The organism is Variovorax sp. LjRoot290 (assembly GCF_964253985.1).
Lineage (GTDB): Bacteria > Pseudomonadota > Gammaproteobacteria > Burkholderiales > Burkholderiaceae_C > Variovorax.
In genome coordinates this window covers 2128415-2183305 of the sequence record NZ_CAXURW020000001.1, presented here as the reverse complement: position 1 = coordinate 2183305, position 54891 = coordinate 2128415, and the positions used below count along the sequence as shown (strand labels likewise).

The following is a 54891-nucleotide window of genomic DNA, read 5'->3' as shown; positions in this document are numbered from 1 at the left end:
GCCCGGCGTGCGGCCGCTGGTGGTCTCGCGGAAGGTGAGGATCCGGTGCTTCGGCACGAACACGTCGTCCAGCACCAGAGTCTTGCTGCCGGTGCCTGCAAGGCCGACCACATCCCAGGTGCCGTCGATGAGGTAGTCGGTCGCGGGCACCAGGAAGAAGGCAGGCCCCGGCGCAGGTCCGGCTTCCTGGGCAGGCAGAACCGATGCGCAGACCGCCCACTGGGCGCCGTCGCAGCCGCTGGCGAAAGCCCAGCGTCCGGTGAGCCGGTAGCCATCAGCCACCGCGACGGCTTTTCCTGCCGGGGCGTAGGAGCCGCAGATGGCCGCGTCCGCGTCGTCATCCCAGACATCGCGCTGCGCCTGGGCATCGAAACTGGCGACCAGCCACTGATGGGCGGCATAGAGACCATAGACCCATGCAGTCGATGCGCATGCGCGGGCGAGTTCCATCACGAGTTCGACCAGCACGTCGAAGTCGTATTCGTGGCCTCCGAAGCGCGTCGGCTGGACGACGCGGTACAGGCCTGCTTCGCGCAAGGCATCGAGACTGTCGGCGGGGATGCGTCCGAGCCGCTCGGTGTCGCCGGCCCGGGCCTTGATGGCGGGCAGCAAGGCCTTCATCCTCGAATGGAGTTCGGCAGGCGTCGGCCGTTGTGCGAACGAAGGAATCGACTGAGGTTTTTCGCGCGAAATGACGCAGGACATGGGACCACCTGTTGAGAAAGAAGTAGAGAAAGGAAGAAGTGGCGCGGCACGCCCCGCGCGGCACGCCCCGCGCGGCACGGCCGGTCAGGCCGCTGGACTCGTCACGCAGTACGAAGCGTCCTGGTAGACCAGGGGAGCGATGGCATCGCGCAGGCCGACATGCTCGACCTGGCCGACCAGGATGGTGTGCGTGCCGTACGGAATGGCGGCCGCCTTCCTGCAGAACAGGTTGGCCTGGGCGTCCGCAAGATAGGGAATGCCATCCTCGGTGCGCGACCAGGTGCCCAGCGCGAAACGCTCCTCGGCCGCAACCGCGCCGCTGAAGGCGGCCGACAACTCGACCTGCTCGCAGTGCAGCACGTTCACGCAGAAGCGTCGCGCACGGAACATGATGTCGTGCAGCAGGGTCTTCTGGTTAAGACAGATGAGGAGCGATGGCGGGCTCATCGAGAGCGAGGTCACTGCTGTGGCCGTCATGCCGTGACGACGCTCGTGGTCGGCTGCAGTGATGATCGTCACCGTCGAGGCGAACCGGCGCATCGCGGCGCGGAATGCGGTGTCGACCTGCTGCGGATCTACCGTCACAGTATTCATCTTTGTCTCCTCGGGTCGACTCCATGAACGAAGCGTGTCGACCTCTGAAGAAACTGTATGCGGCGGGATGGAAACTGGCCAATGCAAAGGTTGCACATGCAAAGTGCACGCCGTCGATGAGCTCGGCCGCCGCGTGCAGAGCACAGACGGGCGCCCGTCTAGGCGGCCTGCTCCGAGGCGCTGCTCGCTTCCGCGGCGGCGCCGATGGCCACCAGCTTCTGCCTGAGCCAGCGGTGCTGCGGACTTTGCTGCAGGCGGCGGTTCCAGATCAGGCGGAACTCGACGCGCGGCACGGCGAAGGGCAGTTCCATCGCAACCAGCCGCCCCGACTGCGCGAAGACGCGCGCCGCGCCTCGCGTCACGGTTGTGACCATGTCGGAGCGGGTCAGGGCGATGACCGCGGCCAGCCCATGGGGCAGGCGCATCGCGATGCTTCTGCGCAGATTCCGATCGGCCAGCGCCGAGTCGACCAGATCGTCCGACGCGCCGCTCATGCTGACCAGCAGGTGCGGCGCCTGCAGGTAGCTCTCCAGCGTCAGCGGCGCAGCGGCGAGCGGATGGTCCGCACGCATCACGCAAACGTGGCTGTCGCCCAGCAGACGGCAGGTCATGAACCGATCGGGCAGCCCGCGAAAAAAGCCGATACCGATGTCGGTGCGTCCCTGATCGATTCCAACCAGGATATCGTCGACCGAGCCCGGGCGAACGGTCAGGGACAGCAGCGGTGCCTCGGTCCGCATCTCGTCGACCAGTTGCGGCAGGATGATGATGGTCTCGTGGGTTTCGACGGCGATCTGAATCTCGCCCTGCGCTTCCTCCGGAACGAAGCGCTCCGGCGTCAACGCCGTCTGTATGCTCTGCAGCGCGATCCGCAACGGCCCGGCCAGGCTCAGCGCCCTCGCCGTGGGCTCCATGCCGGTCGTGGTCCGAACCAGGATCTCGTCGCCGAGCAGTTTGCGCAGGCGATCGAGCGCATGACTGGTCGCCGACTGGCTCAGGCCGATGCGCTCTCCGGCCCGGCGCACCCCGCGCTCTTCGATGAGCGCTTCGAGCACCACCAGCAGATTGAGATCGATCGAGCGAAGATTCATGAACCGGATGCGAGCGGCCGGCCTCAGCGCTTGGTGACCGAGATCAGCTCGATCTCGAAGTTGAGCGTGGCATTGGGCGGAATCACGCCGCCCGCACCGCGGGTGCCGTAGGCGATCGACGGCGGGCAGGTCAGCTTGGCCTTGCCGCCCGGCTTCATCTTCTGCACGCCCTCGGTCCAGCACGGGATCACACCGTTCAACGGGAACTCGGTAGGCTCGTTGCGCTTGTAGGAGCTGTCGAACTCCTTGCCGCTGTCGGGGAAGGTGCCGCGGTAGTGCACCTTGACCGCGTCGGTGGCGGCGGGCGAGGCGCCCTTGCCTTCGACCAAGGACTGGTAGATCAGCCCGCTCGGGGTGGTGACGGGGCCCGACTGCGCCCAGGCAGTCGGCAAGACGAACGCGGAAACAAGGGCAGCGCAGAAAAGTGATCGCACGGGGCAGGCCTTCGGTGAGTGGATGACCACTCATTATTGCCAACCGGCACCCGGGCGCCTCAGTGCGTCAGCCTGGCCTGCCGAAGCGTCTCCGAGGGCAGCTCGCCGAACATGGCCTTGTACTCCTGCGAGAAGCGGCCCATGTGGAAGAAGCCCCATTGCGCGGCGACATCCTGCACCGTGCTTGCGGCCTGCGGCAGGCGCAGCTTGCGCCGGCAGGCATTGAGGCGCACGGCCCGCAGGAACTCCACCGGCGACTCGCCGACCACGCTGCGGAAGTGATTGCGCAGGGTGCGCGGCGTGAGGTGCAGCTGCAGGCACAGGTCGTCCACGGACATGGCGTGGTTGAGCGGATGCACGACGAGCGAGCGCGCCGCCATGACGGCCGCCAGGCGGCGCTGGCTGGCTTGCAGCTGGGCGATGAAGCCGTCGGCTTGCGTCGTGCCCGCCAGCAGACCCAGCAACTGGTCGAGCAGGGTCTGCAGGGCGGCACGGCCCCAGCTCTGCTCGGTTTCGCCGCTGGCACCGAGGCCCAGCAGCGACTCGATGGTCTGGCACAAAGCGACATGCACGTGGGGCGCAACCGCGGCCGCATGCACCAGCGCACCCTGGCCGATGAGCGGTGGGCGAAGGCCCAGGCGCTGTATCTGCGTGCCCAGCCATTCCTCGTCGACGACGACGCCGTAGATCCCGAAGTTCCGGGGCGTGCGCAGCACGAAACCGTCGTCCGCCCGGGCCGACATCACCAAGCGCATGCGATCGGCACGCTGCAGGCGCCCCGAGAAATGCAATGGCTCGTGGCTGTGGCCGTCAGGCACGCCGAACCAGATCGACCCGCGCCAGGGCAGGCATTGCTGGCTGGTCTGCTGGCCGGTGTGTTCGTGGAATATCTGCAGGCGCGGCCCATCGATCCACAGCTCGCGCACGGCGCCCTCGAAGCGCCCACAGGACAGCTGGTCGTACTCCTGGCGCCAGGCGGAGATGTGCGTCGCGTGTTCGTCCACATCGCAGCTCAGGCGCTCGGCGTATCGCAGGCGATGGCCGCCTGCCGGGAGCGCCGGCGGGTTCGGCAAGGGTGCGGACGCGTCGATGGGCAAGGCCGGATCCAGTGAACGAAGGGTAGGTCTCCTGTCGAAAGCAAGACAGATGCCAGATGCCGCGAGGCTTGCCGCCGTGCTTTTTCCGATTCCGGATAGCGCCGCGGCCCCTGATTTGGTCGAATCCGCTCATTGCCATCCAAGAGGGAAAACACCATGAGTTCGTTGGAAGCACCGCCTGTACCCGGCCCCGCGTCGGGCCATCTCAAGAAGGTGCTCGGACCCATGCAGCTGTGGGGAATTGCCGTCGGCCTGGTGATCTCGGGCGAGTATTTTGGCTGGAGCTACGGCTGGAACACCGCCGGCACGCTGGGCTTCCTGGTCGCGACGGTGCTCGTGGCCACGATGTACACGACCTTCATCTTCAGCTTCACCGAGCTCTCCACGGCGATCCCGCATGCGGGCGGACCCTTCGCCTATGCGCGGCGCGCCTTCGGGCCCAACGGCGGCTTCGTCGCCGGCTTCGCGACGCTGGTGGAGTTCGTGTTCGCGCCGCCGGCCATCGCGCTGGCGATCGGCGCCTATCTCAACGTGCAGTTCCCTGGCATCAACCCGAAGTGGTTCGCGCTCGGTGCCTATGTGATCTTCATCGGCCTCAACTGGATCGGCATCGGCATCGCCGCGGCCTTCGAGCTCTTCGTCACGGTGCTGGCCATCTTCGAGCTGCTGGTGTTCATGGGCGTCGTCGCGCCCGGCTGGTCGATGGCCAACTTCACGGCCCACGGCTGGGCCGGCGGCGAGGTGCTCAACGGCGCGGCGATCTCGGGCATCTTCGCCTCGATCCCGTTCGCGATCTGGTTCTTCCTGGCGATCGAGGGCGCGGCGATGGCGGCCGAAGAGGCGCGCGATCCGCACCGCACCATTCCGCTGGCCTACACGACCGGCATCGTGACGCTGGTGGTGCTGGCCTTCGGCGTGATGATCTTCGCCGGCGGCGTGGGCGACTGGCGCAAGCTCGCCAACATCAACGACCCGCTGCCGCAGGCGATGAAAGTGGTGGTCGGCGAGAACAGCGGCTGGCTGCACATGCTGGTGTGGATCGGCCTGTTCGGGCTGATCGCCTCCTTCCACGGGATCATCATGGGCTACTCGCGCCAGATCTTCGCGCTGGCGCGCGCCGGCTACCTGCCCGCCACCTTCGCGGCGCTCAGCCCGCGCTTCAACACGCCGCACCGCGCGCTGGTGGCCGGCGGCGTCATCGGCGTGGCCGCGATCTTCAGCGACGAATGGGTGCAGTTCGGCGGCCAGACGCTGACGGCCAACATCGTCACGATGGCGGTGCTGGGCGCCATCGTCATGTACCTGATCTCGATGGCCGCGCTGTTCAAGCTCAGGCGCACCGAACCCGGCCTGGAACGCACCTACCGCGCGCCCTTCTACCCGGTGTTTCCGGCCATCGCCCTGGGGCTCGGAGTGGTTTGCCTTGGCGCGATGATCTGGTTCAACGGCATGCTGACGCTGCTGTTCCTGGTGTTGATGGCGCTGGCCTACGGCTACTTCCGGCTGACGGCCGATCAACGCAAGGCGGCAGCGCCGGACGAGATGTTGTCCACCACCGTCTGAGCTTTCGATGCGCTACCGCACCACGATCGATTCGCAGGCCTTCTCCTTCGAAGACCTCAAGCAGGTCATGGCCGTCGCGAGCCCGGCGCGCTCGGGCGACTACCTCGCCGGCGTGGGCGCGGCCACCGCGCAGCAGCGCATGGCGGCGCGCCATGTGCTGGCCGAGACGCCGCTCAAGCAGTTCCTGACCGAGGCACTCGTTCCCTATGAAGAAGACAACATCACGCGGCTCATCATCGATGGGCACGACGCGCGGGCGTTCGCGCCGGTGGCGCACCTGAGCGTCGGCGACTTCCGCAACTGGCTGCTGTCCGAACAGGCCGACACCGCGGCGCTTACCGCGCTGGCCCCCGGGCTCACGCCGGAGATGGTGGCCGCGGTATCCAAGCTCATGCGCAACCAGGACCTCGTCGCGGTGGCGCGCAAGTGCAGCGTGGTCACGCGCTTTCGCAACACCATCGGCCTGCCCGGCCATCTCTCGGTGCGGCTGCAGCCCAACCATCCGACCGACGACCTGCGCGGCGTGGCGGCCTCCACGCTGGACGGCCTGCTCATGGGCGCCGGCGACGCGGTGATCGGGCTCAACCCGGCCTCCGACAGCATGCAGGTGCTCGGCGATCTGCTGCGCATGCTCGACGAGGTGATCCAGCGCTTCGAGATCCCGACGCAGAGCTGCGTGCTGACCCACGTCACCAACACGCTGAAGCTGGCCGAGGCCGGCGCGCCGGTCGACCTGGTGTTCCAGTCGATCGGCGGCACCGAGAAGACCAACCGTTCCTTCGGCGTCACGCCCGAGCTGCTCGACGAAGCCTACGCCGCCGCGCTGGCGCTGAAACGCGGCACGGTCGGCGACAACGTCATGTACTTCGAAACCGGCCAGGGCAGCGCGCTCTCGGCCAACGCCAACGCCGGCCTCGACCAGCAGACCTGCGAAGCGCGCGCCTATGCGCTGGCGCGGCGCTACAAGCCGCTCCTGATCAACACCGTGGTCGGCTTCATCGGGCCCGAGTACCTCTACGACGGCAAGCAGATCATCCGCGCCGGCCTCGAAGACCACTTCTGCGGCAAGCTGCTGGGCCTGCCGCTGGGCTGCGACGTCTGCTACACCAACCATGCCGAAGCCGACCAGGACGACATGGACACGCTGCTGGTGCTGCTCGGCACCGCCGGCATCAACTTCATCATGGGCGTGCCGGGCGCGGACGACGTGATGCTCAACTACCAGAGCACCTCCTTCCACGACGCGCTGTTCCTGCGCGAAACCATGGGCCTGCAGCGCGCGCCCGAGTTCGAGGCCTGGCTGCAGCGCATGCAGATCACCGGCAGCGACGGCCGGCTGCAGCCGCCCTCTTCCAACCGGCTGCTGGCCGACATGGGCGCGCTGAAGGCGCTGGCCTCATGACGGACGAGGCGGTCACACGCAGTCCCTGGGGCGAGTGGCGCAACGCGACGCCGGCTCGCCTGGCGCTGGGCCGCGCCGGCGCCGGCATGCCGACCGACGAGGTGCTGCGCTTCGGCTGGGCCCATGCGATGGCGCGCGACGCGATCCATGCCGCCCTGGATGCCGGCGCACTCGAGCAGGCGTTGAAGGCCGCGGGATGGACAGTCGCGCACGCCCGCAGCCGGGCCGAGGATCGCACCACCTATCTGCGGCGCCCCGACCTCGGCCGCCAGTTGCACGCCGACGATGCGATGCGACTGCGCGAATCGGCAGGCGCCGCAACGGATGTCTGCATCGTCGTCGGCGACGGCCTGTCCTCGCTCGCGGTGGAGCGTCATGCCGTGCCGCTGCTCACGGCATTGCGTTCGCAACTGCCGCCAGGCACGCGCTTCGCGCCGGTCGTCATCGCCACGCAGGCGCGCGTCGCGCTGGCCGACGAGATCGGCGAGCTGTTCGCGGCCCAACTCTCGGTGATGCTGATCGGCGAGCGGCCCGGCCTCAGCTCGCCGGACAGCCTCGGCATCTATCTCACGCACACGCCACGCCGCGGCCGCCACGATGCGGAGCGCAACTGCATCTCCAACGTGCGGCCGCAAGGCCTGTCCTACGACGCCGCCGCCTTCAAGCTGGCCTGGCTGATGCGGCAGGCCCTGCGCCTGGGCCTGACCGGCGTGGCGCTGAAGGATGAAAGCGATGCGGCGGTGCTCGAAGGCGGCACGACGCCGCCCACGCTTCCGGCGCCCTGAGCCGCCCGCCGCAACCCGTTTCGTCTCCTTTGCCATCCCCCTGTCACTTGAAGGAAGAAAACTCCATGAAGAGGAACTTTGCCCGTGTCTTGCCGATGGTCCTGGCCGCTGCCTTGGCGGCCGGCTGTGCCGGCGGGCCATTCGGGCCGGCAGCGCCCAGCGCCAGCATTCAGCCGCTTGCCGCGGGCCGTTGGGACCCTTTCAACCGGCAGCAGATCGATGCGTTGATCGCCGGCCTCGGCAGAGGCAGCCCGGCCTACAACGCATCGAAGCCGCCGTACGTGGTCTTCGACTGGGACAACACCAGCATCTTTCTCGATATCGAAGAGGCATCGCTGATCTACCAGCTGGAGAACCTCGCCTTCGGCGCCACGCCGGCACAGCTCGAAACGGCGTTGCGCAAGAACATTCCGAAAACCAACTTTGCGCCGGCCCACAACAACGCGGCGGGGCAGCCGGTCAACATCGACAGCATCGTGCCGGACATCGTTGCCAGCTACACCTGGCTCTACCGGAACTACAGCGGCCTCCAGGGCAGCATGCCGCTCGCGGCCGTCAAGCAGAACCCGAACTACACGGCCTTCGTGACCAAGGTCCGCTACTTGTACGAAGCCATCGGCGACACCTTCGACCACGACACGGCCTACCCCTGGGTCACCTATCTCTTCGTCGGGCTCAACGAGGCGCAGGTGCGCAAGCTCACGGCCGATACGGTGGCCTGGCAACTCAAGCAGCCGGTGGAAAAGGTCAAGTGGAGCACGCCGGCCGCCCTGCCCGGCCAAGCCGGCGTCGTCTCGGTGAGCTGGAAGAACGGCCTGCGCCTGGTTCCCGAGATGCAGGAGCTGTACGCCAGGTTCCGCAACGCGGGCTTCGATGTCTGGGTCTGCTCGGCCTCCTTCGTCGACGTGATCAAGGAGATCTCCTCGAACCCGGCCTTCGGCTACGACAACCCGGCAGAGCGCGTGCTGGCGATGGAACTCGAACGCGATGCCAAGGGCGTGATCCAGCCCGAATACCGTCGCGGCTACGACCAGACCCAGGGACGGGGCAAGACCAAGAACATCCAGCGCTTCCTGGTCAGCAAATACGGCTATGGGCCCAGCTTCATCGCCGGCGACAGCGAAGGCGACCAGAACATGATGGCCGACTTCGCGGACACCAAGAAGGTGCTGATCGTCAATCGGCTGCGCGACGGCAAGACGGACATCGGCAAGTTCTCGGTGCTCGCCGCGCAGGGCTACGGCAAGGCCGATACGCGCTACCTGCTGCAGGGCCGCGACGACAACACGGGCCTGTTCGTGCCGTCGCAACTGCACACGCCACTGGGCGCCACGCAGGGCAAGACGCTCAAGTAGACTCGTCTCGAAGCGCACCGGCTGCCGTGCCGGACACCAGGAGACGACCATGGCCGAACGCTATCCCCTCGCCGAGCTCGAGGACCTGCCCGAAGACATCCGCATCAAGGTGCTCGAAGTGCAGGAGAAAGCCGGCTTCGTGCCCAACGTGTTCCTGGCGCTCGCGCGCCGGCCGGCCGAGTGGCGCGCCTTCTTCGCCTACCACGATGCGCTGATGCTGAAGGAGGAAGGCTCTCTCACCAAGGGCGACCGCGAGATGATCGTCACCGCCACCAGCGCCGCCAACCAGTGCCTCTACTGCGTGGTGGCGCACGGCGCGCTGTTGCGCATCTACGAGAAGAAGCCGCTGGTGGCCGACCAGGTGGCAGTCAACTGGCGCAAGGCCGACATCACGCCGCGCCAGTACGCGATGCTCGAGTTCGCGATGAAGGTCTGCGAGCGCTCGCACGAGATCGACGACGCCGACTTCCCGCCGCTGCACGCGCACGGCTTCAGCGACGAGGACATCTGGGACATCGCCGCCATCACCGCCTTTTTCGGCCTTTCCAACCGCATGGCCAGCTTCAGCGGCATGCAGCCGAACCCGGAGTTCTTCCTGATGGGGCGGCTGCCGCGCGAGAAGAAGTAGGGCCTATTCAGGCCGGCGCGCCGCGGCAAGAGGCCAGCGCATCGAGCGCGGGCTTGTAGCTCGGCGTCTTCACGTCCATCAGGCCCAGCACCGTGTGATAGAGGTTGTCGTGCGTGAGCGGCGTGTCGAGCCCCGCCTCCATGCATGAACGCGAGAGCTTGTCGCGCGCGCTCATGCCCTCGCCGAACCACGCGATCATCGGTATGTGCTTCTGCACCTCGGGCGCAAAGCTGTAGGGCACGCCATGCAGGAACAGCCCGTACTCGCCCAGCGATTCGCCATGATCGCTGAGATAGAGCAATGCGGGGTCGTAGCTCTTGGACTGTGCCTTCAGCCAGTCGATGGTCTTGCCGAGAAAGCGGTCGGTGTAGGCGATGGAATTGTCAAAGCCGTTGATCAGCTCGGCGTGGCTGCATTCGGCCAGCGCGTTGCTCTTGCACTCGGGCAGGAAGCGCTTGGCATCGGGCGAAGAGCGCTTGTAGTAGGCCGGGCCATGGCTGCCCATCTGGTGCATGACCAGCACCACGCCCTTGCCGCGGCGCTCGGCCGGCAAGGCGGCCAGGCGCGCATCCAGGCCATGGAGCATGACGTCGTCGAGGCATTCGTCGCCTTCGCAAAGCGCGCTCTTCACGCTCGGGTCGACGGTGTCGAAGGCCGACGCGTGCGGCACGCGGTCGCAGACGCCCTTGCAGCCGCCGGCCTGGTTGTCGAGCCAGAACACCGCAAGGCCGGCGGCCTGCAGCACGTCCATCAGGTTCTCGTACTCGTCCTTGCGCGCCTCGAAGGCGGTCTTGCCCAGCGGCGAGAACATGCAGGGCACAGAGGCCAGCGTGTTGGTGCCGCAGGAATGAACGTCACGCCAGCTCAGCACCTTGCGCGCCGCGAGCTCCGGCGTGGTGTCGCGCGCATAGCCGTTCAGCGCAAAGTGGTCGGCCCGCGCCGTCTCGCCCACCATCAGCACGAAGAGCGGCGGCCGGGCCTGCGCCGCATAACTGGCGCCCAGTGCCGCGCCGCCGGACACCGGGATCAGCTTGCGGCTGTGCTTGAACATCGGCCTGATGGCGACCGCGCTGGCCGAATAGATGCTGGCCAGCGGATTCATCATGTAGCGCAGGTGGACGTTGTTGCGCATCAGCGGCGCGAGCTCCCGGCCCATCGCCAGCGCACCGCCCACCGCCACGGCCACCGCTGCGACGAGCAGCAGCGCATTGCGCCAGGCTTGCGAGACGAAGCGCATCGGGACGACCTGCACGCGCCACAGCGCCCAGGCAGGCAAGGCGGCGACCAGCAGCACGTGGAACAGCAGGCGCCAGCTCAGCAGGTCGTTCACCTCGTGGGCATCGGTCTGCATCGCGTTGGCCAGCATGCTGGGGTCCATCACCACCCGGTAGCTCTGCATGTAGTGCTGGGCCACGGCGGCGACCACGACGACGGCGAACCAGAGCGGCTTCATCCAGCGCGACCAGGCGGTGAAGGACAAGAGCGCCACGCTGCCGCAGACGATGAGCAGCGCCATCGCCGCGATCGACGGCAAGTACATGCTCGGCGCACCGCCGATGCGCGCCAGCTCGTTCCACAGCGGCCAATTGGTGGCCAGCGCCAGGTAGAGGCTCAGCCAGAGGACCACGCTGCGCGCCGAGCGCGGCCGCGCGAGCCAGGCATCGATGTGCTGCCAGAGCGACGTGGACGCCTCAGCGCCCTGCGCCGGCGTGGCGAGCGGCAGGTCATGCGCAGATGGGGGGAAGGAGCGAGCATTCGAAACAGGCATCCAGCGAGTCTGGAAAGCTGGACTGAAAACTCACTGAATGCGCAGCTCAGGATTCGTTCAGCTTCGGAAGGCCGGCCAGCCGCGCAACCCCGGCCGGGCCCCGGTGCACGAAGGCATCGATCGCGAAGCCTACCGTCCAGCAGATCCACGCGGTCCAGAGCGTGTGGCTCATGTAGTGGGCGCCGCGCAGCTGCTGCACCAGCCCCAGCAGCAGCCCGGCAGCGAGCGCGCCGAAGAGCCATCTTCGCGCCACCGCGGGCGCGGCGCGGCGCCATGCGAACCAGCCGCCCGCATAGGCAAAGGCCGCAGACGCGTGGCCGGCCGGAAAGCAGCCGCCCGGGCCGCCGTCTTGCACGCCCCACGACCAGTGGGAGACGTAGTGCGCAACCCCGCCGAAGAGCTGGAGGTCCCAGGGACAGCTGGTATGGCTCGTAGTCTTGACCAGCGAGACGGCCAGCACGGAGGCCAGCACGGTGAATGCGAGCTGTGCTCTTTCGCGCATGCGCAGCAGGCGCAGGATGCCGATGGGCCGGCGGATGCCGGCAAACAGCGCGAGCACCATCAGCCAGCTCAGGGACCGCGCGCCCTCGTGCACGACCTGGACCAGGAACCAGTCGCTGCGCCACGGAAAACCCATCGGCGTGCCCGCCATCGCCGCGAGCTTCAGGTCGAGGCCGGTGGCATCCCAGAGCAGGAGAAGAGCCAGTGTCAGAAGAATCCAGGCGAGCGGACGAGCGGCAAGGGAACGGAACATGCGCGGCCAAGCTTAGGGTCCGCGCCTGAACTGAATCTGAAGCGACGGCCGCACTAGACTCCCCTCTTTTGAGATAAGGGCGAGGCGACGTGCGCATATTGCTGGTCGAAGACGATGCCGCCCTGGCGGGCGCGGTCTGCAGCTACCTGATGGCCAAGGCCTTCGTGGTCGACGTGGCGCCCGGCCTCGCGGACGCGCGCGCCGCGCTGGCGGCTGTGCAGTACGCGGCCGTGTTGCTCGACCTGCACCTGAGCGACGGCGACGGGCTCTCGCTGCTGCCGGACGTGCGGGCGCTGCGCGAGCGCCCGATCGTGATCGTGCTCACCGCCCGCGACCAGGTGACCGACCGCATCCGCGGCCTCGACGCCGGTGCCGACGACTACCTTATCAAGCCCTACGACCCCGCGGAGTTGCTGGCGCGCTTGCGGGCCGTCGAGCGGCGGCGCAGCACCACCAGCTCGCCCGTGCTGAAGCTCGGCACGCTCGAGATCGACCTGGCGCGCGACCTGGTGCGCAAGAACGGTCTTCCGATCACGCTGACGCAAAAAGAGTGGGCGCTGCTGCGCGTGATGGCGACGCGGCCCGAACGCATCCACACGCGCGAGAACCTGGCCGACGCACTCTACGGCTTCGGGGACGAGGCCGACAGCAACACGCTGGAAGTGTTCATCAGCCGCCTCCGGCGCAAGCTCGGCCGCAGCCACATCCAGACCCTGCGCGGCCTGGGCTACCGGCTGTCCTTCTCGCCCGAAGACGACGACGAATGAAGCTGAACTTCCTGCAGCAGGCGGGCGCAGAGCTCGGCACGCGCGATTCGCTCGCCGGCCGGCTGACCCGCACCCTCATCGTCTGGGTCGGCGGCGTCTGGCTTCTGTGCGTGCTGGGCGTGGTCTGGTATGTGGACCGCGAGATCAACCACAACTTCGACAGCGAACTGGTGGAAGTCTCGCACCGCATGTTCGACATGGCGGTGCACGAGCTCGACAAGCTCCGAAGCGAGCGCGGCGAGACGCGCACGCCGCTGATCGCGCCGCCGCAGCTGTTTCCGACCGATGCGGTGCTGTACCAGGTGGTCGACCTGCACGAGCGCGTACTGCTGCGCTCCGCCGAGTCGCCGCCCAACGCCTTCGACGTTCCGCTGGCGGCCGGCTTTGCCAATGCCGAGGCCTGGCGGATCTACACCGTGCGGCATCCCTCGCGCGATCTCTTCTTCCAGGTCGCCGACCCGCTGGACGAGCGCCGCACCGCGCTCAACCGCACCCTGTTCGGCCTGATCGTGCCGCTGTTCGCCGTGCTGCCGCTCCTGGCGCTGGTGCTGCGCAACGTGGCGCGCACCGAGCTGCGCGCGCTGCAGCAGCTCGCCGGCGAGATCGCGCAGCGCAGCGGCACCGACCTGCGCCCGATCGGGCTCCCCGGCCTGCCGCAGGAGCTGCGCACGGTCGGCGACCATGTCAACCGCCTGCTCGAGCGCCTCTCGCAGGCGCTCGATGTCGAGCGCGCGCTGGCCGCAAATGCGGCGCACGAGCTGCGCACGCCGCTCGCGGCGGCGCGGCTGCGGCTGCAGACCGCGCTCGAGCACGAACTGCGGCGCGACGATGTCGAGGCCGCGCTCGATGCGCTGCAGATGCTCGGCCACCGCACCGAGAAGCTGCTGCAACTTTCCAGGGCCGAATCGGCCGCCTCGCTGACGCGCACGAAGACCGACCTGGTCCAGCTGGCCGGCACGGTGGCGCAGGAGTTCTGGCAGGACCCGCGCGTGAACGAGCGCCTGTCGCTCAAGGTGCCGGACACCGAGCCGCCGGTCGCGCTCGGCGACGTCGACGCGCTGGCGATCGCGCTGCGCAACCTGGTGGAGAACGCGCTGCGCTACGGCCGCGGCCGCGTCGTGATCGAGGTGATGCAGCCCTGCACGCTGGCCGTGCGCGACTTCGGCCCGGGCGTCGGCGAGGTCGAGCTGCGCACGCTGCAGCAGCGCCACGTGCGCCACAGCTCCAATCGTGCGGGCTACGGGCTGGGGCTGTCGATCGTTGGCACCATCGTCGAGAAGCATGGGGCACGGCTCGAACTGATGTCGCCGCCGCCGGGGGCGGCGACAGGCTTCGAGGCGCGCATCGTGTTGAGTCCGGCATGAAGGGCTGAAGGAGCCAGGGCTGACGACGAGTAGGACACCTCCCGCTTGCTCTATGGCGCATGGCTGAATTGCGCAGCGAGCACGCGCATGCAGAATATGTTCACGGACTCGGCAACACCCATCGCGGCACTCCGAGACTGCGAAAGGCCCTCCTGCGCGAACGAAAGTTGGCGGAGGGCCTTTTGTTGCTCCCTAGCTGACGATCGAGCGCAGCCAGTCCGGCAGCGGCAGCGCCTTCTGCTTCGGAAAGTCGACCCACATCGTGGTCGCGCCGCCGGCCGCGCAGATCACCTCGGGCGCATCGGTCCGGGCCATGGTGGCCCAGCTCTCGAAGGTGGTGCGGCCCGGGTCGCTCACGTACATCTTGACCAGCACGTCGCCCGGGTATTCGAGCTGCTTGTAGAAGTTGCAGAAGGCATTGACGATCACCATCCCCTGCCCGTCCGGTGCGGGCTCGGCGCCCAGCGAGTGGAACCAGTCGATGCGCGCCGTCTCGAGGTAGCGGAAGTAGCTGGCATTATTGAGATGGCCCATCGCGTCCATGTCGCCCCAGCGGATCGGGATCGTCATTTCGTAGACGAGCTTCTTGATTTCGGGAATTTCGATTCTCATCGGTGTGCCTTGATGGATGCGAGGATGCCGAGGACGAACAGCAACGCGGCCGTGAGCTCGATGGCATGCGGCCAGCGCCCGTCCCACAAAAAAGAATAAAGCAAGGCGAACAAGGTCTCGCTCACGATCAGCTGACCACACAAGCTCGCGGAAAGCCGCTGGCTCGCGACGTTCCAGAGCACCGTCGCCAGCCACGAAGACCCGAGGCCGCCGGCCAGCGCAAGCAGCACGAACAGCTTGCCCTCGGGCTGTGTGCGCAACGTGGCCATGTCGGAGCCCGCAACCAGCCACAGCACGAAGGCACCAAGGCCGGTCGCGATGCCGAGCCAGTTGGCCCAGTCGGCCGCGTGCACCTCGGGATGCCGCTTGAGCCAGGCCGCGTTCAGGAGGCCGAAAGCCGTCCAGCTCGCCATCGCGAGCAGCGCCAGCACCAGGCCCCAGCCGAAGTGCGCACCGCTCGCGCTGCCTTCCGGCCAGGCACTCGCGACCATCAGCGCGATGCCCGCGGCCGTGAGAGCCAGTCCCGGCACCAGGGCCTGCAGCGCCAAGCCGGCCGGACGGCCCAGCAACATCATCCAGACCGGGATGGTGCCGATGATCAGGCTCGACACCTCGGTGCCCGCGGCCACGATCGAGAAGGCCAGCAGCAGGTAGTAGCCGGTGAAGCCGAGTCCGCTGAGGCCGAGCACGGTGAGCGCCTGGCGCGCGCGGGGCCAGCGCCGCTCGGCCGGCCGCCACCAGACCGCCAGCCCCGCGACCGCGCCGAAGACGATGAAGCGCGCGGCCGTGATGTCCACCATGCCGAAATGCCCCACCATGCGCGGCGCCACGAACACCAGCCCCCAGAGCGCACCCGCGGCCAGACCGGCCGCGATGCCGATGAGCGCGCGCGGACTCAGAGCGCGAATCCGTCGTCGGCCGCGATCACCGCGCCATTGACGAAATGGCTCTGGCCGCTGGCCAGCAGCACGATCAGTCCGTCCAGGTCTTCGGGCTTGCCCACGCGCTTGCGCGGCAGCATGCCCACCAGCTTCTGGCCGTCGTCGGAGGCGAAGTGCTCTTCGTTGAGGTCGGTCGTGATGTAGCCCGGGCACAGCGCGTTGACGTTGATGCCGAAGCGGCCCCACTCGAGCGCCATCGCCTTGGTCATCTGCACCACCGCCGCCTTGCTCATGCAATAGACACCGATCTTCGGCAGCACCTTCAAAGCAGCTACCGAAGCGATGTTGATGATGCGCCCGCCGATGTAGGTGCCGGGCGCCGCACCCTTGGCGCGCGCCAGCATGCGTTTGCCGACTTCCTGGGCAACGAAGAAAGAGCCCTTGACGTTGGCGTCGAAGATGAAGTCGTAGTCCTCGGCCTTCACCTCTTCGAGGCGCTGCGTGGTGCTCACGCCCGAGTTGTTGACCAGGATGTCGATCGGCCCGACCTCCGTCTCGGCGCGTGCCACCGCGGCCTTGATGCTGTCGATGCTTGTCACGTCGAGCTCGACCACGTGGGCGTCGCCGCCCTCGCCCTCGATGCGCGCGCGCAGTTCCTTGAGCTTGTCGGTGTGACGGCTGGCCAATACCACTGCGGCGCCCGCGCGCGCCAGCGTCTTGGCGAACTGCGCGCCGAGACCGCTCGACGCACCCGTGACGAAGGCCACGCGGCCCGAAAGATCGATGCTGTAAGCCATGGGGAAAGTCCTGTTGGAGTCGCCGATGCGACGGGCCTAAAGCCGCTCCGGGCGCCGCATAAAATGGCCCGGCCCCTTCGCGGTGCCTCGCACCTTCAAATCATTATCGACGAGACCCCACATGACGCATGACGAAATACTTGCCCGGTTCGGCCCCCGCGAAGCGATGGAATACGACGTGGTCGTGGTCGGCGCCGGTCCTGCCGGCCTCGCCACCGCCATCCACCTGAAGCAGCTGGCCGCCTCGCACCACAAGGAGATCTCGGTCGTGGTGCTCGAGAAGGGCTCGGAGCCCGGCGCCCACATCCTGTCGGGCGCGATCATGGATCCGCGCGCGCTCTACGAACTGCTGCCCGACTGGGAGGAGCTCGGCGCGCCGCTCAACCAGCCAGTCACGCGGGACACCTTCCTGATGCTCTCCGAAACCGGCGCCACGCGCACGCCCGACTTCCTCTTGCCCAAGGTCTTCCACAACGAAGGCAACTACATCGTGAGCCTGGGCAACGTGGTGCGCTGGCTCGCGCAGCAGGCCGAGGGCCTGGGCGTCGAGATCTTCGCCGGCTTTCCGGCGGCCGAGGTGCTCTACACCGAAGACGGCAAGGTGCGCGGCGTGGCCACCGGCAACATGGGGATCGGCAAAGATGGCGAGCCGACCGAGAATTTCCAGCTCGGCATGGAGCTGCATGCCAAGTACACGGTGTTCGCCGAAGGCGCGCGCGGCCACCTGGGCCGCCAGTTGATCGCCAAGTACAAGCTCGATGCCGGCAAGGATCCGCAGAGCTACGGCATCGGCATCAAGGAGCTGTGGGAGATCGACCCCGCGCGCCACGAGCCCGGCCTGGCCGTGCACACCGCGGGCTGGCCGCTGCCGCCGGACACCTACGGCGGCTCCTTCGTCTACCACGCCGAGAACAACCAGCTGATCATCGGCTACGTGGTCGGCCTCGACTACCAGAACCCGCACCTGAGCCCCTTCGAGGAGTTCCAGCGCTTCAAGACGCATCCCAACATCCGCTGGTACTTCGAAGGCCAGGACAAGGGCCTGAAGGCGCCCAAGCGTTTGAGCTACGGCGCGCGCGCCATCACCGCGGGCGGCCTGCTCTCGCTGCCCAAGACGGTGTTCCCGGGCGGCGTGCTGGTGGGCTGCGACGCCGGCTACCTCAACGCGAGCCGCATCAAGGGCAGCCATGCCGCGATCAAGACCGGCATGCTCGCGGCCGAGGCCGCCTACAACGCCGTGGTGGCCGGCCGCCAGCACGACGAGCTCACGGCCTACCCGGCCGCCTTCGAGAAGAGCTGGCTGCACAAGGAGCTTCACAAGGCGCGCAACTTCAAGCAGTGGTTCAAGAAGGGCCTGACCGTGGGCACGTTGATGACCGGCATCGAGCAGTACGTGCTGCGCGGCCACATCCCGTGGACCATCCACCGCCACCAGGCCGACCACGAGCGCCTCAAGAAGGCCTCGGCCTGCAAGAAGATCGCCTATCCCAAGCCGGACGGCAAGCTCACCTTCGACCGGCTCTCGTCGGTGTTCATCAGCAACACCAACCACGAGGAGAACCAGCCCGCCCACCTGACGCTGAAGAACGCCGCAGTGCCGACCGAGATCAACCTGCCCGAGTACGACGGTCCCGAAAGCCGCTATTGCCCGGCCGGCGTCTACGAGTTCGTGGAGGGCGAGAACGGCAAGCCGCGCCTGCAGATCAACGCGCAGAACTGCGTGCACTGCAAGACCTGCGACATCAAGGACCCGACGCAGAACATCGTCTGGGTCACGCCCGAGGGCGGCGGCGGGCCGAACTACGTCGGCATGTAGCAGCCGGCGATTTTTTTCGGGCGCCGGTGCGTCCGATTCGCGAGCGGTGACGTAAGTAGGTGCAGGACAGCAATTGCGCTGTCCGCCAACCTCACCCCAAGGACCTCGACGTCATGAACATCACACTCCATCGCATCCTCGCCGCCGTCAGCCTGGCGCTCGCCGCCAGCCAGGGTTTTGCCGCCGACTCGCTGCCCGCCCCGGCGCCGGCCGCCAAGGCCGCGCCGGCCGGCAACAAGCTCGCGCAGGCCCGGGCCCTCATTGTCGACAGCAAATGGGCCGCCGCCGTCAGCGAGCTCGAAAGAGTCAACGACAGCGCCAGCGCCGACTGGAACAACCTCATGGGTTTCAGCCTGCGCAAGTCCGGCACGGCCAAATGGGTCGCCTCCGAGAAGTACTACGACGCCGCCCTGCGCATCGACCCCGGCCACCGCGGCGCGCTGGAATACTCGGGCGAGCTGTACCTCTCGATGAACGATCTGCCCAAGGCCGAACAGCGCCTGGCGGCGCTGGGCCGGGCCTGCGGCATGTCCTGCCCGGAGTATGGCGATCTCAAGAGCTCGATCGAGAGCTACAAGGCCAACGGCAAGAAGAACTGAGCGCGGTGCACCTAGCGGGCTACCAGGAACACGTAGTCCGCGCTGTAGCGCTCCTTGCTGCGCTTGCCGACATCGGCCTGCGTTTCGCAGCCCCTGGCCGGGGCGCTGCCGCCCACGGTGTTGATGCGCTGCACGCCGGAGACGCTCGCCATGCGGCCCGCGGTGCCGGCCGATTTCGCGGACAGCAGCAGCCATGGAATGTCGGACGCGCGCGGCGCATCGGCACGCGCCTTCACCGCCCCCAGCGTCTTGCTGCCGTCGAGCGCGGTCCAGTGCGGCCCGGCGCCATGCGTGCCCACCTTCTCGCCGCCCGGACCGAACAGGTCCGCTTCGGGCGCCACGAACTGCCAGGCCCAGCCGCCCTTCTCGGCGGCACGGCACTCGTAGATCTGCGAGCCGGTGGCATGCCAGGTGAAAGCCGCGCGCTCGCCGGCGGGCGCCTGGATGGCGGCGGGCAAGGCCGCAGTGCGAGCGCTGGGATGGCCCGGCTCCGACATGGAAGAACAGGCGCCGAGCGCGGCGGCACCGAGCAGGGTCGCGGCAAGACGAGGGATTCGCGGATTCGATTTCATGGCATCTCCTGGGTCGATGGAATACTCGGCCGCATGAATAGAAATATTCTGAACCTTCAGCAGCTGATCGCCCAGGCGGCGCGCGGCGACCACGCCGCCTTCGCCGAGATGTACGAACGCACGCACGTGCATCTGTTCGGCATCGCGCTTCGCATGCTGGGTCAACGGCAGGTGGCCGAGGACGTGCTGCAGGAGGCTTATGTGAGCATCTGGAAGAACGCCGCCAGCTACCGCTCCAACATCGACGGGCAGGAGATCCAGCCGATCACCTGGCTGATCGCGATCGTCCGCAACAAGGCGCTGGACGCGCTGCGCGTGCGCACGCGGCGCAACGAACATGCATGGACGGAACAGGACGAACACGAGCAGCAGCAGGAGAACGCGCACGCGCCCGACCCGGCGCCAAGCGCCATGCAGCTGCTCGAACAGGCGCTGCAGGCCCTGCACATCGAAGGCTGCATGTCCGCGCTGGACGGCAGCTTCCGCCAGAGCCTCGCACTCGCCTACTACCAGGGCCTGTCGCACAGCGAGGTGGCCGCGCAGATGAACGCGCCGCTGGGCACGGTGAAGGCCTGGATACGGCGCGGCCTGGACAAGCTGCGCGCCTGCCTCGCGACACAGGGGGTGGCGCCGTGAGATACACCGACACCCGATTGCTCGACGAGCTCGCGGCCGCCTATGTGCTGGGCACCCTGGCGGGCGGTGCGCGGCGGCGCTTCGAACGCCTGCAGCGCGACCGCAGCGACGTGCGCGGCCTGGTGGCGCAATGGGAAGAGCGGCTGGGGCGGCTGGCCCAGTCAGTGCCGCCGCAGCAGCCGTCGGCCGGACTCTGGCGCGCGATCGCGGCGCGCACGCAGCCTGCACCGGCGCGCTCGGGCTCGGTTTCGTCCTGGCTCAGGCCGGCCGGCTTCGGGCTGGGCGGCGTCGTTGCGGGCGTCATCGCTGCGAGCACCTTGTTCTTCGCAGCGCCGGGGCTTTTCGTGACGAGCGACCAGCTGGCCATGCGCTCGGGCGAGAGGCTGCCGCAAAGCTATGTGGGCGTGCTCACCGATGCGGCAGGCAACGGCAGGCTGCTGGTGAGCTCGCTGCGCCATGGCAGGACGCTGACCCTCAAGGTGCTGGGGCCGATCGCTTCCCTGGCCGAGGGAGAGCGCCTGGTGCTGTGGGCTGTGCCGGCGGAAGGGCCCGCGTTTGCAATGGGGGTGGTGCCGGCGAGCGGGACGGCGGTGTCCCTGCTGCCCGATACCTCGGAGAAGCTTCTTTCCAAGGTGTCGCGCTTGATCGTGACGCGGGAGACCGCTTCGGCGCCTGCGATGCCCAGCGCTGCGGTTGTTTTGAGTGGGAACTGCGCCAAGCTGTGGTGAGGTTCTTTGATTTGTGCGTTGCGCTTGATCTAAGGCCGGAGCCGGACCTTCAAAGGCCCAGTGCCCTCACCCCCACCCTCTCCCGGAGGGAGAGGGTGCAACAGTCATCGCCGGCACGCAACTGCGTCCGTGAAACTCCCGACGTGATGAAGCCTCCCATTGATGCATAGTCATACGTTTGCAACACGTCCACGCTCACAGGAGACTCCCCCCATGAAGTTGAACCGACTGGCCGCCGGCCTCGTCGTCGGCCTCGGTATGGCTTGCGCCGCATTTGCGCAGACCACCACGCTCAAGATCGGCTACGCGACCACCAAGGAATCGCACTACGGCGTCGGCTCCACCACTTTCTGCGACGAGGTCGAGAAAGGCACGCAAGGCCGCTACAAGTGCCAGCAGTTCCCCAACTCGGCACTCGGCGGCGAACGCGAGCAGATCGAGGCCGTGCAGCTGGGCACGCAGGACCTGGTCAACACCTCCACCGGCCCGGTCGGCAACTTCGTGCCCGAGGTCAAGATCGTCGACATCCCCTTCCTGTTCCGCGACTACGAGCACGCGCGCAAGGTGATGGACGGCCCGATCGGCCAGGACATCCTGGCCAAGTTCCCGAGCAAGGGCATCATCGCGCTGGCCTGGACCGAGAACGGCTTCCGCCACATGACCAACAGCAAGCGCGACATCGTGAAGCCGCAGGACGCCGCGGGCCTCAAGATGCGCACGATGGAGAACAAGGTGCACATGGACGGCTACCGCACCTTCGGCATCCTGCCGACGCCGATGGCCTTCCCCGAACTGTTCGGCGCGCTGCAGCAGGGCACGGTCGACGGCCAGGAGAACCCGATTCCCGTGATCCTGTCCTCCAAGTTCGCGCAGGTGCAGAAGCATCTCTCGCTGACCGGCCATGTCTACTCGCCGGCACTGCTGCTGCTGTCGCCCAAGGTCTGGAACAAGCTGTCGGATGCCGACAAGAAGGTCTTCGTCGAAGCCGCCAGGAAGGCCGGCGCGGCGCAGCGCAAGAAGGTCAACGACGACGAGAACAGCGGCATCGCCCAGCTCGAGAAGGACGGCATGAAGGTCGTGCGCACCGTCGACGGTGCCGCCTTCCGCGAAGCGCTGAAGCCGGCCTACACCGGCTATGCCAAGGAATTCGGCGCCGACAACATCAAGAAGATCAGCGACGTCAAGTAGCGCGGCAACGCGCGTGCCGCGTTGCGGCACTCCCGCCCGGTGAACCCGCAGTGGCACCGGGCGGTTTTGTTTTGATATGAAAACCTTCGAACACTACTTTCTGGCCGCGAACCGCTGGGCGCTGATTCTGCTGCTCGCATCAATGTCGGTCATCATCTTCATCAACGTGGGGATGCGTTACCTCACGAGCAATTCGCTCGAATGGGCCGAAGAGGTTTCGCGCCACATGATGATCTGGCTCACCTTCCTCGGCGCCGGCCCGGTGCTGCGCTACGGCGGCCACATCGCGGTCGAGAACCTGCAGGACGCGCTGCCGCCCAGGGGCGCGGTCGCGGTCCGCGCCGTGGTCGCGGCGCTGCTCTTCGCCTTCTTCGGTTTCATGGTCTGGTACGGCTGGCTCTACATGGAGCGCACCATGTTCCAGCTGACCGCCGTCACGCAGATTCCCTTTGCCTACATCTACAGCGCGATGCCGATCGGCGGCGTGCTGCTCATCGTCCACTGGCTTTTGATCGTGCGCGGCTACGTGCAAAAGCGCGAGTTCGCGTCCGACGCGCACTTCGATGCGACCGCGAGCGCCTCGCTATGAACGCCAGCATCATCCTGATCCTGTCGGCCTGCCTGTTCCTCGCGATCGGCGTGCCCGTGGCCTTCGCGCTGGGCCTGGCCACGGCCGCGACGCTGATCCTCGCCGAGTCCTATCCGCTGATGGTGCTGCTGAAGGAAACCTTCACCGGCATCGACAGCTTCCCGCTGATGGCGGTGCCCTTCTTCATCCTGGCGGCCGAACTCATGAGCGGCGGCTCGCTGACCGAGGTGCTGCTGCGCTTCGCGGGCCAGTTCGTCGGCCACCGGCGCGGCGGGCTCGGCTACACCAACGTGGTCTCGCTCACCTTCTTCTCGGGCATCTCGGGCTCGGCGCTGGCCGATGCCGCGGGGCCGGGCTCGATGCTCATCAGGATGATGGAGAAGGCCGGCTACCACCGCTCCTACGCGGCGGCGCTGACGGCCTCGACCGCGATCGTCGGCCCGATCATTCCGCCCTCGATCATCATGATCATCTACGCGCTGCAGGACGACAGCGTGTCGGTCGGCAGCCTGTTCGTGGCCGGCCTCGTTCCCGGCCTGCTGATCGCGGTCGCGATGTGCGTGGTGAACTTCCACGTTTCCAAGCAGCGCAACTACCGCGGCGACGGCGGCATGCCGCCCTGGCGCGAAGTGCTGCTGACCACCTGGAAAGCCATCCCCGCCATCCTGCTGCCGGTGGTGATCCTCGGCGGCATGCGCGCCGGCTGGTTCACGCCCACCGAGGCCTCGGTGGTGGCGGTGTTCTATGCGCTGGTGTGCGGCAAGTTCGTCTACCGCACGCTCGAATGGAAGGCGCTGCCGGACATCCTCGCGCGCTCGGCGCTGCTGTCGGCCTCGGTGCTGATCATCATCGGGCTGTCGGCCTCCTTCGCCTGGATCCTGACCATCGAAGGCGTTCCCCAGTCCCTGGCCGAATGGCTGGTCAGCATGCAGCTCTCGCCGTGGATGTTCCTGATCATCGTGAACGTCTTCCTGCTGCTCTTCGGCATCTTCATCGAGCCCTTGCCCGGCGTGATGGTGCTGGCACCCATCCTCGCGCCGGTGGCCATCAAGCTCGGCATCGACCCGGTCCACTTCGCGATGATCGTGATCTACAACCTCACGCTCGGCATGATCACGCCGCCGGTAGGCGGCCTGCTGTTCGTGACCTGCAACGTCTCGAAGGTGCCGATGTCGCAGCTGGTGCGCGAGCTCGTGCCCTTCCTGTGGGCGCACGCGGCCGTGCTGCTGGTGCTGACCTTCGTTCCGGCGCTCAGCACCTGGCTGCCGCGTTTGTGGGGCTTCAAATAGCGGCAGCGGCCCGGTCATTCACGAGGATGTCATGCGGATCCCCGATGCTGCGGCGCTCGACCCCGAACGCCCGAGCATCAGATGTTCCTCATCAAGACCGAGAAAGCGCGCCAAGAACTCCAGCCGGGCCGCCGCACGCTGGGCCAGCGCGAGCGCGCCCTGCTGCTGATGGCCGACGGCCAGCGCTCGGTCACCGACTTCGGCCAGCTCTTCGGCAGCCGCGACGAGGCCGGCCGCGTGGCGCTGCACCTGGTGCAGGAGGGCTATCTGCATCGTTCGCAACCCGCTACGCCCGCCGTGGCGCCGCCGGTGCTGGCAGCTCCGGCGCCGGACGCGAGCCCCGAGCCGCCGGTCGCGGCGGATGTCTTCGACGGCAAGCGTTCGCTCGCCACCACGCGGATGTTCCTGTTCGACCTGTGCGAGCGCATGTTCGTCAGGCGCGATCCGATCCTGGCCGGGCAGTTCCGCGAGCTGCTGCGTGAAGCGCGCGACCGGGAGTCGATGCTGGCCGCCGCATCCGCCATGCTCGGCGAGATCGAGAAGCTCGCGGGTGCCGAGCGCGCCACGTCGATCCGCGAACGCATCGACAAGCTGCTGCCGCCCCAGCTCGTGCATTGAAATCGGCCCCGACGGCCGCCATGGCCGCATCCGGACAAACTCGGCGTCTCCTCTGACAAGACGAGGAGGGATACTCGTCGCGTCGCGCCCATCCGGCGCCCCAACCCTCCCTTCTTTTTTCTGTCAACAGGCATGACGAACTACGGTTTTGTTCATCTGGAGTACGGGAGTCAGCATCGTGATCATTCGGTCCAGGTGCTGACCAAGCTGCGAAGGCAGTTGGCCGGCGAGAGCGATCGTGTCGTTCTCGCGATCGTCGACAACGCCAGGTCCACCGGAGGCGAAGCATTGCGCAATGCGGAATGCGAGGACGGCTTCGTCATCGCAGGCGACAACTCCAACCGCGAATTCACTGGGTGGGACCAAGGAGTCGCAGCCATTCTTGCCCGCAGCGGCGAGCCCGACGTGTGGATCTTTTCGAACGACACCGTCGCGCGAAACCACGGATGGAGCGAACGCAGGGTGGCCGGCTTCGGCGGTGAAATCAAGAGGCTGGGGCTGCACCCGGGCCCGTGGCTCTTCGGCGAGATCAACGATTTTCCGCGCTCGACGATGACGCCGCTCGGTCCCCTGCTCGAATGGGTTTCGACCTACTGCTTCGCGATGAACGGCAACCTGCGCCGCCAGCTCGGTGCGCTTTCGCCGGGCAACGAATTCCTGGATTCGCTGGTCTACGACCGCTTCGAACCCGAGCACCGTCTGTTTCGCGACAGCGTCGACGAGGCCTATGTCGATTTCGTGTCAGCCTGGCTGATCAAGGACGAGAGCGATCCGTCCAGGCAGCGCAGATTCAAGTGGTCCCACGAATGGCACAAGGCCAGTGCGCTCTCGCCGGAGAACTTCGACGACCTGCGCATGAAGGCGCGCTGCGTTCTCTCGGAGAGCATGCTCAGCGTGCGCGCCCGGCAGCTGGGCGCCGACATCCGCTCGCCCTACGACGCGCGCAATGCCAGAGCGCACATTCGCAGCTCCCTGCAGCTCGTCGCCGACAAGCTGTGGGAGAAGTTTCTGCTCAGGCGGCTGCGCCTGGAGCGCTCCTGAGCGGCCAGGACCGGGCTCATCCCTTACACTCGGACGGGTCAGGAGAGAGCCTCGCAGCGCGGGGCCGCCGAAGGCGCAGGTCCCCTCGAAAAACGGGCCCGAACGCTCAGGCAAAAGGACTGACGAAGCGCCCCATTTTCCGGGCGTTTCCTTGCTGGAGAGAGGCGGCGCATCGCGTTTTTTGTTCGCAGTGCCGTCCACCGAAGGAGCAAACCCCGATCGTGGGGCGAATCTCTCAGGTAAAGCGGACAGCAGGGGTGGCCCATGGCAAGAATGTCATGGATCTGGACTGCCCCTTTGGAGAGTGCCTTGGCCTCCGCATCCGACGATCTGCAAAAGACCCCGCTCTACGACCTGCACCTGGAGCTCGGCGCCCGCATGGTGCCCTTCGCGGGCTATGTGATGCCGGTGCAGTACCCCGCCGGCCTGATGGCCGAGCACAAGCACACGCGCGAGGCCGCCGGCCTGTTCGACATCTCCCACATGGGCCAGCTGCGCCTGGCTGGCCCCGATGCCGCCGCCGCGTTCGAGAGCCTGATGCCGGTCGACGTGATCGGCCTGGCGCCGGGCAAGCAGCGCTACGGCCTGCTCTTGAACGACGAAGGCGGCATCCTCGACGACCTGATGTTCTTCAACGAAGGCCACGACTCGCTGTTCGTGATCGTCAATGGCGCCTGCAAGGTGGCCGACATCGCGCACATCCAGGCCAGGATCGGCGCGCGCTGCCAGGTGCTGCCGATGCCCGACCACGCCCTGCTGGCGCTGCAGGGCCCGCAGGCCGTGACCGCGCTGGCCCGGCTCGCGCCCGGCATCGAGCGCTTCGTCTTCATGACCGGCGGCGCGGTGCAGATCGGCGGCATCGCGGCCTTTGCCACGCGCAGCGGCTACACGGGCGAGGACGGTTTCGAGATCTCGGTGGCCGCCAAGGATGCCGAAGCGCTCGCACGGCTGCTGCTCGCCCAGCCCGAGGTCAAGCCCGTCGGCCTGGGTGCGCGCAATTCGCTGCGGCTCGAAGCGGGCCTGTGCCTCTACGGCAACGACATCGACGAGACCACCACGCCGGTCGAAGCCTCGCTCAATTGGGCGATCCAGAAGGTGCGGCGCACCGGCGGTGCGCGCGAAGGCGGCTTTCCGGGCGCGGCCAAGGTGCTGGCGCAACTCACGGCGGCCAATGGCGTCGCAGGCCACCTGGACCACCACACGCTCAAGCGCAAGCGCGTCGGCCTGGTGGCGCTGGAGCGCGTGCCGGTGCGCGATGGCACGCTGCTCGAATCCTTCGAGGGCGCGCCCATCGGCCAGGTGACCAGCGGCCTGCTCGGCCCCACGGTCGACCGGCCGGTCGCGATGGCCTACGTCGCGCTCGCCTATGCCGAGCCCGGCACCCGCATCCAGGCCATCGTGCGCGGCAAGCCGGTGCCGATGGAGGTGAGCACCATGCCTTTCGTGCCGCAGCACTACTACCGCGGTTGAATTCTTTTCTTCAAGGAGCCTTTCATGAGCATCAAGTACACCAGGGACCACGAGTGGGTCCAGGCGGTCGGCGACGGCGTCGCCACCGTCGGCATCACCGTTCATGCGCAGGATGCGCTGGGCGACGTGGTCTTCGTCGACCTGCCGGAAGTCGGCAAGAGCTACAGCCAGGGCGATGTCGCCGGCGTGGTCGAGTCGGTCAAGGCGGCGGCCGACGTGTTCATGCCCATCACGGGCGAGATCACCGAAGTCAACGAGGCGCTGCGCGCCGACCCTTCGCTGGCCAACAGCGCGCCCGAAGCGGGCGGCTGGTTCTTCAAGATGAAGATCAGCGACGCCTCGCAGCTCGATGCACTGCTCGACGCCACCACCTATCAAAAGTTCGCCGACGAAAACTGAACCGAACACGCCAATGCCGAAGTCTTCCCTGCCCTCCCTCAGCGAACTCGAGAACGCCGAGGAATTCATCGCCCGCCATATCGGCATCGAGGCCGATGACGAAGCGCGCATGCTCGCCGCCGTCGGCTCGACCACCCGCGCCGAGCTGATCGACGGCATCGTGCCGCCGGCCATCCGCCGCACGAAGCCGATGCGCCTGCCCGCCTCGGTGACGGAGGCCGACGCGCTGGCCGAGCTGAAGGCCATTGCGGCGAAGAACAAGGTGGCGAAGAACTTCATCGGCCAGGGCTACTACGGCACCCACACGCCCGGCGTGATCCTGCGCAACGTGCTCGAGAACCCGGCCTGGTACACCGCCTACACGCCCTACCAGGCCGAGATTTCGCAGGGCCGCATGGAGGCACTGGTCAACTTCCAGACCATGGTGTGCGACCTCACCGGCATGGCCATCGCCAATGCCTCGATGCTCGACGAGGCCACGGCGGCGGCCGAGGCGATGACGCTCGCCAAGCGCAGCGCCAAGAGCAAGAGCAACGTGTTCCTGGTCTCGGGCGACTGCCATCCGCAGACCATCGAGGTCATCAGAACGCGCGCGGCGCCGCTCGGCATCGAGGTCAAGGTCAGCACCGTGTCGGAGACCCTGCCGCACCTGATGGCCAGCGGCGATTTCTTCGGCGCACTCGCGCAGTACCCCTCGACCACCGGCCACGTGCACGACCTGCGCCCGCTCGCCGGCCACGCCCATGCGTGCGACGCCGCCTTCTGCGTGGCGGCCGACCTGCTGGCGCTCACGCTGCTGGCGCCGCCCGGCGAATGGGATGCCGACATCGTGTGCGGCACCACGCAGCGCTTCGGCATGCCGATGTGCAACGGCGGCCCGCACGCGGCCTATCTGGCCTGCCGCGACGAGTTCAAGCGCTCGCTGCCCGGCCGCCTGGTGGGCGTGAGCGTGGACACGCAAGGCCAGCCGGCCTACCGGCTCGCGCTGCAGACGCGCGAGCAGCACATCCGGCGCGAGAAGGCCACTTCCAACATCTGCACGGCGCAGGTGCTGCCGGCGGTGGTCGCGAGCATGTACGCGGTCTACCACGGGCCCGAAGGCCTGACGCGCATCGCGCAGCGCGTGGCTGCGCTCACCGCGGTGCTGGCGCAGGGCCTCGAACAGATGGGCCGCGAGCTGGCCAATGAGACCTCCTTCGACTCGCTCACCGTCAAGACCGGCGAGGACACGCCGAAAATCCAGGAGCGCGCGCAGGCGGCAAGCATCAATCTGCGCCAGCGTCTGCAGAACCACCTGGGCATTTCGCTCGACGAGACCACCACCCGCGCCGACATCGAGACGCTGTGGGCCCTGTTCGTGCCTGCCGGCACGCCGATGCCGCGCTTCGACGAGCTGGCCGGCAGCATCGCGCCGCGCATCCCCGAGGACCTGCGCCGCACCAGCGCCTTCCTCACGCACCCGGTGTTCAACACCCACAAGAGCGAGACCGCGATGCTGCGTTACATCCGCAGCCTCTCCGACAAGGACCTGGCGCTCGACCGCAGCATGATCCCGCTCGGCAGCTGCACCATGAAGCTCAACGCGACCAGCGAGATGATCCCGATCACCTGGCCCGAGTTCGCCAACATCCATCCCTTCGCGCCGGCCGAGCAATTGCAGGGCTATGCGCAGCTCGACGCCCAGCTGCGCGCCTGGCTCTGCGAGGCCACCGGCTATGCGGGCATCAGCCTGCAGCCCAATGCCGGCTCGCAGGGTGAGTACGCCGGCCTGCTGGCGATCAAGGCCTTCCATGAAGCCAAGGGCGAAGGGCATCGCAACATCTGCCTGATCCCCTCCTCCGCGCACGGCACCAACCCGGCGAGCGCGCAGATGGTCGGCATGCAGGTGGTGGTGACGGCCTGCGACGCGCAAGGCAACGTCGACATGGACGACCTGAAGCGCGCCTGCGAGAAGCACGGCGACAAGCTGGCCGCGGTGATGATCACCTACCCCAGCACGCACGGCGTGTTCGAAACCCGCGTCAAGGAACTCTGCGAGATCGTGCATGCGCACGGCGGCCGCGTCTACGTGGACGGCGCCAACATGAACGCGCTGGTCGGCGTGGCGGCGCCCGGCGAGTTCGGCGGCGACGTGAGCCACCTGAACCTGCACAAGACCTTCTGCATTCCGCACGGCGGCGGCGGCCCGGGCGTCGGGCCGGTGTGCGTGGTCGAAGATCTCGTGCCTTATCTGCCGGGGCATGCGACGGCAGGCGTCGCGTCCAACGGCGTCGGCGCCGTGTCGGCCGCGCCGCTGGGCAATGCCGCGGTGCTGCCGATCAGCTGGATGTACTGCCGCATGATGGGTGCCGTGGGCCTGCAGGCCGCCACGGAGATCGCGATCCTGAGCGCCAACTACATCAGCTCCCGCCTCAAGGAGCACTACCCCACGCTCTATGCGAGCCCCAACGGCCACGTGGCGCACGAATGCATTCTCGACCTGCGACCGCTCAAGGACACGAGTGGCGTGACGGCCGAGGACGTGGCCAAGCGGCTGATCGACTACGGCTTCCACGCGCCGACGCTGAGCTTCCCGGTGCCGGGCACGCTGATGGTGGAGCCGACCGAGAGCGAACCGCTGGCCGAGCTCGACCGCTTCATCGACGCGATGATCGCGATCCGCGGCGAGATCCGCCGCGTCGAGGAAGGCGTCTGGCCCAAGGACGACAACCCGCTCAAGCATGCGCCGCACACCGCGGCCAGCCTGCTCGTGAGCGAATGGACGCATCCCTACTCGCGCGAGCTCGGCGCCTTTCCGCTTGCCACGCTCAAGGGGGCCAAGTACTGGCCGCCGGTCGGCCGCATCGACAACGTCTACGGCGACCGCAACCTGTTCTGCAGCTGCGTGCCGGTAGGCGAATACGCCTGATTGCACCCGTTCGGGCTGAGCTTGTCGAAGCCGGCCCCGCGCAACAAATTTTTACAAAGAGCAGGGTCGCGCCTGTCGATCCCGCCGTCGCTGCTTCGACGTCCAGGTAGAGCCCCGATTCCAGCGGGCTCCCAACCCCAGGAGAAACGACATGCGATTCATGGTGATTGTGAAAGCGAGCAAGGATTCGGAAGCCGGCGTGATGCCCACCGAGCAGCTGCTCACCGAGATGGGCAAATACAACGAAGAGCTCGTGAAGGCCGGCGTGATGCTGGCCGGCGAGGGACTGCAGCCGAGCTCGAAGGGCGCGCGGGTGCGGTTCGAAGGCAAGCAGCGCACCGTGATCGACGGGCCCTTCAGCGAAACCAAGGAGCTGGTCGCCGGCTACTGGCTGTGGCAGGTGCGCTCGAAGGACGAAGCGATCGAATGGCTCAAGCGCGCGCCCTTCACCGACAACGAAGAGGTCGAACTGCGCCAGGTCTTCGAGATGGAGGACTTCGGTGCCGAGTTCACGCCCGAACTGCGCGAGCAGGAAAAGCGCTTGATGGACGAGATCAAGAAAAAGAAGTGAAGCCACCCATCAAGTCAACGGAGATCCCAAGATGAAATTCATGGTCATTCGCAAGGCCGACCCGGACACCGAGGCCGGCGTGATGCCGACCGAGCAGCTGGTCACCGACATGCTCAAGTACAACGAGGAGATGATCAAGGCCGGCGTGATGCTCGACGGCATGGGGCTGCAGCCCAGCGTCAAGGGCGCGCGCGTCAAGTTCAGCAACGGCAAGCCGGCGGTGATCGACGGCCCCTTCACCGAGGCCAAGGAGCTGATCGCCGGCTTCAGCCTGATCCAGGTGAAGTCGCGCGAAGAAGCGATCGAGTGGGTCAAGCGCTGGCCGCCGATCGACGGCGGCGGCAACGTCGAGATCGAGATCCGGCAGGTGTACGAGGCCGAGGACTTCGGCGCCGAGTTCACGCCCGAGATGCGCAAGCACGAAGAGTGGCTGCGTGAAGCGGCCGAGAAACGCGCCTCGTCCGGCCACTGAGGGCCCTCGACGTATATCCTTGCGGCTCCTCGAAAAGGACTGCTCGGATGAGATACGTGATCCTGCGCAAAGCCGGCCCGCATGGCGAGGCCGGCCTTTTTCCGCCTCTTTCCCCGGTGCCCGGTATCGTGCTGCATGAAAGCGCCGAGCTGCAGCCCAGCGCCGCGGGCGTGCGCATCAGCTTCTCGGATAAGGGGCCGCAACAGACCCCGGGGCCGTTCACCGAATCGAAGCAAGTGGTCGCCGGCCTCAGCATCGTCGAGGCCGACTCGCAGCAAACGGCGATCGACTGGTTGCGAGACGCGCCGGTCGGCGATGCCGAAGCCGAATTCGAGATCCGTGAAACCGGCTGCGCAGGCGGCCTGCCCGGCATCGACCCGTCGGCCGCCGCGACCAAGCCGCGCTTCCTGATCCTGGTGAAGGCCGATGCGGCCACCGAAGCCGAAGCGCCCAGCGACCCGGCGCGGCTGGCGGCCATGGCGCGGCGCAACGACGAAGGCGTGAAGGCCGGCCTGCTGCTCTCGGGCGACGGACTCCGATCGACCGCCAGGAGCACGCGCGTGAAGCTCGCAGGCTGCAGGACCAGCGTGATGGACGGGCCTTTCGCGGAAGCGAAGGAACTGGTCGCGGGCTACTGGCTGATCCAGGCCGATTCGCTGGACGAGGCGATCGCCTGGGTCCGTCGCTATCCCTACGCCCAGGAGCGGCCCGAAGTCGAGATTCGCCCGGTCGTATGGCCATGAACACCGCCCGGCCGCCCGAAGGCGCTCGCACCGCAGCGCGAAGCGCGAAGGTACTCCAATGAACTTTCGCGACATCGACCTCTTCGCCGACCGCATGCTGGGCGGCGCACCCTTCATCGAAACCATCGCCGGTGCCGAGCTCGCGTCGAGCACCATCCAGGGCCGCGGCATGTTCGCCCGGCGTGCCTGGGCCACTGGCGAGCTGCTCTGCGTCCTCGACGGCCAGGTGGTCGACGTCACGCGCCACCCGGCCGTGATCGACGCGCTCGAATGGAACGCGCTGAGCCCGCAGCGGCTGCTGGTGCGCGCGCTGCGCACCAGCTACGGCTTCATCAACCACAGCGGCCGGCCCAACACCCGCATCGACGCCGACGGCCGCACGATGCGCGCCTGCAGGCCGATCGCGCCGGGCGACGAGCTGACGATGGACTATTTCGAGCAGCCCGTGCCGCCTGTGTACCTCGCAAGCCTCGAAGCGGCCGTGCTGAAGAAAAATTCCTGAAGGTCTTGTCGATTCCGGCGTCCCTGCTTCGACGTTCAAGAGAGAGCCACGCCATCCGGCTCTTCAACCCAACCGCAAGGAGTGACTGACATGCGATTCATGATGCTGATGATCCCCAAGGGCTACGAGAGCGCGCCCCCCGGCACCATGCCCGACGCGAAGGCGGTCGAGGCGATGATGAAATACAACAAGGCACTGAAGGACGCGGGCGTGCTGATCACGCTCGACGGCCTGCGCCCGCCCTCCGAGGGCGCGCGCGTCAGCTTCCCCGGCGGCAAGCCCAAGGTGACCGACGGCCCCTTCGCCGAGGCCAAGGAAGTGCTGGGTGGCTACTGGATGATCGATGTGAAGTCGCAGGAAGAGGCGATCGCCTGGGCCTCGCGCTGCCCGGCGTCAGAGAACGAGGTCATCGAGATCCGCCGGGTGCAGGAAATGGAAGACTTCCCGCCCGACGTGCAGAAGGCGGCCGAGGGCTTCGACCAGTTGCAGAAGCGCTGAAGCGATGACCACGCCGGACATTCACCGCACCATCAGCGCCGTCTGGCGCATCGAGTCCGCCCGGATCATCGGTGCGCTCGCGCGCATGGTGCGCGATGTCGGCGTGGCCGAGGAGCTGGCGCAGGACGCGCTGGTGGCCGCGCTCGAGCAATGGCCGCGCGAGGGCGTGCCGGACAACCCCGCCGCGTGGCTCATGCAGGCCTCCAAGCACCGCGCGCTGGACCTGCTGCGCCGGCGCAAGCTGCATGCGAGCAAGGAAGGCGAGATCGGCCGCGAGCTCGATGCGCAGCACGAGATGGCGGCGGCGGACTTCGCCGAGGCGGTCGATGCCGCACTCGACGACGACGTCGGCGACGACCTGCTGCGCCTGGTGTTCACGGCCTGCCACCCCGTGCTCTCGCCCGAGGCGCGCGTGGCGCTGACCCTGCGCATGCTGGGCGGCCTCACCACCGACGAGATCGCGCGCTCCTTCCTCGTGCCCGAACCCACCATCGCGCAGCGCATCGTGCGCGCCAAGCGCACGCTGGCCGCCGCGCGCGTGCCCTTCGAGGCACCGCGTGCGGACGAACTCGCAGCGCGCCTCGCCTCGGTGCTGGAGGTGGTCTACCTGGTGTTCAACGAGGGCTACTCGGCCACCGCCGGCGACGACTGGATGCGCCCCGCCCTGTGCGAGGAAGCGCTGCGCCTGGGCCGCATCCTGGCCGAGCTCGTGCCGGACGAACCGGAAGTGCACGGCCTGGTCGCGCTGATGGAGATCCAGGCCTCGCGCTCGGCCGCGCGCGTCGATGCCGAGGGCGAACCGGTGCTGCTGCTCGACCAGAACCGCGCGCGCTGGGACCAGCTGCTGATCCGGCGCGGCTTCGCGGCGCTGGCGCGGGCCGAGGCCCTGGGCGGCGCGCTCGGACCCTATGCGCTGCAGGCCGCGATCGCCGCCTGCCATGCGCGCGCGCGCACCGCACAGGAAACCGACTGGACGCGCATCGCAGCGCTCTACGAAGCGCTGTCGCAGCTCGCGCCCTCGCCCATCGTGGAGCTCAATCGCGCGGTCGCGCTCTCGATGGCTTTCGGCCCGGCCGTGGGCCTGGAGCTGGTCGATGCGCTGCGCGCCGAGCCGCAACTCAAGGGCTACCACCTGCTGCCGAGCGTGCGCGGCGACCTGCTCGCCAAGCTGGGCCGCAAGGCCGAGGCCTGCGCGGAGTTCAAGCACGCGGCATCGCTCACGCGCAACGCGCGCGAGCGCAAGCTGCTCCTGATGCGGGCGCTGGCCTGCTCGGGCAGCCCACCCTAGGTTGACACTAGTTCTTCTTCGCCAGCGCGCCGCCGGCGACCTGGCCGCGCAGTTCGCGCAGCTTCGCCTTGAGCCGGCGTTCGTTGACCAGGCCGGTGCGGATCAGCGCCTTCTGGCCGGCCGAGAGGTTCTCGAGCCTCGGGTCGGCGAACTCGTAGTGCGTCGAAGGCCGATCGGAAGGCCCGTCGCCCTTGATCTGGACCAGCTTCACCGCCAGCGGCCCGGCGGGTTCGGGCGCCTGCAGCAGATGGTCGATCACCGCCACCAGCCGGTCGTTGAAGTGGCGGCCCGGATAGCCCTGTTCTTCGTACGCCTGCTGGAACAGCGGGTAGAGCTTCGCGTAGAGCGCCGCCGCGCGCTGCGTGTTCACCGATTCGACGAACAGCACCAAGGGCGTGTAGCGCGCGCCGTTGTCGAGGCTGATGGTCCGCGCCTCCCCGCTGCCGCTGACCTCGAAACGCTTCGGCGTGCGCTGCACCGGCCACATGCGCGCGGCCGCCTGGTCGCGCGGCAGGTTGTCGACCGTGGCGACGAAGCGGCGCACGAAACCGTCGGCCTGCAGGAAGGACGCGACGGCCTTGCCGCCGAGCAGCTCGGTGAGCGCCGAACGCACCTTCGCATCGGCATCGTCGAGCTTGGGCAGGTCCGCGTCGGCGGTGGCGTCGACCGGATGCTGCGGCTCGGTGGATGCGGCCGGCGGTGGAGCGGCCAGTGCCGGCGCATCCGGCTGCGGCGCCGTGGCAACCGGCGGCGCTTCGGCCGGCGCGGCCTGCTGCTTCGACCAGCGCCACCAGACTGCGCCGGCGGCCAGCGCCAGCACGACGAGGACGACGACGATCCACAGCGAGGTTTCGCGTGCGGGCCTGAAATCTGCGCTCTCGCGTTCGGGCATGGAAGCATCTCCTTTCATGAGCCCCGTCATTGGACGCCATTTCGCGCCCAGCGGCAGGCACCACACTGGTAACGTCCTGTGAACGCCGAGGTCTAGGGCTCGCCGCCCTCCGGCAGGTGGATCAGGCCGGTGTGGAAGTCGTACTCGAACACCTCGCCGTAACGGCCCCATTCGATCGCGGTGCGCAGCACGCGTTCGGCTTCCACGGCGTCCAGGCTCTCGCTCAGCAAATGCAGGAACGGCTCTTCGGGCAGTTCCCCGGATGGGGCCTGCTCCAGGCTGTGGCGAATGTGCGCCGCCAGCGGCACGTGGGCCAGCAGCTGCTGGCCGAAGAGCTGCCGGCGCAGCGTGTGCGCACCCTCCACATAGCGCTGTCCCAGCGGCGTGAGGTGCAGGTCGGCATCGGCCAGCTGCGCGAAGCCGAGCAGCGCCAGCGCCTGGGCCAGCGGCAGCAGTTCCTGGTCGGTGAGTTCGGCTTCTTCCGCCAGTTGCGGCAGGTCGGCGCGGCCTTGCCGGTCGTCTTCGACCAGCATCTCGAGCAGGGCCTCCATGCGCCCGACGTCGGCATCGGGTAGCCGGTCGCCCAGGTGCATGTGCAGCGGCTCCTCGCGCGCGCGCTCGGCAGCGTCGGCGCCGGTCATGAGCATGTAGACCTCGTCGATCAGCGCGCGCACTTCCAGGCTTTCGCCGTCGCGCGGACGCGGCAGCGCAATCGGCAGCTCGGCGCGCACGCGGCCCGGGTCGCTGGCGAAGATCAGCACGCGGTCGGCCATGAGCACCGCTTCCTCGATGTTGTGCGAAACGACCAGCATCGCCTTGGTCGGCATGGCGCCGCCGTCCCACAGCTGCAGGATGTCGTCGCGCAGGCGTTCGCCGGTCAGCACGTCGAGCGCGGAGAAGGCCTCGTCCATCAGCAGCACCTCGGGCTCGACCACGAGCGCGCGCGCGATGCCCACGCGCTGGCGCATGCCGCCCGAGAGCTCGCGCGGCAAGGCGCCCTCGAAGCCCGCGAGGCCGATCAGCGCGATGGCCGCAGCAGCACGCCGCGCACGCTCGGCCGGCTCGACGCCGCGCGCCTCCAGCCCCAGCTCCACGTTTTGCTGCACCGTGAGCCACGGGAACAGCGCGAAGGACTGGAACACCATCGCGATGCCGCGCGCCGGACCGTACAGCGGCTGGCCGCGGTAGCGCACGCCGCCGCCGTCCACGCCGATGAGGCCGGCCAGGATGCGCAGCAGCGTCGATTTGCCCGAGCCCGACTGGCCCAGCAGCGCGACGATCTCGCCTTCGGCGAGCCGGAAGTCCACGCCCTCGAGCACCGGACGCGCGGCACCGTCGGCGGAGCGGAAGGACTTGCGAACGCCCTTCAGTTCAACGATGGCTTCGGCCATGCTTGTTCCTCCTTGCAGATCAGAAATGCATCCGGTTTTCGGCCAGTTCGTAGAGCCGGCGCCAGACGAAATGGTTCATGCCCATCACGAACACGCACATCACGCCGATGCCCAAAGCGATGCGCGGGAAATCGCCGATGGCCGTCATGTGGGCGATGTAGCTGCCCAGGCCCGCAGCCTGCAGCGTGGTGTCGCCCCAGGTCACGTACTCGGCCACGATGCTGGCGTTCCACGAGCCGCCGCTGGCCGTGATGGCGCCGGTGACGAAGCTCGGGAACACGGCCGGCAGCAGGTAGCGCCGCCAGCGCAGCCAGCCGCCGAGGCCCAGATTCCGGGCTGCATAGCGCAGCTCGGTCGGCACGCTCGACGCGCCGGCGATCACGTTGAAGAGCAGGTACCACTGCGTGCCCAGCACCATCAGCGGCGCCAGCCAGATGTTCGGATTCAGGTGCCAGCGCACGATGAACAGCACCGCCACCGGGAACATGAGGTTGGCCGGAAACGCGGCCAGGAACTGCGCCACGCCCTGCAGCCGCTCGGCCCAGCGCGGATTCATGCCGACCCAGATGCCGACCGGCACCCACACCAGCGCCGCCAGCGCGATCAGCACCAGCACGCGCGCCAGCGTGTAGAGCCCCAGCACGAACACGTGCACGACCTCGGACCAGCCGACCTCGGTATGGATGAAGCGCACGAGCCAGGCGGCCGCCAGCAGCACGGCCGCGGCCAGCGTCGCGTCCCACACGCGCGCCACGGCAGGGTTGAGCGGCCGCGGGCGGGCCTTGATCGAGGTGCCGTCATGGTCGCGCCGAAAGAACATCAGCGAGCGTTCGAGCAGCCGCACGAAACGCAGCGCGATGTGCTTCAGCCTGTCGGTGCGGCGCAGCCAGGTCAGGAGCCAGGAGCGCGGCGCATCCTCGCCGCCGCCCTCCTCGAAGCGGAACTTGTCGGCCCAGGCGATCAGCGGCCTGAAGAACAGCTGGTCGTAGAGCACGATGCCGACCAGCATGCCGCCGATCGCCCAGCCGATGGCGCCCAGGTCGCGCGCCTCGATCGCCGTCGCGATGTAGGAGCCCACGCCCGGCAGCTTGATGCTCTGGTTTGACACCGAGATGGCCTCGGAGGCGACGACGAAGAACCAGCCGCCGGACATCGACATCATCATGTTCCACAGCAATCCCGGCATCGCGAACGGCAGCTCGAGGCGCCAGAAGCGCTGCCAGCCCGAGAGCTGGAACACCGCCGCCGCCTCGCGCAGTTCCGCCGGCACGGTGCGCAGCGACTGGTACAGGCTGAAGGCCATGTTCCAGGCCTGCGAGGTGAAGATGGCGAAGATCGCCGCACACTCCACGCCGAGCAGATTGCCCGGGAAGAGCGCGATGAAGCCGGTGACGGTGATCGACAGGAAGCCGAGGATCGGAATGGACTGCAGGATGTCGAGCACCGGCACCAGCACCCGCTCCGCCGCGCGGTACTTGGCAGCCAGCGCGGCAAAGATGCAGCTGAAGATCAGCGATGCGCAGAGGGCCAGGAACATGCGCAGCGTCGTGCGCAGCAGGTAGTACGGCAGCATCCACGGGTCGAGGCTGATCGGCAGCGCCTCCCCCAGCTCGTAGGGCCGCACCATCTGCGAGCCGCCCCAGGCCAGCGCGAACAGCAGCGCCAGCACCAGCGGCAGCAAGGCCCAGTCCCAGCGGTTGCCGCCGGAAGCGACCGTCTGGCGCGGGAAAAAGCGTTTGTCGAGCATGAGGCGGCGGACGCGGGGGGCCGATGTTCGCAGACCCTGGCCCGCGGCGGGCCGCCATTGTGCCTATGCAACCCGTGCGCGAACCTGACCAAATGCCTCGCTGATCTCGCGCGTGACCTTCAGGAAACGGTCGATGTCCGTGGCCGAATTGCAATGCAGCGGCGACACGCGCACGGCCCCTTCGAGGCCGAAGGAATGCAGCATCCGCTTCGAGTACAGGCTCGTCGCGACGCGTTCATAGACGATGACCCCGCGCTTCTCGTACTCGCGCACGGCCTGGGCGTGCTCGAGATTCTCGATGCCGATGGCCAGGATCAGGTCGCGCTTCGTCAGGTCTTCGTGGTCGAGGAATACCTTCACGCCGTCCATCCGGCGCAGGCCGGCGATGCCCTCGCTGCCGTTGAGCATGCGCGCGAGCAGGGCACGTTCGTGCAGCTCGATGCTCTGAATGCCGCTGGCGAAAAGGGTGCGCCGGTCGTCGCTCGCAATGAACCGGCCGCCGAGCCAGCACACGTAGTTCACGATCTCGGTCACGACGGCGAACTGCCAGGGCGCGGCGCTGCCCAGATCCCAGAAGTCCTTCTTCTTGCCGGCCAGCTTGTGGTGCGGCAGGACCGAGGCGCGTTCCGACAGCCACGACATGCCCGATCCCCTGCAGCCGAAGAACTTGTAGGGCGCGATGTTGAGGCCGTCCACCGGCGTCTTCTGCAGATCGATCAGGCCGTGCGGCGCGTGCTGCACGGCATCCACGACGATGTACAGATCCGGCTTGACGGCGCGCGCCTGCTTCACGATCTCGTGGATGTCGAGCTTGGCGCCGGAGATGTTGGACGCATAGATCACGCTCAGCAAGGAGGTGTTCTCGTCGACCAGGCCGACGATCTCTTCCACATCGATCCCGCCGGTGGCAGGGTTGGACTTCGCGACCCGCAGCTCCTTGCCCGTACGCTCGGCGTAGAGGGACATGGCGTCGAAGGAGGACGGATGCTCGAGCACGGTCGTCACCATGTTCGTGCCGGGAATGTTCTCGGCGACCGCGCGGACCATGTCGAACATCCCGCCCGAGGCCGTGAGGGAGGCGTAGACGCTGCCGCTCTTGGCATTCAGGATCGTGCGAAGGTCTTCCGTTCCCCTGACCTGGACCTCCTGCAGAAAGATCGCGAGTTCGTGGATGCGCTCCGGGCAATCCGGCAGGGCGTCGATGCGGGCGAACTGATCGACGGCGGCCTTCAATCGGAACGACCCTCCTGCGTTGTCGAAGAAGAGACGTTCGCGGCCATTCATGTCGTGGTCGACGTAGTGGAAGCGGCTCTTCACCTCCTTCATCAATGCGTCGGAAAAGAGTTCGCCTTCAGCGATGTTCATTCTGGTGTTCCATGGTTCGGCAAGAGTTGATTTTCGAAGCGGCCAAAGATTTCCAAAAGCGATATTTTTCGATACGATTCGATGAGAAAAAGAGGCCTCGATGATGATGACTTTCAAGCAGCTTGAGGCTCTGTACTGGATCGGCGAACTGGGCAGCTTCGCGCTGGCCGCCCACAAGCTGCACACCTCGCAGTCGGCGGTGTCCAAGCGGGTCCACGAACTCGAGATGGTGTTCGACACCGAGCTGTTCGATCGCAGCCAGCGTTCCGCGCGTCTCACCGACAAGGGCGAGGAGATGTTCGTGCTGGCCAAGAAGCTGCTCGATCAGCGCGATGCCGCGGTCGAGCAGTTCAGCCGGGTCGACGTGATCGAACGCCGCGTTCGCATCGGCGTCACCGAACTCACGGCGATGACCTGGCTGCCGCGCTGGGTCGAGCTGATCCAGGAGCACTACCCCAAGGTCACCCTCGAGCCGGACGTGGACAGCAGCGTCAACCTGCGCGAGAAGGTGCTGGCAGACGAACTGGACCTGATCGTCGTGCCCGATGCATTCGTCGATACGCGGATTCCCAAGAAGGCGATCGGCAAGGTCGAGAGTGCCTGGATGTGCAAGCCGGGCCTCGTCAAGAGCAGCAAGGCGATCCGCCTGCACGAACTGGCGAGCCACCGCATGCTGATCCAGGGCGTGAAATCCGGGACGGGTCTGCTCTACGACAGCTGGATGAAGGATCTGGGCGTCCAGCCTTCGAACCCCATCGTCATCCACAACCTGGTGGCCTTGATCGGATTGACGATATCCGGCCTGGGCGTGAGCTACCTGCCTAAGGAAGCGGTCAGCCAGATGCTGGAAGAAGGGTCGCTTGCGCTGATCAAGGTGACGCCCGCCCTGCCGCCCGTCACCTACGTCGCGATGTACAAGGGCGAGCACCGGAGTTCGCTGCTGGCATCGATCATCATGCTGGCCCAGTCGTGCTGCGACTTCACCCGGATGTTTCAGGCCGTCAAGGGATGACACCGGCCACGCACGAGCCGTCGTCTCACACGCCCTTGTTGTTGGGGTTCTTGTAGACCTCTTTCACCGCCTCGGTCATCGGGAAATTCAGGTTCGCATTGGTCGGAGGGATCGGCTTCATGAACCACTTGGCATAGATCTGCTCGATGGCGCCCGACTTCATCAGGTCGGTCACCGTCTTGTCCACCAGTTCCTTGAACTGCGGGTCGTCCTTGCGGTACATGATGCCGTAGGGTTCCTGGCGCAGCGACTCCGCCGTGAGGATCTTGAAGTCGCCCGGCTTCGGCGACGTGGCGATCAGGCCTGCCAGTTGCACGTCGTCGAGGATGTAGGCGGCCGCGCGGTCGGATGCGAGGAGCAGGAATCCATCCGCCGTGTCCTTCGCGGCCACTTCCTGGACCTCGATGTTCCCGGACTTGCGATAGGCGCGCAGAAGCTGGACGCCGGTGCTGCCTGCGACTGTCGAGACCGTCTTGCCATTCAGCTCGGCCAGCGAATTGATGCCGGAGTCCTTCTTCACCGCGGCCGTGATGCTGGTGACGAAATGACTCGGGGCGAAGGCCACCTGCTGCTGGCGCTGGACCGTGTTCGTGGTGGTCGCGCAGTCGAGGTCGACGGTGCCGTTGGTCAAGAGCGGGATGCGGTTGGTCGAGGTCAGGATCGTGTAGCGCACCTCCAGGTTGGGCATGCCGAGCCTGGCCTTGACCGCATCCACGATCTTCAGGCAGATGTCGTTGGTGAAGCCGACCGGATCGCCGCCGCCGGCGGGCTTGTAAGAGAACGGGATCTGGCTGTCGCGGCCACCGATCGAAATGCTTCCATTCGCCTTGATCTTGCTCAGCGTGTCGCTTTGAGCCAGCGCGGTGGAACACAGCAGCGCGGCGCTCAGGCCCAAGGTCAATGAGAGTCGAAATTTCATCGGGAGCTTTCGGGAAGGTTGCGTTGGCGCAAATTCTCGAAGCGAGCACCCGTTTCTAAAAGCGATTTATTTTCATCGACTTGAAGGCCATAAAGTGATCAATAGCGGCAAGGACTAGAGCGGAAAGGCCTCCAGCCCCGGCTGCCCCTCGGCCCCCTTGACCGGCGTGTGCGCCACGTTCATCACCCAGCAGACCATCGTGAAATAGCCCACCAGCGCGCTGAGTTCGACCACCGCCTGCTTGCCGAAGCGGGCCTCGGCCGCGGCGTAGGTCGGCTCGCTCACGCCGTGGTGGTGCAGCAGCTCCAGCGCGAGATCGAGCGCGAGCTGCTCGTCCTGCGCCAACGGTGCCGCGCGCCGGCCGAGGCGCAGCGCTTCGATGGCCTCGGCACTGACACCGGCCTTGACCGCCGCCGTCGCATGCAGCACCCACTCGAACTGGTTGCCCACATGGCGCGCGACCGCGCAGGTCACGAGCTCGCGCACGCGCGCATCGAGTTGGCTGTCGAAGCGCAGGTACTCCCCGAGGCTGCCGATGCGCTCCATCAGCACCGGGCTTTGCAGCAAGGGGATGAAGGGACCGAAGACCGCCTTGCGCGGACCATCGATCAGCGCCTGGGCGGCGGCGCGCTGCGCCTGCGACATCGCGTCGGCCGCCGGCATCGGCAGGCGCTCGGCCCAGGGACGGGTATGGCCTTGTTCGAACATGGAGGGATTCCTTTCTTCAATGGAGAGAGACGGGGATCATGCGCGCGCGAAGCAGCCACCATGCGCTTCCGAGCAGCGCCACGGCACCCACGGCCAGCGCGCTGAAGAGGCCGCCGAAGCCTTGCGCGCTGCCGCTCAGTGCGGACGAGAGCACCGGCCCGGCCATCTGGCCGATGGCGAAGGCCGCTGTCATGCGGCCCAGCGCGCGCGTCGGATCGCCCACGGTGCGCGCCCTCGCCTCCTGCATCCCGGCCATGGTCGCGACCATGAAGGTGCCGCCCACCAGCAGCGCGGCCAGCAGCACCGTAAAGGCCGACAGGTGCAGCACCGGCAGCAGGCAGCCCAGCGCCATCAATGCGTGGCTCCCGGCCAGCACGTGGCGGCGCGCAACCTGCGCCAGCACCACGCTGGCGAGCAGCGTCGACACTGCGGCCGCCGCACCGAACACCGGCCAGGCGGCGCCAAAGACGGCCGGATCGTCGACCACCGCGCGCGCCAGCACCGGCAGAAAGGTGGCCGGCAGGATGTAGCCGAAACCGAGGATGCCGTAGCAGATCACCAGGCCCCATGAGACGCCGCCGGCCGGTGCCGTTGCGGCAGCATTCGCGGGCGCTGCCGATACGATCGCGCCGCGCGGCATCAGCGCTGCCACCGCGAGCAGGCCCACCAGCGCCAGCGCGCCGAGCTGCAGCCACAGCGCATCGGGTGCCAGGCCGGCCGTACCCGCACGCCAGCAATAGAGACCGGCCGCTGCGATGCCGGCGCCGACCCCGGCATACAGAAGGCCGGGACCTGCGGGCCGATCGAAACGCGCCAGCCAGACCAGGCACCAGACGCTGGTGCTCACCAGCGCCCAGGCACTCGCCACGCCGGCGATGAAGCGCAGCAACAGCCAGAGCGCGAGCGAGCCGGTCCAGCCCATGGCCGCGGTCGACAGCGCAATCGCGGCCAGCGCCAGCAGTCCAACGCGCTGCGGCGACAGCGGGACGCGCGCAGTGGTGAGCGCACCCAGCAGGTAGCCCGCGTAGTTGGCCGCGGCGAGCCAGCCGCCGGCTGCCACGTCGGCGCTGCCGGCGCGGATCATCAGCGGCAGCATGGGCGTGAAGGCGAAGCGCCCGATGCCCATCGCCATCGCCAGCGCGAGCAGGCCCGCGGTGCAGACCGCGATGAAAGACGGTTGCGGTGCGGTGATCAAAGGGTTCGACATGGGTCGCTATTAGACGCAGAATGCGGATGCTCCACAAATGAATTATCGAGAACAATCATTCTTCATATGAGAACGATCGACCTGGACTCCCTGGAGATTTTTCGCACCGTGGTGGCCGAGGGCGGCGTGATCCGCGCGGCGGGCAAGCTCAACCGCGTGCAGTCCAACATCACGACCCGCATCCAGCAGCTCGAAGAGCGGCTGGGCCACAAGCTGTTCCTGCGCCAGGGCCGCTCGCTCGCGCTGGCGCCCGCCGGCCACAAGCTGCTGCCCTATGCCGACCGCCTGCTGCGCCTGGCCGACGAGGCGGAGAGCGAGCTGCGCAGCGACCTGCCCTTGGGCACCTTCAAGCTGGGTTCGCTCGAAAGCACGGCCGGCAGCCGGCTCGCGCCGGTGCTCTCGCGCTTCCACAAGCTCTACCCGGGCGTGGTGGTCGAGCTGGTCACCGGTACCACGGGCGCGCTGCTGAAACGGGTGAACGCCTTCGAGGTCGAAGCGGCCTTCGTGTCCGAGCCTTTCTCCGCGCCGGGGTTCGAGACGATGTCGGTGTTCGAGGAAGAACTGGTGCTGGTCACCGCGCGCAGCGTGGCCTCCGTCACGCGACCGGGCGACCTCGCCGGCGCCACGCTGATCGCGTTCGCGCAAGGCTGCTCGTACCGCCGCCTGCTCGAGCAGTGGCTGGGCAAGGGCGGCGTCACGCCGGTCCGTTCGCTGGAGTTCTCCTCCTACCAGGCCATGATCGCCTGCGTGGCCGCGGGCACGGGTTTCGCCATCGTGCCGGTCTCGGTGCTCAAGGCCCTGCGCGCGACGGCCGACGTGCGCCAGCACGCGCTGCCCGAACGCATCCGGACCAGCCGCACCCACCTGGTCTGGCGCGGCACGCCGTCCATGGCGCTGGCGCGGCTGATCGGCATGCTGCAGAAAAGCCTATGAAAAGAGTCCGTTGACTTCGCGCGCCGAGAGCATGTCTGCGCTCATCGCGTCATGACGCCCTTCGTCGAATGCCTCGGCGGCAACGCGGCGAAGCAAGGCGAGCGCAGCCTGCAAGGGACCGCAGCCCAGGCTGACGCGCCGCGCACCGGCGCGCGTGGCCGCGTCCACGGGAAGCGCCCCGGCGTAGCCCGCGTAGACATTCACCGGCAAGGAAACAGCGCGCACGAAGCGCGCCACTTCCTCGGCGCGATCCATCCCGGGCACGAAGATGCCGTCGGCACCCGCCGCGGCGTACCGCTGCGCCCGACGCACGGTGTCTTCGTAGCGCGCCGCCGCATCGTCATTGGCGACAAAGTAGGTGTCGGTGCGCGCATTGATGAACAACTGCGCTTCCATCTGCGCGGCCGTCTTGCGCAGCGCGTCGATGCGTTCGCACAGGATTTCCGGGGGCGCCAGGCGTTGCGTCCCGGGAAGCACGCCGTCCTCGATGTTCACGCCGACGACGCCCATGTCGATCAATGCGCGAACCACGGCACATACTTCTTCGGTGCTGCGACCGAAGCCGCGCTCGATGTCGACGCTGACCGGAACGCTGGCCACGCGGCAGATGCGTGCGCAAGCGGCGATCAGTTCGCCGGCAGGCATCTGCTCGCCATCCGCATGGCCGAGCGACCAGGCCATGCCGGCGCTCGTGGTGCCGATGGCCCGCGCGCCGGCACGCTCGACAACATGGGCGCTGACGGCGTCCCACGCATTCACCAGGGTCAGCGCGCCCGGGCCGGCGTGCAGTCGATAAAAAGTTTCTGCCCGCTTCCGGGCTTCGATGGATTGCATGAGGGCGAGCTTAGAGACGACACGCGCTGCGAACTTGGAAAAAACTGCTGTTCGCCATCCATCACCTTTCCTTTTCCGCGAGCGAATCGGCCGCGCGGCGCTCAGGCCAGGGCGGTGGCGGCCGGCTCGGCACCGGCGATCTGCCGCAGTGCGCGCTCGAACACTTCCACCGGCTGGCCGCCCGAGATGAGGTGCCTGTTGTTGATGATGATGGCGGGCACCGAGTGGATGCCGGCATCGGTGTAGAGGCGCTCGCGCTCGCGGGTTTCCGCTGCGTATTCGTCGCTCCCGAGAATGGCACGCGCCCGTTGCGGGTCGAGGCCGGCTTCGGCGGCCAGGCGCACCAGCAGCTCGGGGTCGGAGGGGTTCTCGCCGTCGGTGTGGCAGGCCTTGAGCAGCGCCTTCTTGAGCGCCACCTGCTTGGCCCCGTCCTCGAGCTCGGCCCAGTGCAGCAGGCGGTGCGCGTCGAAGGTGTTGTAGACGCGCGAGCGGCCTTCTTCGCGGAACTTGAAGCCCACCGCCGCGCCGCGGGCACGGATCGCTTCGCGCGCCTGCGCCTGCTGCTCGCGCGAAGAGCCGTATTTCTGGTTCAGGTGCTCGAAGGCGTCCTGGCCTTCGCGCGGCATGTGCGGATTGAGTTCGAAGGGCTGGAAGTGCAGTTCGGCGCTGATCTCGGGCGCCACACGTTCGAGCGCGGCTTCGAGGGCACCGAGGCCGACGGCGCACCAGGGGCAGGACACGTCGGAGACGAAATCGATCTTGAGGCGGGCGGTCATGGATGTTCCTTTTCTGTCAGAGGCTGCGCCAGAAATCGATCAGCAACTGGCTGAATTCCACCGGCCGCTCGACCGCGCTCAGGTGCGCGGCGTCGATGGTGGCGAGGCGCGCGCCGGGAATGGCGGCAACCATCGCCTCGGACATCGCGAGCGGCGTCGCCTCGTCGCGCAGGCCGGCGATCACCAGCGTGGGCGTGGTGAACGCACGGTTGCTCTCGCGGAAATCGATCGCGCTCACCGCGTCGCAGCTCGCGATGTAGCCGGCGGCGTCGGTGCCGACCAGCGTGTCGTTCAGGCGGCGCGCGGCCTCGGTGCCTTCCGGCGTGGCCACGTACGCCGGCGTGAGCCAGCGCGCCAGGGCGCCGGGCGCGATTGCGGCCACGCCCTGGGCCTGCACGGTCTCGACGCGCGTGCGCCAGGGCGCCTGGTCGGGGTAGTGCGCCGACGAATTGGCGATCACGATGCTCTTCAGCAGCTGCGGATATTTCGGCGCCAGCGCCTGCGCGGTCATGCCGCCCATCGAGAGGCCGACGAAGTGCACCGGCTCGCCCTCGGCTTCGCGCTCGATCAGGGCCGCCGCGTCATCGGCCAGCGCCTGCAGGCTGAACGCACCGGGCACCACTTCCGAGCCGCCATGGTTGCGGTGGTCGTAGCGCAGCACGGTGTGGGCACGGGCCAGCACCGCGGCCGCCTCGTCCCACATGTGCAGGTCGCAACCCAGCGCATGGCTCAGCACGACGATCGGGCCTTCGCCCTCGCGAATGACATTCAAACGGGTCATGGATTTCCTTTGGGCTCTTCGAGCAGGCCTTTCTCGCGCAGGATGCCGGTGGCGATGCCGAAGGCGTGGTTGGCCACCGGCACGCCGCAATAGATGGCGGCCATCATGATCACTTCCTTGATCTCCTCGGGCGAAAGCCGCGATTCGGGCGGGCCGTCGAGCGCGGCGCGCACGTGCATCGCAAATTCTTCGTACGCGTGGATGCCCAGCATCATCGACAGCACCATGAAGCGGCGCGTCTTGTCGCCCAATGCCGGGCGGCCCCAGATGTCGTTCCACGCATGTCGCGTGATCAGTTCCTGGAACTCGCTGTTGAAGGCATTGCGGTTGGCCAGCGACTTGTCGACCCAGGCATCGCCGAGGATGCGGCGGCGGTTGAGAAGACCGGCTTCGTAGTCGGGTGAAGTCATCGTGCGGTGTTTCGTGTGTCGAGTTGAGTTTGCAAGGCCTTGACCTGCGCCAGCGCGATCGTGCCGGCCGGCTCGGCGAGCGCCGGATCAAACCATTCGTCTGCGGCTTCGCGCGGAAGTTCCGCGCGCAAGCGGTCGATGTTGGCACGCATGCGCGCGGCATCGATCTGCAGGCCGGGCAAGGCGCCGGCCAGCGCGCGCACGCTGCCGTGGGCGGACATCAGCAACTGGGGCCATTCGCCCAGCTCGGCCTGCCAGGCGCCGAGCGCGCGCTCGTGCTCCTGCGGCATCGCGGCCAGCAAGGCGGCCACGCGCTGCGGCGCGCGCTGCGCGGCCGCCAGCGCCACCATCGAAGCCACCGGGTTGCGCTTGTGCGGCATCGCCGAGGAGCCGCCGCGTCCGGGCTCGCTGGGCTCGGCCAGTTCGCCGACTTCGTACTGGCCCATGAGCGCGATGTCCTTCGCGATCTTGCCGAGGCTGCCGACCATGAGGCCCAGCTCGCAGCCGAGCGCGATCCATTCGTCGCGCTGGGTGTGCCAGGTCGCGCCCGGGTCGCCCAGGCCCAGCTCCTCGGCCATGCGCTGCCGCACCGCCGGCCCGTGCCCCTTCATCTGCGCCAGCGTGCCCACGGCCCCGCCGAGCTGCAGCTGCAGCGCGCGGCGCGCCGCCTCGGCCAGCCGCGTGCGGCTGCGCACCAGCGGCGCGGCCCAGCCGGCGCACTTGAGCCCGAAGCTCGTGACCGAGGCCGGCTGCATCAGCGTGCGCGCGAGGATCGGCGTCGCGGCATGCCGCTTGGCATGCGCAAGCAGCGCCTGGGCCGCCTTGACCAGGTCGGCCTCGACCAACGCCACCGCCTCGCGCGTGACCAGCGCCATCGCGCTGTCGATCACGTCCTGGCTGGTGCTGCCGAAATGCACGAAGGGCACTGCCTCGGCATTGAACAAACCCACCGCCTCCTTGAGGCTCTTGACCAGCGGGATCGCCACACTGCCGGCGCGGCCGCTGTCGCGCACGATCTTGGCGACATCGAACAGCTCGACCTTGCAGCTGCCGGCGATCGAATGCGCTGCCGATTCGGGAATGAGGCCCTCGGCTGCCTGCGCGCGCGCGAGCGCGGCCTCGAAGCGCAGCATCGCGCCGACGAAGTTGTGGTCGCTGAATGCGGCCAGGGTTTCGGATGTGGAGAGGAAGCCTTCGAAGATGCTCATGGCAGATAGGCGCTCAATAGGCGATCTGCGCCACGGCCCGCAGGTCTTCCGGCGTCGCAGTGCCGAAGCCGAAGAATTCGAGGTACGCAGGGATCATTTCGAACAGCATGTCGGTGCCGACCTGGACCGCGCAGCCCTTGTCGCGTGCGGCCCGCAGCAGCGGGGTGTACTCGGATTTCATCACGACCTCGCCGACGAAGGTGGACGGCGCGATGCGATCGACGTCGAAGGGTAGCGGATCGCTCTCCTTCATGCCGAGCGGCGTGGCATTGACCACCACGTCGTAGCCGGCGGGGTCGCTGGAGCCGGTGGCGACGCCCAGTTTCGAGTAGTGCGTGGTGAGCCGGCCCGCGAGGGCCTTCGCCGAAGCCGCGTTGGCGTCGAAGAGCGAAAGCTGCGCGACGCCGGCCGCGGCCAGCGAGGCGGCGATCGCCGAGCCCACGCCGCCGCAGCCCGACACCAGCACGCGCGCGCCTTCGAGCGCGCGGCCCTTGCGCAGCACGCCGCGCACGAAGCCGGCGCCGTCGAACTGGTCGCCCACGAGCGTGCCGTCGGCGCGCTTCAGCACCGCGTTGCAGGCGCCTGCGATCCTGGCGGCCGGCGTCAGTTCGTCAACCAGGTCCATGGTCGTGATCTTGTGCGGCATGGTGACGAGCGCGCCGCGGATGTTGGTGAGCCGGAACAGCGACGCGAAGGCGGCCGCATAGTCCTCGGCCTTGATGCCCATCGGCACCACCACCGCGTCGATGCCCTGCTGTTCGAACCAGGGGTTGTAGATCATCGGCGCCTTGAAGCTCTCGGTCGGATAACCGAGGTGGGCGATGAGGGTGGTCTTTCCGGAAATCGTCATGATGGGATTGCGACCCGAAGGCCGGTATGCGCGGCCTCGGCGACCGCAAGGGTGACAGCCAGCGTGCGCATGGCATCGCGCACGGTGACACGGGGCGGCACTTCGCGCCGCACCACGGCGCAGAAATGAGCGAGCTGGCGCGCGAGCGGATCGGTCTCTTGCATGTCGACCCTGCTGCGTACCATCGGGCTGAACCACGAGGCCGCGCCCGTGTACTCGAGCACGCGCAGGGTGGGCACCTGCAGCGAGCCGTGCGTGCCGGCGATGATGTAGCAGTCCTGGTCCGCATGGCGGTCGTAGGCCTTGTTCTCGCCCGAGGTCTGCTCCCAGCTGCGCGGACTGGCCGCAGCATCCGACAGCATGAAGGTCCCGAGCGCGCCGTTGGCGAAGCGCAGGTTGATAGCGACCGTGTCCTCCACCTCGAAGCCGCGCGCCGCATGGGAAGCGAAGGCCTGCACCTCGACGATCTCGCCCACCAGCGCGCGCAGGTTGTCGATCTCGTGCACCAGGTTGATCAGGATCGGCCCGCCGCCTTTCTGCCGGCGCCAGGCGGTCTCGAAGTAGTCGTCGGGCTTGTGGAAGGTGGCGCTGGCCGTCACGGCCACCAGCTTGCCGAGGCGGCCGCCGGCGATGGTCTCGCGCGCGGCTTCGAGAACGGCGCTGTGGCGCCGGTGATGGCCCACCAGCACCGGCACGTTGGAGGCTTCCACCGCCGCGGCCAGCCGCTCGGCTTCCGCCACGGAATCGGCCACCGGCTTCTCGACCAGCGCCGGCACGCCGGCCGCTACGCAGGCCAGTGCACCGGGCACATGCAGCGCGTTCGGCGTGGCCAGGACCACGCCGTCGGGCCGCGCCGCGGCCAGCAGCGCTTCCAGGTCCGGGTACAGCGGCACGCCGGCCTCGGCCGCCAGCGCAGTCGCGCTCGGGAACGGGTCGGCAAAGCCGATCAATTCGCAGGCGCTGTTCGCGACCATGCGCATCCAATGCGCCCGGCCGATCAGGCCGGCGCCGGCGATCGCGAGGCGCAGCTTCCTGTCCATCGCTCCCTCTCCTCAGACCGTGGCGGCCGGCGCCGCGGCGGCATGCGCGCCGCCGAGGAACAGGCGTTCGATGTTCGGATCGGCCAGCAGTTCGGAGGCCGGCTTGTGCAGCACCAGCCGGCCCGATTCGAGCGCGATGGCCTCGTCGGCCATCTTCAGCGCGCTCTTCACGTTCTGCTCGACCATCAGCACCGTGGTGCCCTGGTCGGCAAGCTTGCGCAACAGCCTGAACACGTCCTGCACCACCATCGGCGACAGGCCGATCGAGGGTTCGTCGATCAAGAGCACCTTGGGCCGCAGCAGCAGCGCACGGCCGACCTCGAGCTGCTTCTGCTCGCCACCGGAGAGCGAAGAAGCCGCGCTGTTCATGCGCTCCTTCACGCGCGGGAAGAGCTCGAGCACTTCGGGAATGCGCTCGTGCGTGGTCTTCATGCCCAGCGTGATGCCGCCGAGCTCGAGGTTCTCATAGGCCGTCAACTGGCCGAACAGATTGCGCCCCTGCGGCACGAAGGCAATGCCGTGCTTCACCAGCAGGTCTTTGGGACTGGCGCCGGTGATGTCTTCGCCATCGAGCAGGACCCGCCCGTTGCGCACCTTGAGCAGGCCGAACAGCGTCTTGAGCACGGTCGACTTGCCCGCACCGTTGGGCCCGAGCAGCAGCGTGATCTTGCCGCGCCTGGCCTTGAAGGACAGGTTGTTGAGGATCATGAAATCCTTGTAGCCCGCCAGCACGTTGTCGAATTCGATGCAGGTGTCGGTGGTGGTCATGATCAATTCCCGAGATAGGCGTCGAGCACCTGCTTGTTGGCGCGGATCTCGGCCGGCGTGCCGATCGCCATGACCTTGCCCTCGACCATCACCATGATGCGGTGGCACAGGTCCATCACGAAGTCCATGTTGTGCTCGATCACGACGAAGCTGCCGCGGCGCGTGCGATTCAGGTCCTTCAGCAGGGTCGAGAGTCCGCCGACCAGGCTGGGATTGACGCCTGCGCACGGCTCGTCGAGCAGCACCAGGTCGGGCTCGCTCATGAAGGCCATGCCGATGTCCACCAGCTTCTGCTGGCCGTAGGAGAGCGTGCCGGCCTTCTTGTTCGCGACGTGGCGGATGCGGAACTGGTCGATCAGCGCGTCGGCCTTCGGCCCCAGGCCCGAGTCGCCGGGCGCGAACATGCGGCTGAACATGCTGCCCTGGTGTTCCTGCGCCGCGACGATCAGGTTCTCGCGCACCGTCATCTTGCCGAACACCTGCAGCGTCTGGAAGGTGCGGCCGACGCCGCGCCGGTTGAGCTCGAGCGGACCCAGCTTTGTGACGTCCTCGCCCTTGAGTTCGATGCGGCCGGCATCGGGTGCGATCTGGCCCAGCATGCTGTTGAACAGCGTGGTCTTGCCCGAGCCGTTGGGACCGATCACGCCGAAGATCTCGCCGGGGCGCACCTCGAAGCTCACGCCGCCGACGGCCTGGATGGCGCCGTAGGCCTTGCTGAGATCGGTCACGCGAAGAACCGGCACCACTTGCTGCTCCGGCACGATAGCTTCCGCAAGCACGGCGTTCATGTGGCAGCTCCCATGCTCGCGGCAGCAGCGGAGCGCGCGGCCGAGGCCTCGCGCGCTTCGCGGCGTGCCCGGATCCGATCGGGGATCGAGAGCAGGCCGTCCGGCAGCCAGACCATCAGCACCACCACGGCGGCGCCGAACAGCGGCAGGTACCAGTCGGCCACGCCCGGCACGTCGCGCAGCCACTCGGGCACGATCACGCCGACGGCCGCGCCCAGCACCGGCCCCCAGAAGTAGCCGGGGCCGCCGACCACCACCATCAGGTACATCATGATCGAGGCCGCCACGGTGAAGGGCGCCGGCTCGATGAACTGCACCAGCGAGGCGAACAGCGCGCCGGCGATGCCCGCATAGGCGGCGCCGATGGCAAAGCTCAGCAAGGTGTAGCTGCGCACGCTGATCCCCAGGCTCTCGGCGCGGATCGGGTTGTCGCGCAGCGCGGTGAAGGCCTTGCCCCAGGGCGAGCGCAGGAGGCCCCACAGCAGGAGCGCGAGCAGCACGGCGACGGCGAGCACGAAGTAGTAGTAGGCCAGGTTGCCCTCCAGCGACAGCCCGGCCAGCTCGGGCCGCGGGATGTTGTTGATGCCGAAGGTGCCGCCGGTCAGCCACTCCTCGTTGCGCATCAAGAGCCAGATCGCGGTGTTGAAGCCCAGCGTGGCGAAGGCGAGGTAGATCGCCTGCACGCGCAGCGCCGGAAAGCCCAGCACCAGGCCGACCGCGAAGCACAGCAGCGCCGCCGCAGGCAGGCCCAGCCAGAAGCTGATGCCGGCCTTCATGAGGATCGCCACCGTGTAGGCGCCGATGCCGAAGAAGGCCGCATGGCCCAGCGACTTCTGGCCCGCATAGCCCACCGTCAGGTTGAGCCCCATGGTGGCGATGATGAACACCAGCCAGTAGCTCAGCAGGTAGATGCCGTAGTTCTTGAGGAAGTTGGGCGCGATCAGCAGCGCGGCCGCAGCCACGGCGATCAGCGCGAGGTGCATCTTCTTCATACCTTGCGCTCCTCTTTCTTGCCCAGCAGGCCTTGCGGCTTGAACAGGATCACGACCATGAAGATGACCAGCGCCACCGCGTCCTTGTAGGCCGGCGAGATGTAGGCCGAGGCCAGGTTCTCCGCCACGCCGACGATCAGGCCGCCGAGCAGCGCGCCGCGCGAGTTGTTGAAGCCGCCGATGATGGCCGCGAAGAAGGCCTTGGTGCCCAGGCCCTCGCCCATGTCGAACTTGGCGAGGTAGGTGGGTGTGACCAAGAGCGCCGCCGCCACCGCCAGCGCCGCATTGATGGCGAAGGTGTAGAAGATCATGCGCGGCACGTTGATGCCCAGCACGCTCGCGCTCTCGGTGTTCTGCGCCACGGCCTGCATCGCGCGGCCGGTCACGGTCTTCGAGATGAAGGCCTGCGTGGCCAGCACGATCGCCACCGCCAGCCCGAAGGTGCCGAGGTCGGCCATCGTGACGGTGACCCCCGCCACGTTGAAGAGCTTGTCGGCGAAGAGGCTGGGGAACGGATGGGCCTCGGCGCTGTAGCCGGCGCGCACGCCGTTGCGCAGCGCGATCGACAGGCCGATGGTGGCCACCACGATCGGCATCATCCCGAACTTGAACAGCGGATCGACCAGGCCGCGCTTGAAGAGCCAGCCCAGCACGAACACCGCCACCACGATCGTCAGCACGAAACTCAGCGAGAGTGGTGCGCCGAAGGACATGAAGGCGAGCATCGCGAAGGCCGGCAGCATCACGAACTCGCCCTGCGCGAAGTTGATGGTGCCGCTGGCCTGCCACAGCAACGTGAAGCCCAGCGCAGCCAGCGCATAGATGCTGCCGGTGGCCAGCCCGCTCAAGAAGAGCTGGATGAAGTCCGTCATGGTGGGGCTACTTGGCGGCTGCGCCCAGGGCCGGCAGCGTGGCGATCACTTCCTGCTTGCCGTTCTTCACCTCCACCATGAAGCTTTCGCGGTCGAGGTCGCCGTTGGCGTCGACGCTGACGTCCATCAGCACGCCGGGCTGCTGCGCAGTGCTTACCTTTAGGCCGTGCAGCGCGGCGGCCACGGCCTTGCGGTCGAGCTTGCCGGCCTTCTCGATCCCAGCCTTCAACAGGTAGATGCCCGAGTAGCCCTTCATGCCGTTGTGGTCCGAGACGTACTTGTACTCCTTCTCGAACTTGGCGCGGAAGGCGCGGATGGCCGGGTTCGGCGCGTCGACCGTGAGCCCCACGTGCGCGATCGCGCCGTTGGCGGCCTCGCCCGCGAGGTCGATCACCTTCTGACCGGTGAGCGTGGTCTCGCCGATGATCGGCTTGGTCCAGCCCTGCTTGCGCAGCTCGCGCAGCAGGCGCGCCGACTCTTCCTCGTTGCTGTAGGCGAAGAGCGCATCGGCATTGCTCTGCTTGGCGCGCAGCACCGCGGCGGAAAAGTCGATCTGGCCCGGCTCGGTCGAGATCTCGGCCGCGATCTTCACCGGCGTGGCGGCCAGCGCCTTCTTCATCGAATCGAGGCCGCCCTTGCCGAAGTCGTTGTTCACGTAGATCATGGCCAGCGTCTTCGCCTTCAGTTGCTGGTCGATGTAGCGCGCGACCTTCGGCATCGCGGTGGTCTGCGTGAAGCTGGTGCGGAAGATGTACTTGTTGCCCTGCTGCGTGATGCTGGCCGCCTCGCCGCCGGTGAAATTGGGAATCTCGGCGCGGCGGCTCTCGGCCATGCTGACCATGATCGAGCCCGAGAACACGGGGCCGAAGATGGC

57 protein-coding genes and 2 riboswitches (2 of these 59 only partly in view) are annotated in these 54891 nt (G+C 67.6%); of the genes, 27 read left to right on the top strand and 30 right to left on the bottom strand.

All coding sequences use genetic code 11. The features are described from left to right. The 5 genes from ACSQ9A_RS11065 to ACSQ9A_RS11045 form a co-directional block, all read right to left on the bottom strand. Positions 1-621, bottom strand: partial view of an acyl-CoA dehydrogenase family protein gene (locus ACSQ9A_RS11065; protein WP_436306286.1) — the 5' portion only. The gene continues 531 nt to the left of window position 1, outside the view; only the first 621 of its 1152 coding nucleotides appear in the window; its start codon is at positions 619-621; its stop codon lies off the left edge, out of view. Positions 622-789: 168 nt separating this feature from the next. Continuing rightward, the gene (locus ACSQ9A_RS11060) at positions 790-1299 is read right to left on the bottom strand and encodes a flavin reductase family protein (protein ID WP_436303677.1); all 510 of its coding nucleotides are present in this window, start codon (positions 1297-1299) and stop codon (positions 790-792) included. A gap of 158 nt (positions 1300-1457) precedes the next feature. Beyond that, positions 1458-2357, bottom strand: a complete 900-nt coding sequence (locus ACSQ9A_RS11055; RefSeq protein WP_436303675.1) for a LysR family transcriptional regulator — start codon at positions 2355-2357, stop codon at positions 1458-1460. Positions 2358-2413: 56 nt separating this feature from the next. Next, positions 2414-2824, bottom strand: a complete 411-nt coding sequence (locus ACSQ9A_RS11050) for an FKBP-type peptidyl-prolyl cis-trans isomerase (RefSeq protein ID WP_093109440.1) — start codon at positions 2822-2824, stop codon at positions 2414-2416. A 59-nt stretch (positions 2825-2883) separates the two neighbouring features. Next, complete coding sequence (locus tag ACSQ9A_RS11045) at positions 2884-3921, bottom strand: helix-turn-helix domain-containing protein (protein WP_436303674.1); 1038 nt, start codon at positions 3919-3921, stop codon at positions 2884-2886. 156 nt (positions 3922-4077) lie between these two features. Between ACSQ9A_RS11045 and eat the strand changes: the two genes are divergently transcribed. The 5 genes from eat to ACSQ9A_RS11020 all read left to right on the top strand — a co-directional run bounded on the left by eat (position 4078) and on the right by ACSQ9A_RS11020 (position 9654). Continuing rightward, on the top strand, positions 4078-5484 hold the full coding sequence (gene eat / locus ACSQ9A_RS11040) for an ethanolamine permease (protein ID WP_093109357.1): 1407 nt from the start codon (positions 4078-4080) through the stop codon (positions 5482-5484). A 7-nt stretch (positions 5485-5491) separates the two neighbouring features. Further along, positions 5492-6886, top strand: coding sequence for an ethanolamine ammonia-lyase subunit EutB (locus ACSQ9A_RS11035; RefSeq protein WP_436303673.1), 1395 nt, complete (start codon positions 5492-5494; stop codon positions 6884-6886). Next, positions 6883-7671 carry an ethanolamine ammonia-lyase subunit EutC gene (gene eutC / locus ACSQ9A_RS11030; RefSeq protein WP_436295165.1) on the top strand — a complete coding sequence of 263 codons (789 nt, stop codon included), beginning with the start codon at positions 6883-6885 and terminating at the stop codon, positions 7669-7671. The genes ACSQ9A_RS11035 and eutC overlap by 4 nt, the downstream gene beginning before the upstream one ends. Before the next feature lie 65 nt (positions 7672-7736). Beyond that, entirely contained in the window at positions 7737-9026 is a 1290-nt protein-coding gene (locus ACSQ9A_RS11025) for a haloacid dehalogenase-like hydrolase (RefSeq protein WP_436303672.1), read from the top strand. 49 nt (positions 9027-9075) lie between these two features. Continuing rightward, entirely contained in the window at positions 9076-9654 is a 579-nt protein-coding gene (locus tag ACSQ9A_RS11020) for a peroxidase-related enzyme (protein WP_436303671.1), read from the top strand. A 7-nt stretch (positions 9655-9661) separates the two neighbouring features. On the opposite strand, the gene ACSQ9A_RS11015 is transcribed toward ACSQ9A_RS11020, so the two are convergent. After that, positions 9662-11422, bottom strand: a complete 1761-nt coding sequence (locus tag ACSQ9A_RS11015; protein ID WP_436303670.1) for a phosphoethanolamine transferase — start codon at positions 11420-11422, stop codon at positions 9662-9664. Between the two features lie 46 nt (positions 11423-11468). After that, on the bottom strand, positions 11469-12176 hold the full coding sequence (locus tag ACSQ9A_RS11010) for a phosphatase PAP2 family protein (RefSeq protein ID WP_436303669.1): 708 nt from the start codon (positions 12174-12176) through the stop codon (positions 11469-11471). Positions 12177-12265: 89 nt separating this feature from the next. Here ACSQ9A_RS11010 and ACSQ9A_RS11005 point away from each other — a divergent pair, with 89 nt between their 5' ends. Both ACSQ9A_RS11005 and ACSQ9A_RS11000 read left to right on the top strand, forming a co-directional pair. After that, entirely contained in the window at positions 12266-12943 is a 678-nt protein-coding gene (locus ACSQ9A_RS11005; protein ID WP_093109364.1) for a winged helix-turn-helix domain-containing protein, read from the top strand. Beyond that, a complete protein-coding gene (locus ACSQ9A_RS11000; protein WP_436303668.1) occupies positions 12940-14307 on the top strand; it encodes an ATP-binding protein in 1368 nt (455 codons plus the stop codon). The genes ACSQ9A_RS11005 and ACSQ9A_RS11000 overlap by 4 nt, the downstream gene beginning before the upstream one ends. Positions 14308-14499: 192 nt before the next feature. Here the strand turns inward: ACSQ9A_RS11000 and ACSQ9A_RS10995 are convergent, their stop codons facing one another. Genes ACSQ9A_RS10995 through ACSQ9A_RS10985 form a run of 3 tightly spaced genes read right to left on the bottom strand, consistent with a single transcriptional unit; the run spans position 14500 to position 16597 of the window. Then, the gene (locus tag ACSQ9A_RS10995; RefSeq protein WP_093109366.1) at positions 14500-14919 is read right to left on the bottom strand and encodes an acyl-CoA thioesterase; all 420 of its coding nucleotides are present in this window, start codon (positions 14917-14919) and stop codon (positions 14500-14502) included. Continuing rightward, a complete protein-coding gene (locus tag ACSQ9A_RS10990; RefSeq protein WP_436306285.1) occupies positions 14916-15794 on the bottom strand; it encodes a DMT family transporter in 879 nt (292 codons plus the stop codon). Before ACSQ9A_RS10990 ends, ACSQ9A_RS10995 begins: the two co-directional genes overlap by 4 nt. Positions 15795-15814: 20 nt before the next feature. Beyond that, positions 15815-16597 (bottom strand): SDR family oxidoreductase, encoded by a 783-nt coding sequence (locus ACSQ9A_RS10985; protein ID WP_093109367.1) that lies wholly within the window; start codon positions 16595-16597, stop codon positions 15815-15817. Between the two features lie 121 nt (positions 16598-16718). Between ACSQ9A_RS10985 and ACSQ9A_RS10980 the strand changes: the two genes are divergently transcribed. Together ACSQ9A_RS10980 and ACSQ9A_RS10975 are read left to right on the top strand one after the other, a co-directional pair. Further along, the gene (locus ACSQ9A_RS10980) at positions 16719-18413 is read left to right on the top strand and encodes an electron transfer flavoprotein-ubiquinone oxidoreductase (RefSeq protein ID WP_093109368.1); all 1695 of its coding nucleotides are present in this window, start codon (positions 16719-16721) and stop codon (positions 18411-18413) included. A 113-nt stretch (positions 18414-18526) separates the two neighbouring features. Further along, the gene (locus tag ACSQ9A_RS10975; protein WP_436303666.1) at positions 18527-19012 is read left to right on the top strand and encodes a tetratricopeptide repeat protein; all 486 of its coding nucleotides are present in this window, start codon (positions 18527-18529) and stop codon (positions 19010-19012) included. Positions 19013-19023: 11 nt separating this feature from the next. Here ACSQ9A_RS10975 and ACSQ9A_RS10970 read toward each other — a convergent pair whose 3' ends face one another. Continuing rightward, positions 19024-19584: a DUF3455 domain-containing protein gene (locus tag ACSQ9A_RS10970; protein WP_436303664.1), complete on the bottom strand. Its 561-nt coding sequence runs from the start codon at positions 19582-19584 to the stop codon at positions 19024-19026. Positions 19585-19617: 33 nt separating this feature from the next. On the opposite strand from ACSQ9A_RS10970, the gene ACSQ9A_RS10965 reads away from it, so the two are divergent. The 16 genes from ACSQ9A_RS10965 (at position 19618) to ACSQ9A_RS10890 (ending at position 34524) form a co-directional block, all read left to right on the top strand. Beyond that, positions 19618-20220 carry an RNA polymerase sigma factor gene (locus tag ACSQ9A_RS10965; protein WP_436295174.1) on the top strand — a complete coding sequence of 201 codons (603 nt, stop codon included), beginning with the start codon at positions 19618-19620 and terminating at the stop codon, positions 20218-20220. Further along, a complete protein-coding gene (locus ACSQ9A_RS10960) occupies positions 20217-20948 on the top strand; it encodes an anti-sigma factor (RefSeq protein WP_436303663.1) in 732 nt (243 codons plus the stop codon). The genes ACSQ9A_RS10965 and ACSQ9A_RS10960 overlap by 4 nt, the downstream gene beginning before the upstream one ends. A gap of 213 nt (positions 20949-21161) precedes the next feature. After that, positions 21162-22136: a TRAP transporter substrate-binding protein gene (locus tag ACSQ9A_RS10955; protein ID WP_093109373.1), complete on the top strand. Its 975-nt coding sequence runs from the start codon at positions 21162-21164 to the stop codon at positions 22134-22136. Positions 22137-22212: 76 nt separating this feature from the next. Next, on the top strand, positions 22213-22725 hold the full coding sequence (locus tag ACSQ9A_RS10950) for a TRAP transporter small permease (RefSeq protein ID WP_436303662.1): 513 nt from the start codon (positions 22213-22215) through the stop codon (positions 22723-22725). Then, positions 22722-24014, top strand: coding sequence for a TRAP transporter large permease (locus tag ACSQ9A_RS10945; protein WP_093109375.1), 1293 nt, complete (start codon positions 22722-22724; stop codon positions 24012-24014). The genes ACSQ9A_RS10950 and ACSQ9A_RS10945 overlap by 4 nt, the downstream gene beginning before the upstream one ends. A gap of 81 nt (positions 24015-24095) precedes the next feature. Beyond that, on the top strand, positions 24096-24632 hold the full coding sequence (locus ACSQ9A_RS10940; protein ID WP_436303660.1) for a hypothetical protein: 537 nt from the start codon (positions 24096-24098) through the stop codon (positions 24630-24632). 132 nt (positions 24633-24764) lie between these two features. Continuing rightward, complete coding sequence (locus tag ACSQ9A_RS10935; RefSeq protein ID WP_436303659.1) at positions 24765-25673, top strand: hypothetical protein; 909 nt, start codon at positions 24765-24767, stop codon at positions 25671-25673. 29 nt (positions 25674-25702) lie between these two features. Then, positions 25703-25805: riboswitch (glycine riboswitch) on the top strand. A 12-nt stretch (positions 25806-25817) separates the two neighbouring features. Further along, positions 25818-25935: riboswitch (glycine riboswitch) on the top strand. A gap of 11 nt (positions 25936-25946) precedes the next feature. Beyond that, entirely contained in the window at positions 25947-27143 is a 1197-nt protein-coding gene (gene gcvT / locus ACSQ9A_RS10930; protein WP_436306284.1) for a glycine cleavage system aminomethyltransferase GcvT, read from the top strand. A gap of 24 nt (positions 27144-27167) precedes the next feature. Beyond that, positions 27168-27542: a glycine cleavage system protein GcvH gene (gene gcvH, locus ACSQ9A_RS10925; protein WP_436303657.1), complete on the top strand. Its 375-nt coding sequence runs from the start codon at positions 27168-27170 to the stop codon at positions 27540-27542. A 13-nt stretch (positions 27543-27555) separates the two neighbouring features. Then, positions 27556-30450, top strand: coding sequence for an aminomethyl-transferring glycine dehydrogenase (gcvP, locus tag ACSQ9A_RS10920; protein ID WP_436303656.1), 2895 nt, complete (start codon positions 27556-27558; stop codon positions 30448-30450). Between the two features lie 151 nt (positions 30451-30601). Beyond that, positions 30602-31021, top strand: a complete 420-nt coding sequence (locus ACSQ9A_RS10915) for a YciI family protein (protein WP_436295179.1) — start codon at positions 30602-30604, stop codon at positions 31019-31021. 31 nt (positions 31022-31052) lie between these two features. Further along, a complete protein-coding gene (locus ACSQ9A_RS10910) occupies positions 31053-31493 on the top strand; it encodes a YciI family protein (RefSeq protein ID WP_093109382.1) in 441 nt (146 codons plus the stop codon). A gap of 47 nt (positions 31494-31540) precedes the next feature. Continuing rightward, positions 31541-32236 (top strand): YciI family protein, encoded by a 696-nt coding sequence (locus ACSQ9A_RS10905; RefSeq protein WP_436303654.1) that lies wholly within the window; start codon positions 31541-31543, stop codon positions 32234-32236. Positions 32237-32294: 58 nt separating this feature from the next. After that, positions 32295-32738 (top strand): SET domain-containing protein-lysine N-methyltransferase, encoded by a 444-nt coding sequence (locus ACSQ9A_RS10900; protein WP_436295181.1) that lies wholly within the window; start codon positions 32295-32297, stop codon positions 32736-32738. A 90-nt stretch (positions 32739-32828) separates the two neighbouring features. Beyond that, positions 32829-33236 carry a YciI family protein gene (locus ACSQ9A_RS10895; protein WP_093109385.1) on the top strand — a complete coding sequence of 136 codons (408 nt, stop codon included), beginning with the start codon at positions 32829-32831 and terminating at the stop codon, positions 33234-33236. 4 nt (positions 33237-33240) lie between these two features. Next, complete coding sequence (locus ACSQ9A_RS10890; protein WP_436303652.1) at positions 33241-34524, top strand: RNA polymerase sigma factor; 1284 nt, start codon at positions 33241-33243, stop codon at positions 34522-34524. Between the two features lie 7 nt (positions 34525-34531). On the opposite strand, the gene ACSQ9A_RS10885 is transcribed toward ACSQ9A_RS10890, so the two are convergent. From ACSQ9A_RS10885 to ACSQ9A_RS10870, 4 genes are all read right to left on the bottom strand, one after another. Beyond that, the gene (locus ACSQ9A_RS10885) at positions 34532-35416 is read right to left on the bottom strand and encodes a DUF3014 domain-containing protein (protein ID WP_436303651.1); all 885 of its coding nucleotides are present in this window, start codon (positions 35414-35416) and stop codon (positions 34532-34534) included. A gap of 92 nt (positions 35417-35508) precedes the next feature. Next, positions 35509-36807 (bottom strand): ABC transporter ATP-binding protein, encoded by a 1299-nt coding sequence (locus ACSQ9A_RS10880; RefSeq protein ID WP_436303649.1) that lies wholly within the window; start codon positions 36805-36807, stop codon positions 35509-35511. Between the two features lie 19 nt (positions 36808-36826). Continuing rightward, positions 36827-38554, bottom strand: a complete 1728-nt coding sequence (locus tag ACSQ9A_RS10875; RefSeq protein WP_093109389.1) for an ABC transporter permease — start codon at positions 38552-38554, stop codon at positions 36827-36829. A 63-nt stretch (positions 38555-38617) separates the two neighbouring features. Beyond that, the gene (locus tag ACSQ9A_RS10870) at positions 38618-39919 is read right to left on the bottom strand and encodes an aminotransferase class V-fold PLP-dependent enzyme (protein WP_436303647.1); all 1302 of its coding nucleotides are present in this window, start codon (positions 39917-39919) and stop codon (positions 38618-38620) included. A gap of 106 nt (positions 39920-40025) precedes the next feature. Here ACSQ9A_RS10870 and ACSQ9A_RS10865 point away from each other — a divergent pair, with 106 nt between their 5' ends. Then, entirely contained in the window at positions 40026-40931 is a 906-nt protein-coding gene (locus tag ACSQ9A_RS10865) for a LysR family transcriptional regulator (RefSeq protein WP_436306283.1), read from the top strand. A 25-nt stretch (positions 40932-40956) separates the two neighbouring features. Here the strand turns inward: ACSQ9A_RS10865 and ACSQ9A_RS10860 are convergent, their stop codons facing one another. From ACSQ9A_RS10860 to ACSQ9A_RS10850, 3 genes are all read right to left on the bottom strand, one after another. After that, positions 40957-41850 carry an amino acid ABC transporter substrate-binding protein gene (locus tag ACSQ9A_RS10860; RefSeq protein ID WP_436295186.1) on the bottom strand — a complete coding sequence of 298 codons (894 nt, stop codon included), beginning with the start codon at positions 41848-41850 and terminating at the stop codon, positions 40957-40959. Positions 41851-41964: 114 nt separating this feature from the next. Then, positions 41965-42558 (bottom strand): carboxymuconolactone decarboxylase family protein, encoded by a 594-nt coding sequence (locus tag ACSQ9A_RS10855; protein ID WP_436303646.1) that lies wholly within the window; start codon positions 42556-42558, stop codon positions 41965-41967. Positions 42559-42574: 16 nt separating this feature from the next. After that, positions 42575-43765, bottom strand: a complete 1191-nt coding sequence (locus ACSQ9A_RS10850) for a YbfB/YjiJ family MFS transporter (RefSeq protein WP_436303645.1) — start codon at positions 43763-43765, stop codon at positions 42575-42577. 66 nt (positions 43766-43831) lie between these two features. Between ACSQ9A_RS10850 and ACSQ9A_RS10845 the strand changes: the two genes are divergently transcribed. Next, positions 43832-44698 carry a LysR substrate-binding domain-containing protein gene (locus ACSQ9A_RS10845; RefSeq protein WP_436303643.1) on the top strand — a complete coding sequence of 289 codons (867 nt, stop codon included), beginning with the start codon at positions 43832-43834 and terminating at the stop codon, positions 44696-44698. On the opposite strand, the gene ACSQ9A_RS10840 is transcribed toward ACSQ9A_RS10845, so the two are convergent. From ACSQ9A_RS10840 to ACSQ9A_RS10785, 12 genes are all read right to left on the bottom strand, one after another. Next, positions 44693-45532, bottom strand: coding sequence for an isocitrate lyase/PEP mutase family protein (locus ACSQ9A_RS10840; protein ID WP_436303642.1), 840 nt, complete (start codon positions 45530-45532; stop codon positions 44693-44695). The two genes, ACSQ9A_RS10845 and ACSQ9A_RS10840, sit on opposite strands and share 6 nt — an antisense overlap. 101 nt (positions 45533-45633) lie before the next feature. Further along, positions 45634-46308 carry a DsbA family oxidoreductase gene (locus ACSQ9A_RS10835; RefSeq protein ID WP_093109396.1) on the bottom strand — a complete coding sequence of 225 codons (675 nt, stop codon included), beginning with the start codon at positions 46306-46308 and terminating at the stop codon, positions 45634-45636. Between the two features lie 16 nt (positions 46309-46324). Further along, complete coding sequence (locus tag ACSQ9A_RS10830; protein WP_436303641.1) at positions 46325-47089, bottom strand: alpha/beta fold hydrolase; 765 nt, start codon at positions 47087-47089, stop codon at positions 46325-46327. Further along, positions 47086-47499 (bottom strand): carboxymuconolactone decarboxylase family protein, encoded by a 414-nt coding sequence (locus tag ACSQ9A_RS10825; protein ID WP_093109398.1) that lies wholly within the window; start codon positions 47497-47499, stop codon positions 47086-47088. Before ACSQ9A_RS10825 ends, ACSQ9A_RS10830 begins: the two co-directional genes overlap by 4 nt. Continuing rightward, the gene (gene pcaB / locus ACSQ9A_RS10820; RefSeq protein WP_436303640.1) at positions 47496-48707 is read right to left on the bottom strand and encodes a 3-carboxy-cis,cis-muconate cycloisomerase; all 1212 of its coding nucleotides are present in this window, start codon (positions 48705-48707) and stop codon (positions 47496-47498) included. The genes ACSQ9A_RS10825 and pcaB overlap by 4 nt, the downstream gene beginning before the upstream one ends. Before the next feature lie 13 nt (positions 48708-48720). Then, positions 48721-49557, bottom strand: a complete 837-nt coding sequence (locus ACSQ9A_RS10815) for a shikimate dehydrogenase family protein (RefSeq protein ID WP_093109400.1) — start codon at positions 49555-49557, stop codon at positions 48721-48723. Continuing rightward, positions 49554-50597, bottom strand: a complete 1044-nt coding sequence (locus ACSQ9A_RS10810; RefSeq protein WP_436303639.1) for a Gfo/Idh/MocA family protein — start codon at positions 50595-50597, stop codon at positions 49554-49556. Before ACSQ9A_RS10810 ends, ACSQ9A_RS10815 begins: the two co-directional genes overlap by 4 nt. A 12-nt stretch (positions 50598-50609) precedes the next feature. Beyond that, on the bottom strand, positions 50610-51365 hold the full coding sequence (locus ACSQ9A_RS10805) for an ABC transporter ATP-binding protein (protein WP_214695574.1): 756 nt from the start codon (positions 51363-51365) through the stop codon (positions 50610-50612). A gap of 2 nt (positions 51366-51367) precedes the next feature. Further along, positions 51368-52153, bottom strand: a complete 786-nt coding sequence (locus tag ACSQ9A_RS10800) for an ABC transporter ATP-binding protein (RefSeq protein ID WP_436303638.1) — start codon at positions 52151-52153, stop codon at positions 51368-51370. Further along, a complete protein-coding gene (locus ACSQ9A_RS10795) occupies positions 52150-53145 on the bottom strand; it encodes a branched-chain amino acid ABC transporter permease (RefSeq protein ID WP_436303637.1) in 996 nt (331 codons plus the stop codon). Before ACSQ9A_RS10795 ends, ACSQ9A_RS10800 begins: the two co-directional genes overlap by 4 nt. Then, on the bottom strand, positions 53142-54017 hold the full coding sequence (locus ACSQ9A_RS10790; protein ID WP_214695567.1) for a branched-chain amino acid ABC transporter permease: 876 nt from the start codon (positions 54015-54017) through the stop codon (positions 53142-53144). The genes ACSQ9A_RS10795 and ACSQ9A_RS10790 overlap by 4 nt, the downstream gene beginning before the upstream one ends. A 7-nt stretch (positions 54018-54024) precedes the next feature. Further along, positions 54025-54891: the 3' portion of an ABC transporter substrate-binding protein gene (locus tag ACSQ9A_RS10785; RefSeq protein WP_093109405.1), read on the bottom strand. 300 nt of this gene lie beyond the right edge of the window; 867 of the gene's 1167 nt are visible here — the last part of the coding sequence; its start codon lies off the right edge, out of view — the gene reads right to left on this strand; the stop codon is at positions 54025-54027.

Bases quoted from the DNA above. Each gene is read 5' to 3' on its own strand.
- ACSQ9A_RS11060 (WP_436303677.1), bottom strand. From the start codon at position 1,299: ATGAATACTGTGACGGTAGATCCGCAGCAGGTCGACACCGCATTCCGC.
- eat (WP_093109357.1), top strand. From the start codon at position 4,078: ATGAGTTCGTTGGAAGCACCGCCTGTACCCGGCCCCGCGTCGGGCCAT.
- ACSQ9A_RS11035 (WP_436303673.1), top strand. From the start codon at position 5,492: ATGCGCTACCGCACCACGATCGATTCGCAGGCCTTCTCCTTCGAAGAC.
- eutC (WP_436295165.1), top strand. From the start codon at position 6,883: ATGACGGACGAGGCGGTCACACGCAGTCCCTGGGGCGAGTGGCGCAAC.
- ACSQ9A_RS11025 (WP_436303672.1), top strand. From the start codon at position 7,737: ATGAAGAGGAACTTTGCCCGTGTCTTGCCGATGGTCCTGGCCGCTGCC.
- ACSQ9A_RS11020 (WP_436303671.1), top strand. From the start codon at position 9,076: ATGGCCGAACGCTATCCCCTCGCCGAGCTCGAGGACCTGCCCGAAGAC.
- ACSQ9A_RS11015 (WP_436303670.1), bottom strand. From the start codon at position 11,422: ATGCCTGTTTCGAATGCTCGCTCCTTCCCCCCATCTGCGCATGACCTG.
- ACSQ9A_RS11010 (WP_436303669.1), bottom strand. From the start codon at position 12,176: ATGTTCCGTTCCCTTGCCGCTCGTCCGCTCGCCTGGATTCTTCTGACA.
- ACSQ9A_RS11000 (WP_436303668.1), top strand. From the start codon at position 12,940: ATGAAGCTGAACTTCCTGCAGCAGGCGGGCGCAGAGCTCGGCACGCGC.
- ACSQ9A_RS10995 (WP_093109366.1), bottom strand. From the start codon at position 14,919: ATGAGAATCGAAATTCCCGAAATCAAGAAGCTCGTCTACGAAATGACG.
- ACSQ9A_RS10985 (WP_093109367.1), bottom strand. From the start codon at position 16,597: ATGGCTTACAGCATCGATCTTTCGGGCCGCGTGGCCTTCGTCACGGGT.
- ACSQ9A_RS10980 (WP_093109368.1), top strand. From the start codon at position 16,719: ATGACGCATGACGAAATACTTGCCCGGTTCGGCCCCCGCGAAGCGATG.
- ACSQ9A_RS10975 (WP_436303666.1), top strand. From the start codon at position 18,527: ATGAACATCACACTCCATCGCATCCTCGCCGCCGTCAGCCTGGCGCTC.
- ACSQ9A_RS10970 (WP_436303664.1), bottom strand. From the start codon at position 19,584: ATGAAATCGAATCCGCGAATCCCTCGTCTTGCCGCGACCCTGCTCGGT.
- ACSQ9A_RS10965 (WP_436295174.1), top strand. From the start codon at position 19,618: ATGAATAGAAATATTCTGAACCTTCAGCAGCTGATCGCCCAGGCGGCG.
- ACSQ9A_RS10955 (WP_093109373.1), top strand. From the start codon at position 21,162: ATGAAGTTGAACCGACTGGCCGCCGGCCTCGTCGTCGGCCTCGGTATG.
- ACSQ9A_RS10950 (WP_436303662.1), top strand. From the start codon at position 22,213: ATGAAAACCTTCGAACACTACTTTCTGGCCGCGAACCGCTGGGCGCTG.
- ACSQ9A_RS10945 (WP_093109375.1), top strand. From the start codon at position 22,722: ATGAACGCCAGCATCATCCTGATCCTGTCGGCCTGCCTGTTCCTCGCG.
- ACSQ9A_RS10940 (WP_436303660.1), top strand. From the start codon at position 24,096: ATGTTCCTCATCAAGACCGAGAAAGCGCGCCAAGAACTCCAGCCGGGC.
- ACSQ9A_RS10935 (WP_436303659.1), top strand. From the start codon at position 24,765: ATGACGAACTACGGTTTTGTTCATCTGGAGTACGGGAGTCAGCATCGT.
- gcvT (WP_436306284.1), top strand. From the start codon at position 25,947: ATGTCATGGATCTGGACTGCCCCTTTGGAGAGTGCCTTGGCCTCCGCA.
- gcvH (WP_436303657.1), top strand. From the start codon at position 27,168: ATGAGCATCAAGTACACCAGGGACCACGAGTGGGTCCAGGCGGTCGGC.
- gcvP (WP_436303656.1), top strand. From the start codon at position 27,556: ATGCCGAAGTCTTCCCTGCCCTCCCTCAGCGAACTCGAGAACGCCGAG.
- ACSQ9A_RS10915 (WP_436295179.1), top strand. From the start codon at position 30,602: ATGCGATTCATGGTGATTGTGAAAGCGAGCAAGGATTCGGAAGCCGGC.
- ACSQ9A_RS10910 (WP_093109382.1), top strand. From the start codon at position 31,053: ATGAAATTCATGGTCATTCGCAAGGCCGACCCGGACACCGAGGCCGGC.
- ACSQ9A_RS10905 (WP_436303654.1), top strand. From the start codon at position 31,541: ATGAGATACGTGATCCTGCGCAAAGCCGGCCCGCATGGCGAGGCCGGC.
- ACSQ9A_RS10900 (WP_436295181.1), top strand. From the start codon at position 32,295: ATGAACTTTCGCGACATCGACCTCTTCGCCGACCGCATGCTGGGCGGC.
- ACSQ9A_RS10895 (WP_093109385.1), top strand. From the start codon at position 32,829: ATGCGATTCATGATGCTGATGATCCCCAAGGGCTACGAGAGCGCGCCC.
- ACSQ9A_RS10890 (WP_436303652.1), top strand. From the start codon at position 33,241: ATGACCACGCCGGACATTCACCGCACCATCAGCGCCGTCTGGCGCATC.
- ACSQ9A_RS10885 (WP_436303651.1), bottom strand. From the start codon at position 35,416: ATGCCCGAACGCGAGAGCGCAGATTTCAGGCCCGCACGCGAAACCTCG.
- ACSQ9A_RS10880 (WP_436303649.1), bottom strand. From the start codon at position 36,807: ATGGCCGAAGCCATCGTTGAACTGAAGGGCGTTCGCAAGTCCTTCCGC.
- ACSQ9A_RS10875 (WP_093109389.1), bottom strand. From the start codon at position 38,554: ATGCTCGACAAACGCTTTTTCCCGCGCCAGACGGTCGCTTCCGGCGGC.
- ACSQ9A_RS10870 (WP_436303647.1), bottom strand. From the start codon at position 39,919: ATGAACATCGCTGAAGGCGAACTCTTTTCCGACGCATTGATGAAGGAG.
- ACSQ9A_RS10865 (WP_436306283.1), top strand. From the start codon at position 40,026: ATGACTTTCAAGCAGCTTGAGGCTCTGTACTGGATCGGCGAACTGGGC.
- ACSQ9A_RS10860 (WP_436295186.1), bottom strand. From the start codon at position 41,850: ATGAAATTTCGACTCTCATTGACCTTGGGCCTGAGCGCCGCGCTGCTG.
- ACSQ9A_RS10855 (WP_436303646.1), bottom strand. From the start codon at position 42,558: ATGTTCGAACAAGGCCATACCCGTCCCTGGGCCGAGCGCCTGCCGATG.
- ACSQ9A_RS10850 (WP_436303645.1), bottom strand. From the start codon at position 43,765: ATGTCGAACCCTTTGATCACCGCACCGCAACCGTCTTTCATCGCGGTC.
- ACSQ9A_RS10845 (WP_436303643.1), top strand. From the start codon at position 43,832: ATGAGAACGATCGACCTGGACTCCCTGGAGATTTTTCGCACCGTGGTG.
- ACSQ9A_RS10840 (WP_436303642.1), bottom strand. From the start codon at position 45,532: ATGCAATCCATCGAAGCCCGGAAGCGGGCAGAAACTTTTTATCGACTG.
- ACSQ9A_RS10835 (WP_093109396.1), bottom strand. From the start codon at position 46,308: ATGACCGCCCGCCTCAAGATCGATTTCGTCTCCGACGTGTCCTGCCCC.
- ACSQ9A_RS10830 (WP_436303641.1), bottom strand. From the start codon at position 47,089: ATGACCCGTTTGAATGTCATTCGCGAGGGCGAAGGCCCGATCGTCGTG.
- ACSQ9A_RS10825 (WP_093109398.1), bottom strand. From the start codon at position 47,499: ATGACTTCACCCGACTACGAAGCCGGTCTTCTCAACCGCCGCCGCATC.
- pcaB (WP_436303640.1), bottom strand. From the start codon at position 48,707: ATGAGCATCTTCGAAGGCTTCCTCTCCACATCCGAAACCCTGGCCGCA.
- ACSQ9A_RS10815 (WP_093109400.1), bottom strand. From the start codon at position 49,557: ATGACGATTTCCGGAAAGACCACCCTCATCGCCCACCTCGGTTATCCG.
- ACSQ9A_RS10810 (WP_436303639.1), bottom strand. From the start codon at position 50,597: ATGGACAGGAAGCTGCGCCTCGCGATCGCCGGCGCCGGCCTGATCGGC.
- ACSQ9A_RS10805 (WP_214695574.1), bottom strand. From the start codon at position 51,365: ATGACCACCACCGACACCTGCATCGAATTCGACAACGTGCTGGCGGGC.
- ACSQ9A_RS10800 (WP_436303638.1), bottom strand. From the start codon at position 52,153: ATGAACGCCGTGCTTGCGGAAGCTATCGTGCCGGAGCAGCAAGTGGTG.
- ACSQ9A_RS10795 (WP_436303637.1), bottom strand. From the start codon at position 53,145: ATGAAGAAGATGCACCTCGCGCTGATCGCCGTGGCTGCGGCCGCGCTG.
- ACSQ9A_RS10790 (WP_214695567.1), bottom strand. From the start codon at position 54,017: ATGACGGACTTCATCCAGCTCTTCTTGAGCGGGCTGGCCACCGGCAGC.